At 68.7% G+C, this 54,570-nt stretch carries 54 protein-coding genes (2 of these 54 only partly in view); 19 read left to right on the top strand and 35 right to left on the bottom strand.

The genetic code is table 11. The features are described from left to right. The 7 genes from AC1MGR_RS10090 to AC1MGR_RS10060 form a co-directional block, all read right to left on the bottom strand. A protein-coding gene (locus AC1MGR_RS10090; RefSeq protein ID WP_108038747.1) for an acyl-CoA carboxylase subunit beta crosses the window boundary here: on the bottom strand, window positions 1–536 show its beginning. It extends 997 nt beyond the left edge of the window; only the first 536 of its 1,533 coding nucleotides appear in the window; it begins with the start codon at window positions 534–536; its stop codon lies off the left edge, out of view. Window positions 537–700: 164 nt separating this feature from the next. After that, window positions 701–1,513, bottom strand: coding sequence for an ATP12 family chaperone protein (locus tag AC1MGR_RS10085; protein WP_480234495.1), 813 nt, complete (start codon window positions 1,511–1,513; stop codon window positions 701–703). Between the two features lie 93 nt (window positions 1,514–1,606). Further along, a complete protein-coding gene (locus AC1MGR_RS10080; RefSeq protein ID WP_480234494.1) occupies window positions 1,607–2,284 on the bottom strand; it encodes an HAD-IA family hydrolase in 678 nt (225 codons plus the stop codon). Between the two features lie 31 nt (window positions 2,285–2,315). Next, window positions 2,316–2,774 (bottom strand): serine/threonine protein kinase, encoded by a 459-nt coding sequence (locus tag AC1MGR_RS10075; protein ID WP_480234493.1) that lies wholly within the window; start codon window positions 2,772–2,774, stop codon window positions 2,316–2,318. Window positions 2,775–2,926: 152 nt separating this feature from the next. Further along, the gene (locus tag AC1MGR_RS10070) at window positions 2,927–4,411 is read right to left on the bottom strand and encodes an RluA family pseudouridine synthase (RefSeq protein WP_480234492.1); all 1,485 of its coding nucleotides are present in this window, start codon (window positions 4,409–4,411) and stop codon (window positions 2,927–2,929) included. 91 nt (window positions 4,412–4,502) lie between these two features. Beyond that, window positions 4,503–5,750, bottom strand: coding sequence for an Hsp70 family protein (locus AC1MGR_RS10065; RefSeq protein ID WP_480234491.1), 1,248 nt, complete (start codon window positions 5,748–5,750; stop codon window positions 4,503–4,505). 153 nt (window positions 5,751–5,903) lie between these two features. After that, a complete protein-coding gene (locus AC1MGR_RS10060; RefSeq protein ID WP_480234490.1) occupies window positions 5,904–7,400 on the bottom strand; it encodes a carboxypeptidase M32 in 1,497 nt (498 codons plus the stop codon). A 318-nt stretch (window positions 7,401–7,718) separates the two neighbouring features. Between AC1MGR_RS10060 and AC1MGR_RS10055 the strand changes: the two genes are divergently transcribed. Continuing rightward, entirely contained in the window at window positions 7,719–8,084 is a 366-nt protein-coding gene (locus tag AC1MGR_RS10055) for a hypothetical protein (protein ID WP_480234489.1), read from the top strand. A gap of 10 nt (window positions 8,085–8,094) precedes the next feature. On the opposite strand, the gene AC1MGR_RS10050 is transcribed toward AC1MGR_RS10055, so the two are convergent. From AC1MGR_RS10050 to AC1MGR_RS10030, 5 genes are all read right to left on the bottom strand, one after another. Next, window positions 8,095–9,414, bottom strand: a complete 1,320-nt coding sequence (locus AC1MGR_RS10050) for a replication-associated recombination protein A (protein ID WP_480234488.1) — start codon at window positions 9,412–9,414, stop codon at window positions 8,095–8,097. 72 nt (window positions 9,415–9,486) lie between these two features. Then, entirely contained in the window at window positions 9,487–10,878 is a 1,392-nt protein-coding gene (locus tag AC1MGR_RS10045; protein WP_480234764.1) for a Do family serine endopeptidase, read from the bottom strand. Window positions 10,879–11,230: 352 nt separating this feature from the next. Next, entirely contained in the window at window positions 11,231–12,028 is a 798-nt protein-coding gene (locus AC1MGR_RS10040; protein WP_480234487.1) for a hypothetical protein, read from the bottom strand. A 272-nt stretch (window positions 12,029–12,300) separates the two neighbouring features. Beyond that, a complete protein-coding gene (locus tag AC1MGR_RS10035) occupies window positions 12,301–12,663 on the bottom strand; it encodes a phasin (RefSeq protein WP_480234486.1) in 363 nt (120 codons plus the stop codon). A 127-nt stretch (window positions 12,664–12,790) separates the two neighbouring features. Beyond that, the gene (locus AC1MGR_RS10030) at window positions 12,791–14,038 is read right to left on the bottom strand and encodes a glycosyltransferase (protein ID WP_480234763.1); all 1,248 of its coding nucleotides are present in this window, start codon (window positions 14,036–14,038) and stop codon (window positions 12,791–12,793) included. 143 nt (window positions 14,039–14,181) lie between these two features. Here AC1MGR_RS10030 and AC1MGR_RS10025 point away from each other — a divergent pair, with 143 nt between their 5' ends. Next, on the top strand, window positions 14,182–15,456 hold the full coding sequence (locus AC1MGR_RS10025; RefSeq protein ID WP_480234485.1) for a glycosyltransferase family 4 protein: 1,275 nt from the start codon (window positions 14,182–14,184) through the stop codon (window positions 15,454–15,456). A gap of 123 nt (window positions 15,457–15,579) precedes the next feature. Continuing rightward, window positions 15,580–15,762, top strand: coding sequence for a hypothetical protein (locus AC1MGR_RS10020; RefSeq protein ID WP_108038726.1), 183 nt, complete (start codon window positions 15,580–15,582; stop codon window positions 15,760–15,762). A gap of 132 nt (window positions 15,763–15,894) precedes the next feature. On the opposite strand, the gene AC1MGR_RS10015 is transcribed toward AC1MGR_RS10020, so the two are convergent. Together AC1MGR_RS10015 and AC1MGR_RS10010 are read right to left on the bottom strand one after the other, a co-directional pair. After that, a complete protein-coding gene (locus tag AC1MGR_RS10015) occupies window positions 15,895–17,577 on the bottom strand; it encodes an acyl-CoA dehydrogenase family protein (RefSeq protein WP_480234484.1) in 1,683 nt (560 codons plus the stop codon). A 213-nt stretch (window positions 17,578–17,790) separates the two neighbouring features. Further along, window positions 17,791–18,663 (bottom strand): DMT family transporter, encoded by an 873-nt coding sequence (locus tag AC1MGR_RS10010; RefSeq protein WP_480234483.1) that lies wholly within the window; start codon window positions 18,661–18,663, stop codon window positions 17,791–17,793. 143 nt (window positions 18,664–18,806) lie between these two features. Here AC1MGR_RS10010 and AC1MGR_RS10005 point away from each other — a divergent pair, with 143 nt between their 5' ends. Then, entirely contained in the window at window positions 18,807–19,691 is an 885-nt protein-coding gene (locus tag AC1MGR_RS10005; RefSeq protein ID WP_108038721.1) for a YihY/virulence factor BrkB family protein, read from the top strand. Window positions 19,692–19,821: 130 nt separating this feature from the next. Beyond that, window positions 19,822–20,643: a transglutaminase-like domain-containing protein gene (locus AC1MGR_RS10000; RefSeq protein WP_480234482.1), complete on the top strand. Its 822-nt coding sequence runs from the start codon at window positions 19,822–19,824 to the stop codon at window positions 20,641–20,643. 173 nt (window positions 20,644–20,816) lie between these two features. On the opposite strand, the gene AC1MGR_RS09995 is transcribed toward AC1MGR_RS10000, so the two are convergent. Next, on the bottom strand, window positions 20,817–22,592 hold the full coding sequence (locus AC1MGR_RS09995; RefSeq protein WP_480234481.1) for a glucan ABC transporter ATP-binding protein/ permease: 1,776 nt from the start codon (window positions 22,590–22,592) through the stop codon (window positions 20,817–20,819). Between the two features lie 237 nt (window positions 22,593–22,829). Here AC1MGR_RS09995 and AC1MGR_RS09990 point away from each other — a divergent pair, with 237 nt between their 5' ends. Then, window positions 22,830–23,603, top strand: a complete 774-nt coding sequence (locus AC1MGR_RS09990) for a motility protein A (RefSeq protein WP_055950305.1) — start codon at window positions 22,830–22,832, stop codon at window positions 23,601–23,603. A 33-nt stretch (window positions 23,604–23,636) separates the two neighbouring features. Further along, window positions 23,637–24,470, top strand: coding sequence for an OmpA/MotB family protein (locus AC1MGR_RS09985; RefSeq protein WP_108038715.1), 834 nt, complete (start codon window positions 23,637–23,639; stop codon window positions 24,468–24,470). A gap of 168 nt (window positions 24,471–24,638) precedes the next feature. Here the strand turns inward: AC1MGR_RS09985 and AC1MGR_RS09980 are convergent, their stop codons facing one another. Next, complete coding sequence (locus tag AC1MGR_RS09980; protein ID WP_480234480.1) at window positions 24,639–25,109, bottom strand: CAP domain-containing protein; 471 nt, start codon at window positions 25,107–25,109, stop codon at window positions 24,639–24,641. Between the two features lie 60 nt (window positions 25,110–25,169). Continuing rightward, window positions 25,170–27,839 carry a DUF3772 domain-containing protein gene (locus AC1MGR_RS09975; RefSeq protein WP_480234762.1) on the bottom strand — a complete coding sequence of 890 codons (2,670 nt, stop codon included), beginning with the start codon at window positions 27,837–27,839 and terminating at the stop codon, window positions 25,170–25,172. Between AC1MGR_RS09975 and AC1MGR_RS09970 the strand changes: the two genes are divergently transcribed. Together AC1MGR_RS09970 and AC1MGR_RS09965 are read left to right on the top strand one after the other, a co-directional pair. Further along, complete coding sequence (locus AC1MGR_RS09970) at window positions 27,838–28,122, top strand: hypothetical protein (protein WP_480234935.1); 285 nt, start codon at window positions 27,838–27,840, stop codon at window positions 28,120–28,122. The two genes, AC1MGR_RS09975 and AC1MGR_RS09970, sit on opposite strands and share 2 nt — an antisense overlap. 293 nt (window positions 28,123–28,415) lie before the next feature. Beyond that, the gene (locus tag AC1MGR_RS09965) at window positions 28,416–28,964 is read left to right on the top strand and encodes an HNH endonuclease (RefSeq protein ID WP_055950293.1); all 549 of its coding nucleotides are present in this window, start codon (window positions 28,416–28,418) and stop codon (window positions 28,962–28,964) included. A 4-nt stretch (window positions 28,965–28,968) separates the two neighbouring features. On the opposite strand, the gene AC1MGR_RS09960 is transcribed toward AC1MGR_RS09965, so the two are convergent. The 4 genes from AC1MGR_RS09960 to AC1MGR_RS09945 form a co-directional block, all read right to left on the bottom strand. Beyond that, entirely contained in the window at window positions 28,969–29,208 is a 240-nt protein-coding gene (locus tag AC1MGR_RS09960; RefSeq protein WP_480234479.1) for a hypothetical protein, read from the bottom strand. Between the two features lie 76 nt (window positions 29,209–29,284). Next, window positions 29,285–30,214: an outer membrane protein gene (locus AC1MGR_RS09955; RefSeq protein ID WP_480234478.1), complete on the bottom strand. Its 930-nt coding sequence runs from the start codon at window positions 30,212–30,214 to the stop codon at window positions 29,285–29,287. 150 nt (window positions 30,215–30,364) lie between these two features. Then, window positions 30,365–31,216 (bottom strand): outer membrane protein, encoded by an 852-nt coding sequence (locus AC1MGR_RS09950; RefSeq protein WP_480234477.1) that lies wholly within the window; start codon window positions 31,214–31,216, stop codon window positions 30,365–30,367. A 258-nt stretch (window positions 31,217–31,474) separates the two neighbouring features. After that, entirely contained in the window at window positions 31,475–32,344 is an 870-nt protein-coding gene (locus AC1MGR_RS09945) for an outer membrane protein (RefSeq protein WP_480234476.1), read from the bottom strand. A gap of 240 nt (window positions 32,345–32,584) precedes the next feature. Here AC1MGR_RS09945 and AC1MGR_RS09940 point away from each other — a divergent pair, with 240 nt between their 5' ends. Then, window positions 32,585–32,887 carry an MmcQ/YjbR family DNA-binding protein gene (locus tag AC1MGR_RS09940; protein ID WP_480234475.1) on the top strand — a complete coding sequence of 101 codons (303 nt, stop codon included), beginning with the start codon at window positions 32,585–32,587 and terminating at the stop codon, window positions 32,885–32,887. 113 nt (window positions 32,888–33,000) lie between these two features. Here AC1MGR_RS09940 and glmM read toward each other — a convergent pair whose 3' ends face one another. From glmM to AC1MGR_RS09910, 6 genes are all read right to left on the bottom strand, one after another. Then, entirely contained in the window at window positions 33,001–34,344 is a 1,344-nt protein-coding gene (glmM, locus tag AC1MGR_RS09935; protein ID WP_108038697.1) for a phosphoglucosamine mutase, read from the bottom strand. 244 nt (window positions 34,345–34,588) lie between these two features. Further along, window positions 34,589–36,505, bottom strand: a complete 1,917-nt coding sequence (gene ftsH, locus AC1MGR_RS09930) for an ATP-dependent zinc metalloprotease FtsH (protein WP_480234474.1) — start codon at window positions 36,503–36,505, stop codon at window positions 34,589–34,591. A 160-nt stretch (window positions 36,506–36,665) separates the two neighbouring features. Next, entirely contained in the window at window positions 36,666–37,565 is a 900-nt protein-coding gene (gene tilS, locus AC1MGR_RS09925) for a tRNA lysidine(34) synthetase TilS (protein WP_480234761.1), read from the bottom strand. A 98-nt stretch (window positions 37,566–37,663) separates the two neighbouring features. Next, window positions 37,664–38,632: a tol-pal system protein YbgF gene (gene ybgF / locus AC1MGR_RS09920; protein WP_108038691.1), complete on the bottom strand. Its 969-nt coding sequence runs from the start codon at window positions 38,630–38,632 to the stop codon at window positions 37,664–37,666. Between the two features lie 170 nt (window positions 38,633–38,802). Next, entirely contained in the window at window positions 38,803–39,321 is a 519-nt protein-coding gene (pal, locus tag AC1MGR_RS09915; RefSeq protein WP_108038689.1) for a peptidoglycan-associated lipoprotein Pal, read from the bottom strand. A gap of 331 nt (window positions 39,322–39,652) precedes the next feature. Further along, a complete protein-coding gene (locus AC1MGR_RS09910) occupies window positions 39,653–40,042 on the bottom strand; it encodes a hypothetical protein (protein WP_480234473.1) in 390 nt (129 codons plus the stop codon). 112 nt (window positions 40,043–40,154) lie between these two features. Between AC1MGR_RS09910 and AC1MGR_RS09905 the strand changes: the two genes are divergently transcribed. Beyond that, on the top strand, window positions 40,155–40,580 hold the full coding sequence (locus AC1MGR_RS09905; RefSeq protein ID WP_480234472.1) for a response regulator: 426 nt from the start codon (window positions 40,155–40,157) through the stop codon (window positions 40,578–40,580). A gap of 14 nt (window positions 40,581–40,594) precedes the next feature. On the opposite strand, the gene AC1MGR_RS09900 is transcribed toward AC1MGR_RS09905, so the two are convergent. Next, complete coding sequence (locus AC1MGR_RS09900) at window positions 40,595–41,512, bottom strand: WcbI family polysaccharide biosynthesis putative acetyltransferase (protein ID WP_480234471.1); 918 nt, start codon at window positions 41,510–41,512, stop codon at window positions 40,595–40,597. 171 nt (window positions 41,513–41,683) lie between these two features. On the opposite strand from AC1MGR_RS09900, the gene AC1MGR_RS09895 reads away from it, so the two are divergent. Further along, window positions 41,684–42,733 carry a GSCFA domain-containing protein gene (locus AC1MGR_RS09895; RefSeq protein ID WP_480234760.1) on the top strand — a complete coding sequence of 350 codons (1,050 nt, stop codon included), beginning with the start codon at window positions 41,684–41,686 and terminating at the stop codon, window positions 42,731–42,733. Between the two features lie 4 nt (window positions 42,734–42,737). Here the strand turns inward: AC1MGR_RS09895 and hemC are convergent, their stop codons facing one another. Beyond that, on the bottom strand, window positions 42,738–43,661 hold the full coding sequence (hemC, locus tag AC1MGR_RS09890; protein WP_480234470.1) for a hydroxymethylbilane synthase: 924 nt from the start codon (window positions 43,659–43,661) through the stop codon (window positions 42,738–42,740). A gap of 257 nt (window positions 43,662–43,918) precedes the next feature. Here hemC and AC1MGR_RS09885 point away from each other — a divergent pair, with 257 nt between their 5' ends. Together AC1MGR_RS09885 and AC1MGR_RS09880 are read left to right on the top strand one after the other, a co-directional pair. Beyond that, window positions 43,919–44,263 carry a hypothetical protein gene (locus AC1MGR_RS09885; protein ID WP_108038679.1) on the top strand — a complete coding sequence of 115 codons (345 nt, stop codon included), beginning with the start codon at window positions 43,919–43,921 and terminating at the stop codon, window positions 44,261–44,263. 68 nt (window positions 44,264–44,331) lie between these two features. Beyond that, window positions 44,332–44,730, top strand: coding sequence for a hypothetical protein (locus AC1MGR_RS09880; RefSeq protein ID WP_146180506.1), 399 nt, complete (start codon window positions 44,332–44,334; stop codon window positions 44,728–44,730). Window positions 44,731–44,737: 7 nt separating this feature from the next. Here AC1MGR_RS09880 and AC1MGR_RS09875 read toward each other — a convergent pair whose 3' ends face one another. After that, the gene (locus AC1MGR_RS09875; protein ID WP_480234469.1) at window positions 44,738–45,037 is read right to left on the bottom strand and encodes an antibiotic biosynthesis monooxygenase family protein; all 300 of its coding nucleotides are present in this window, start codon (window positions 45,035–45,037) and stop codon (window positions 44,738–44,740) included. A 59-nt stretch (window positions 45,038–45,096) separates the two neighbouring features. Next, window positions 45,097–45,963, bottom strand: coding sequence for a Kdo hydroxylase KdoO (gene kdoO, locus AC1MGR_RS09870; protein WP_480234468.1), 867 nt, complete (start codon window positions 45,961–45,963; stop codon window positions 45,097–45,099). A gap of 279 nt (window positions 45,964–46,242) precedes the next feature. Between kdoO and AC1MGR_RS09865 the strand changes: the two genes are divergently transcribed. Next, window positions 46,243–46,701: an RNA polymerase subunit sigma-70 gene (locus tag AC1MGR_RS09865; protein WP_108038793.1), complete on the top strand. Its 459-nt coding sequence runs from the start codon at window positions 46,243–46,245 to the stop codon at window positions 46,699–46,701. An 87-nt stretch (window positions 46,702–46,788) separates the two neighbouring features. Then, window positions 46,789–47,094, top strand: coding sequence for a hypothetical protein (locus AC1MGR_RS09860; RefSeq protein WP_480234467.1), 306 nt, complete (start codon window positions 46,789–46,791; stop codon window positions 47,092–47,094). 73 nt (window positions 47,095–47,167) lie between these two features. Here the strand turns inward: AC1MGR_RS09860 and AC1MGR_RS09855 are convergent, their stop codons facing one another. Beyond that, window positions 47,168–47,641, bottom strand: a complete 474-nt coding sequence (locus AC1MGR_RS09855; RefSeq protein ID WP_108038669.1) for an Hsp20 family protein — start codon at window positions 47,639–47,641, stop codon at window positions 47,168–47,170. 179 nt (window positions 47,642–47,820) lie between these two features. On the opposite strand from AC1MGR_RS09855, the gene AC1MGR_RS09850 reads away from it, so the two are divergent. Together AC1MGR_RS09850 and AC1MGR_RS09845 are read left to right on the top strand one after the other, a co-directional pair. Beyond that, complete coding sequence (locus AC1MGR_RS09850) at window positions 47,821–48,804, top strand: alpha/beta hydrolase (RefSeq protein WP_108038667.1); 984 nt, start codon at window positions 47,821–47,823, stop codon at window positions 48,802–48,804. Between the two features lie 228 nt (window positions 48,805–49,032). Next, on the top strand, window positions 49,033–49,728 hold the full coding sequence (locus AC1MGR_RS09845; RefSeq protein WP_108038665.1) for a flavin reductase family protein: 696 nt from the start codon (window positions 49,033–49,035) through the stop codon (window positions 49,726–49,728). A gap of 117 nt (window positions 49,729–49,845) precedes the next feature. Here AC1MGR_RS09845 and hisN read toward each other — a convergent pair whose 3' ends face one another. Then, a complete protein-coding gene (gene hisN / locus AC1MGR_RS09840; RefSeq protein WP_480234466.1) occupies window positions 49,846–50,634 on the bottom strand; it encodes a histidinol-phosphatase in 789 nt (262 codons plus the stop codon). An 84-nt stretch (window positions 50,635–50,718) separates the two neighbouring features. Beyond that, window positions 50,719–52,689, bottom strand: a complete 1,971-nt coding sequence (locus AC1MGR_RS09835) for an AI-2E family transporter (RefSeq protein ID WP_480234465.1) — start codon at window positions 52,687–52,689, stop codon at window positions 50,719–50,721. Between the two features lie 602 nt (window positions 52,690–53,291). On the opposite strand from AC1MGR_RS09835, the gene AC1MGR_RS09830 reads away from it, so the two are divergent. Next, window positions 53,292–54,314, top strand: a complete 1,023-nt coding sequence (locus AC1MGR_RS09830) for a methyl-accepting chemotaxis protein (protein WP_480234759.1) — start codon at window positions 53,292–53,294, stop codon at window positions 54,312–54,314. Window positions 54,315–54,374: 60 nt separating this feature from the next. On the opposite strand, the gene pncB is transcribed toward AC1MGR_RS09830, so the two are convergent. Continuing rightward, window positions 54,375–54,570, bottom strand: partial view of a nicotinate phosphoribosyltransferase gene (gene pncB / locus AC1MGR_RS09825; protein WP_480234464.1) — the final stretch only. The gene runs 1,097 nt beyond the window's last position; only the last 196 of its 1,293 coding nucleotides appear in the window; its start codon lies off the right edge, out of view — the gene reads right to left on this strand; its stop codon occupies window positions 54,375–54,377.

Below are 54,570 nucleotides of genomic sequence, written 5' to 3'. Positions count from 1 at the left end.
TCGGTCATGGCCGGCGAGTAGACGTCGCCGCCCGCGCAGGGGCCCATGATGACGGAGATCTGCGGGATGACGCCCGAGGCCGCGACGTTGCGGCGGAAGACCTCGCCGTAGCCGCCCAGCGCCGCGACGCCCTCCTGGATGCGGGCGCCGCCGGCATCGAAGATGCCGATGATCGGCGCGCGCATCTTCAGGGCCATGTCCTGGACCTTGACGATCTTGGCCGCGTGCGCCTCGGACAGGGAGCCGCCGAACACCGTGAAGTCCTTGGAGAACAGGAAGACGGTGCGGCCGTTGATGGTGCCCCAACCCGTGACGACGCCGTCGCCGGGGATCTTCTGCTTCTCCATGCCGAAATCGGTGGAGCGGTGCTGCACGAACATGTCGAACTCCTCGAACGACCCGTGGTCGAGGAGGAGTTCGATGCGCTCGCGCGCGGTCAGCTTGCCACGCTTGTGCTGGGCCACGACGCGGTTTTCGCCGCCGCCGAGGCGGGCCTGGGCGCGCCGCTCTTCCAGCTTCTCGAGAATGTCCTTCATGCGCGCTCGACCCTGGTTGGAAAGATGACGTCGCGTTCCGCAAGACCCTGAGCCGAGACCTCGGCCGAGACCTTGACGGTCACCGTCTCAGGAACCTTGGCGGGAACCTTGGCGGTCGCGATTTGAACCGGCCTTAGCACGTGGCGCTTTCCGCGAAAATCGATTTAACGGCTCAAGTGTGCCAACTGCGCCGCGGCCTCGAATTCGGCCTGCCGTGCGGCGTGGCGCGCCTCGGCTTCCGCGTCCCGGCCCCAGACGCTCGCCTGATAGGTCTCGTCGACATGGGCCGCCGCCCAGGCTTCGGCGGGCGTGACCTGCCCCCGCAGGACCGCCAGGGCGAGGACGAGCGACCCGCTCAGCGTGGTCAAGGTGTGGAGCGCGGCCAGCCGGAACGGGCCTTCGGTCTCGCCGATCGCCCGGCGCAGGGCCGCCACGGTGGTGTCCGGCTGGGTGACGTGCATCACCCCTTCGGCGAGGATGAAGCGGGCGCCCAGATCCTGGTGCGCCCAGTCGAGGATCGGATCCCACGCCTCGGCCTGGGCGCGCACGAGGCGCTCGGGATCGCCGGCGCGATACGCCAGCAGGTCGGTCCCCGCATAAGCCGACAGGTCGTCCACCACAGCCTCGCGGCGCGGCGCGACCCCGTCGATGGCGGTGTTGGCGAGCCGCGTCAGCGGCATGGTGGCGGGGTCGATGACCGCGACCTGCGCCCCCCACTCGGCCGCCACGGCTTCCGCGAGGGCGCGGGTCGGCAGGGCCAGGGGATTGCGGGCCGGCGTGTTCGCCGGGCGCCCGTCGAGGGTCAGCCGGAAGCCGTCCCCATGCGGGGCGAGACCGGCCTCGCCGTAGAACCGCTTCGGCAGGGCGGGCTTGCCGGGGCCCCGGGCCGCGCGGGTCGGATCGGGCTGAGAAGGGTGCTCGGGCTGGGCAGGATGCTCGGGATCACCGAGCCAGTCGGTCTTGGAATCGTCGCTCATGGTTCTGCAGATAGGGCATCGCCGCGCGGGCTGCGAGACGCCGCGTCTCTCGTCTTAAGTCTTGAGTCTCGGGTCCCCGGTGCCGCGGCGGGGTCAGGCCTGGGCCGCCGCCGCGGCGCGCGGATCGCCGGAGAACAGGGCGCCGAGGTCCTCCGCGGTGTCGACGACGATCGAGGCCCCCGCGCCGAAGAGCGCGCCGACGGGGTGGTAGCCCCAGGCCACGCCGACGGCGGCGGTGCCGGCACTGACCGCCATCGTCATGTCGTAGGTGGTGTCGCCGATCATCACGGTGGCGTCCGGCCCGGCTCCGGTCTCCGCCATGGCCTGGAGCAGCATGGCGGGATCGGGCTTGGAGGGCGCGTCGTCGGCGCTCTGGGTCGTGGCGAACCATCCCCGCCAGCCATGGGTCTCGATCAGGCGATCGACCCCGCGCCGCGCCTTGCCGGTGGCGATGCCGAGCTGCACGTCGTCGCGGGCATGGAGGCGCGCGAGCAGCGCTTCCATGCCGGGGAACAGCGGCTCCTCGTAGTTCGGATCGAGGCGCAGGATGTTGAAGGCGCGCTTGTAGCTCTCGGACAGGCCTTCGATCGGGCCATCGTCGCCGACGAGGCGCCGGAAGGCCTGCGGCAGCGACAGGCCGACCACCGAGAGCGATTCGGTTCGGCTCGGCGCCGTCAGGCCGTGCTCGGCGAAGGCCATGCCCTGCGCGGCCACGATGAGGTGCTGGCTGTCGACGAGGGTTCCGTCGACGTCGAAGACGATGAGCTTCACGGATTCTGGCTCGTGCTGCGAGACGCCGTCCTCACGGCTGTCGGGTGCCCTGGGGCTGACCGTTCCGGGGACGATCGTAGCCGAGCTTGCACCGGACGAGGAACCGGCGCCGGGCCCCGCCGCGCAGACCCCGGGTGTGCGAGATCCGGTTGCAGGCGGCGTAGGAGCGCCGCCGGGGCCGGCCGACCTGTGCCGCGCCGCGCCCGCCGGCCGTGCCCACGGCCTGACTGGTACCCGCCGGCCGTGCTCCCGGCGCCTGTGCGCCCGGGCTTTGGGCGCCCGCGCCCTGCGGCGGGGCGGCCGGTGCCGCCTGCGGCTGCGCCGCCGTCTGGGGCGTCGCCGGCGCCTGCGGCTGCGTCCTCGTCTGGGTCTGGGCCGGTGGGGCCGCCTGCGCCATCGCGGCGGTGCTGAGCGTACCGCCGGCGCCGATGGCCGTGAGGGTCAGGAATGCGAAGCCGATCGCCGGCGTCAGGATCGTGTCTCGATGCATCGTGGCGCGACGGTCCTTGGCCGGTGGCAACGTGCCCGCCGGGATGGATCAGGAGGATAAGGCATGGCGGGCGCTTGCCAAGGTGCAACCGTGGCGCCCGCCCCCCTCGTCCTCCGGCGAGGTGCCGCACCTCCCGGGAGCGGGAGGGGGCTTCAGGCTTCCGGCGCCTCCACGATGGGATCGTAGCGGGATGCGTCGAACCCGAGCAGGTTCCAGCTCTGCGCCATATGCGGCGGAAGCGGGGCCGTGACGTCCACGGGCTGTCCCGTACGCGGATGCGGGATCACGATCCGGCGCGCGAGGAGATGCAGCCGGTTCTGGATGCCGCCGGGCAGCTCCCAATTCTCGATGCTGAAGTATTTCGGGTCGCCCACGATGGGGTGTCCGATATGGGCGGCGTGCGCGCGCAACTGGTGCGTGCGCCCGGTCACCGGCTTCAGCGACAGCCACGACAGCTTCTGGGCCGCGTTGTCGACCATGGCGTAGTAGGTCAGGGCGTGCGCGGCGCCCTCGTCGCCGTGCTTGGCGACCCGCATGCGCGCATCCGCGTCCGTGGGCTCCTCCTTGGCGAGGTAGGTCGAGATCCGGCCCTGCGCCACCCGCGGCACACCGGCGGTGAGCGCCCAGTAGACCTTCCGGGCCGAGCGCGACCGGAAGCTCTTGGCCAGCGTCGCGGCGGCCAGTCGCGTCTTGGCCACGATGAGGCAGCCGGCGGTGTCCTTGTCGAGCCGGTGAACCAGGCGCGGCTTCTGCCCGTCCTTGCCCGTCAGCGCCTCCAGGAGGCCATCCACGTGCCGCACGGTGCCGGAGCCGCCCTGCACGGCGAGGCCGAAGGGCTTGTTCAGGATCATCATCTCGGCATCCTCGTAGAGGATGAGCGAGCGGATGAAGTCGGCGTCGGTGGCGTCCTTCGCGGCCGAGCGGGGGCGCTCGCCCTGGGCCTCGAGCTTCAGCGGCGGCACGCGCACGCTCATGCCCGGCTCGAGCCGGTCGTTGGGCTTGGCGCGCTTGCCGTCGACCCGGAGCTCGCCCTTGCGCACGATGCTCTGGACGCGGGTGAAGGGCAGCTGGGGGAAGCGCGTGGTCAGGAAGCGGTCGATCCGCATCCCGGCCTCGTCCTCCTCCACCGTGAGGGTCTGGACGCCGGAGGCCAGGGTCGCGGAGGCGGCGGCGCGCTGCTCGCGCCGGGTCGGTCCCTCCGGAACCGGTGCGGTCTCGCGGGCGCCCGCATCCGGGCGGCGCGGCGCGGCACCGGCCGGGGCCGGTCGCTCGGCCCGGGTGCGCGGGGCGCGCCGGGGGGCTTCGTCCGTTCTCTCGAAGCCGTCCTGTCCGAACCTGTCCTGCCCGAACCTGTCCTGCCCGAAGCCCTCCTGCGGGCCGGTCTCGCGGTCCCGGGCCTCCTGGCCGGGGCGCCAGGGTGCGTGCTTGGCCGCGGCATCGCCGCGCGCCTGCGCCGCGCGCTGGGCCGCATCGAGGGCGCTGGTGCGCGGGCCGGTGCGCTCGCGGTCCGGGCGCTTGAAGGCGCCCGGCTTGCCGGGCCGGCCGGGGCGGCCGGGCGGTGCGCCGCGGCCGGCGCCGGCGCCCTTGCTGGCGCCCTTGCGCCCGGAGCCGCCGCGTGAAGGTGGTCGTGTGGTCATGGCCTGCTCGTAACACCGGCCGGCGCCGCCACAAAGGGCACGGGGGCGATGTCGCCGGGCCGGGTGAGCTTTTCCGGGCCTCGGCCTGGACTCAGGCGGCCCGTCGCGCCGCCTCCAGCGTCAGCCCGGTGCCGACCGAGCCGAAGGTGTCCCCCTCGACCACCCGGGCGTTCGGGACGCCGGCGGTCAGGGCGGCGCGGACATGGGGCAGGCCGGTGGAGCCCCCGGTGAGGAACAGGGCGTCGATCCGGTCGGCCGAGAGGCCGGCTTGCGTCAGGCATCGCGCGATCCGCTCGGCGATCCGCCGCGCGAGCTCGTCGGTGTGAACGACGAGGCCCTCCCGGTCGATGTCCGCCCTGAGATTCGCCTCGACCCAGTCCAGGTCGATCCGGCCCTGCCCGGCCTCCGAGGTGGCGATCTTGGCGCCCTCCACCTCCATCGCCAGGGAGTGCCCGCGCTCGGCTTCGACGACGGTGTGGAGCCGGGCCAGCAGGTCGGGCCGCCTCGCGTCCCGGCGGACTTCCTCGATCTCGCGCAGGGTCTTGGCGTTGTAGAGCCGGTTGATGCTCGACCAGGTAGCGAGGTCGTGGAAATAGCCCGTGGGGACGTCGAGGTCGCCCCGCGTCATCGCGCTCCCGAGCCCGAGCAGCGGCATCACCGTGCCGAGGCTCAGCCGGCGGTCGAAGTCCGTCCCGCCGATGCGCACCCCGTCATTGGCGAGGATGTCGCCGCTGCGATCGGGTCGGGCGTGCCGCTCCGGCGAGAGGCGCACGATGGAGAAATCCGAGGTGCCGCCGCCGATATCCGCGATGAGGGCGATCTCCTCCGACCCGACCTGCTGCTCGTAGTCGAGGGCCGCCGCGATCGGCTCGAACTGGAACGAGACGTGGCGGAAGCCGATGCCGGTGGCGATCGCCCGGAGCGCCTCCTCGGCGCGGGCATCGCCCTCCGGATCGCCGTCGACGAAGTGGACCGGGCGGCCGTGGACGACCGTGTCGAGGCTTCGGCCCGCCGCCGCCTCCGCCCGCGTCTTCACGGCCGCGAGATAGCGGGCGATGACGTCGCGGAACTTGATGCGCTCGCGGCCGACGGGGGTCGTCTCCTCCAGGAGGGACGAGCCCAGCACCGACTTGAGGCTCCGCATCAACCGGCCCGGTGTTCCCTCGAGGTACTCGGCCATGGCGGCCCGTCCGACGACCGGCGCCTGTCCCGGCGGAAAGAAGATCGCGCTCGGGATCGTGACGTGGCGCCCCTCCAGGGGCACGAGCTGCGGGCGCTGTCCGGTGACGAGGCCGAGGGTGGTGTTCGAGGTGCCGAAATCGAGGCCGCAGGCCGCCATGAGGATCTCCGGACGTCAGGTCCGCCGAGGTTAAGGGGCCGCCGGCCTACAGGCTGCCCCGCGTCCGGTCCACCATCCCGGGACGCGAAACCGCGGGCCGGGGCTCCCCGGCTCCCGGGCGAACCGGGCGACGAATCGCCCGGCGCGGGCGTCTCAGCCCTCCCCGAGATAGCGCAGCCGCAGGTGGGCCATGAAGTCCTCCGCGCCGAGGGGTTTGCCGGTGGCGGCGACGAGCAGCGCATCGGTCTCGAGAAGGGAGCCGCGGGCGTGGACCGCCTCGCCCAGCCATCCGCGCAGGGCCGTGAAATCGCCCCTGGCCAGGTCGGACGGCAGGTCGGGCCTCAAGTCCCGGGCCGCGCGGAACAGCTGCGCCGCCGCCATCGCGCCGAGGGTGTATGTCGGGAAGTAGCCGAAGCTGCCGCTCGGCCAGTGGATGTCCTGCAGGCAGCCGACCCGGTCGTCGGGGACGGTGAGCCCGAGGAGGTCGTGCAGGCCGTCGTTGAAGGCGCCCGGCAGGTCGGCGACCGCCAGATCGCCCCCGATCATCGCGGTCTCCAGCCCGTAGCGCAGGAGGATGTGCGCCGGGTAGGTCACCTCGTCCGCATCGACCCGGATGAAGCCCGGCGCCACGCGCGTGTAGCACCGGTACAGGTTCCGGGCGCTCCAGGCGGGTCCCTCCCCGCCGAAGGCCTCCGCCAGGATCGGCGCGAGATAGGCGCAGAACGCCTCCGAGCGGCAGGCCTGCATCTCCACCAGCAGCGACTGGCTCTCGTGCAGGGTCATGCCGCGGGCGGTCCCGACCGGCTGGTGGCGCCAGGCGGCGGGCAGCCCCTGTTCGTAGAGGGCGTGCCCGGTCTCGTGCAGCACGCCCATCAGGGCGCTGGTGGCATCGGCGGCATCGTAGCGGGTGGTGATCCGCACATCGTCCGTGGCGCCGCCGCAGAAGGGGTGGAGGCTGATGTCGAGCCGGCCCCGCGCGAAATCGAAGCCGACGGCGCGCATCAGCCGTTCCCCGATCGCCTTCTGCGTCTCCACCGGAAACGGGCCGGTCAGGGGCAGCGGGGCCGGCTCCCGCGCCTGGCGGGCGTGAACCGCCGCGATCAGGTCCGGCAGGGCGGCGCGCAGGCGGGCGAAGAGCGGATCGATCGTCGCGCGGCGCATCCCGGGATCGTAGCCGTCGAGGAGGGCGTCGTACGGATCGAGGCCGAGGGCGGCCCCCTTCGCCGCGCCGACCTCCCGCTGTAGGCGCAGGGTCTCGCCCAGGGCCGGCGCCAGCATGGCGAAGTCGGCGCGCGCCCGCGCCTCGCGCCAGACCATGCCCGAGTGCGACGACGCCTTCGAGCTCGCCGCCACGAGATCGGCGGGCACCGCGGCGGCGTGGAGATAGGCCCGCCGCATCTCGCGCAGGTTCGCCTGCTCCCACGGGCCGAGGCCCGGCGCCTCGTCGAGGGACCGGGCGATCAGGTCGCCGGTCTCCGGGGCCGTCAGGACCTCGTGGCCGATGACCGCGAGCTGGGCGAGCTGCTCGGCCCGCATGCCGGCCGCCCCGGCGGGCATCAGCGTCTGGCGGTCCCAGTGGAGGAGCCCGGCGGCGTCGCCGAGGGCGCCGAGGCGCGCGAAGCGGGCGGAGAGGAGCGGATAGGCCTGCATGCTGGCTCGGAGGGTCCTGCTGGGTCGTGGCCGGGGCACATCGGTCCGGAGGGTGCGGCGAGACCGGGGACGCCCCGCGCCGCGAACCCCACCATGGCGCCCCCCCGGTGGCAAGGCCGGGCGGCGCGATCGCGGACACCCCGCAAGGTCTCGAACGGCCCGCAAGACTTCGGATGCCCGGCAAGACTTCGGAGACCCGGCAAGACTTCGGATGCCGCGGAAGACTTGGCGTCTTCCCGGCCAGGACAGGTCCACCCGGGGTTTCCGCAGTTAAGGCGATGTTAGCGGAGTCGGTCCAGTTTGAACGACATGGAACCCGTGCCCGCCCCGCTCAGCGACGACTCCGTCGTCTTCGATTTCAGCGCATTCCCGCTGGCACCGGGCGGCGCGGCATCCGCGACCGCCCGGGTGGCCATCGTGCCGGACCTGACCGCCGTGACGCCGGCCGGATCACGGCCCCCGTCCCTCCACCGGACGCTCCTTCCCTGGATCGGCGGTCAGGTCGCCGCGGCCATCGGTCTCGGCACCTGTCTCGCGCAAGCGATGCCGCCCGTCACCGCCAAGCCGCTGCCCACCGACGAGATGGCCTTCACCCTGCGCCTCGGCGAGGCCCCGGAGGTCACGGGACCGGTCCCGCGGGCCATCCGGGACGGCTTTCACCTGCGCCTCGCGTCGACCGACTAGCCGCGGGGCTTCACGCGCCGTCGTCGGCGCGCCGCTGCCAGCGCAGGGCCTCCCAGTGGGCCAGGCGCTCGGTGTAGCGCTGCTCCATGCCGCGATCCGTCGGTTCGTAGAACTGCTGGCGCCCGAGCGTCTCCGGCCAGTAATCCTGGCCCGAGAAGGCGTCGGGCTCGTCGTGGTCGTAGCGATAGCCCTCGCCGTACCCGATCTTGCGCATCAGCTTCGTCGAGCCGTTGAGGATGGTGCGGGGCGGCGGCAGCGAACCGTGCTCTTTTGCCACCCGCGTGGCGGCCTTGTAGGCGTTGTAGACCGCGTTCGATTTCGGCGCGCAGGCGAGGTAGACCGTGACCTGGGCCAGCGCCAGTTCACCCTCCGGCGAGCCGAGGAAGTCGAAGGCGTCCTTGGCGGCGGTGGCGACCACCAGGGCCTGCGGGTCGGCCAGCCCGATATCCTCCACCGCCATGCGCACCAGCCGCCGGGCGATGAACAGGCGGTCCTCGCCCCCGTCGAGCATCCGGCAGAGATAGTAGAGCGCCGCGTCCGGGTCGGAGCCCCGCACGGTCTTATGCAGGGCGCTGACGAGGTTGTAGTGCCCCTCCTGCGACTTGTCGTAGATCGGTGCGCGGCGCTGGATGATCGCCTGCAGCTGCTCCGCGTCGAAGGTCTCGCCCGGCTTGGCCGAGCGCCAGACCTCCTCGGCGAGGGTCAGGGAGGCCCGCCCGTCCCCGTCGGCCATGCGGACCAGGACCCCGCGGGCCTCGGCGTCCAGGGGAAGCGGCTGGCCGGTCAGCGCCTCCGCCCGCACCAGCAGCTTGGCGATGGCCGCCGCGTCGAGGGCCCGGAACAGGAGCACCCGCGCCCGCGACAGCAGCGCGGCGTTCAACTCGAAGGACGGGTTCTCCGTGGTGGCGCCGACCAGCGTCACCGTGCCGTCCTCCATCACGGGCAGGAAGGCGTCGAGCTGCGCCCGGTTGAAGCGGTGGATCTCGTCGACGAAGAGGAGGGTGCCCCGCCCCATCGCCCGGCGCCCGCGCGCCGCGTCGAACACCTTCCGGAGTTCGGCGATGCCCGAGAAGATCGCCGAGATCTGCTCGAAATGCAGGTCGGTCTCGTGCGCCAGGAGCCGCGCCACCGTGGTCTTGCCGGTGCCCGGCGGCCCCCAGAACACCAGGGAGCCGAAGGCGCGCGCGTTGAGGAGCCGGGTCAGGGCCCCGTCGGGCCCGGTCAGGTGCTCCTGCCCGACCACCTCCGCCAGGGTTTTCGGACGCAGGGCATCGGCGAGGGGGCGGGGGGCGGCGCTGGCCAGGCCGGCGGAGGCGAACAGGTCGGACATCGGCGCATCAAAGACGCGGGTGTCCGCCGCCCGCAACCGGGAAAATCACGGCCTCCCCTGCCGGCTGGGCCCTCACCCCCCGAACATCGAGGTCATGACCTCGCCGCCGCGGTTGATCGAGACCTCCCACATGTTGAGGCTGTTGCGGGTGATCCGCTCCAGGTCCTTCGTGGTGGCGATCGGCATGCCGTTGATGGCGACGATCATGTCGCCCTTCTGGAGGCCGGCGCGCGCGGCGATCGAGCCGTCGTCGACGCTGGCGACGGCGACCCCGTCCGCCGGGAAGTCGGCCTGAAGCTCCTCCGCCACGGCGGGGGATGTGTTCACCAGGGTCGCGCCGAGGAAGGGCGAGCGGGTCCGCACTTTCAGCGTGTCGCGCGGACGCGTCTCCGGCGCCGGGCCGAGCTTCACCGCCACGGTCGAGCGCCCGGTGCCGCGCAGGATGCCGAACTGGGTCTGGCCGGTGAGTCCCTTCAGGGCGAAGCGGTAGCCGAAGGCCTCCGGGTCGTCGACGCTCTTGCCGTCCACCGTGAGGATGAGGTCGCCGCGCTTGAGGCCGGCCTCCTCCGCCGGGCTCTTGGCCTGCAGGCTCGCCACCAGCACGCCGGTCGGATGATCCAGGCCCATGCTCTCGGCGATGTCGGGCGTCACGCTCTGGACGCGCGCTCCGAGCCAGGGACGCCGCACGGCATTCGCCCCGCCCTTGGCCGTCTCTACCACGGCGCGGACCATGCTGGCAGGAATGGCGAAGCCGATGCCGTGGCTGCCGCCCGACTGCGAGTAGATCGCGGTGTTGATCCCGACCAGCTGGCCCTGGAGGTTGACCAGGGCGCCACCGGAATTGCCGGGATTGATGGCGGCATCCGTCTGGATAAAGAACTGGTAGTCGGAGGAGCCGACCTGCGTGCGCGCCAGAGCCGAGACGATCCCCTGCGTCACCGTCTGGCCGACCCCGAACGGGTTGCCGATCGCCATCACGAAGTCGCCGACTTCGAGGGACTCGGAATCGCCGAAGGCCATCGGGATCAGCCCGCCGGACGGGCTCTTGATCTTCACGACGGCGAGATCGGTGCGGGGGTCGCGCAGCACGATGGTGGCTTCGAACTCGCGCCGGTCGGCGAGGGCGATGCGCACCTCGTTCATGTTCTCGATGACGTGGTTGTTGGTGATGACGAGGCCGGATTCGTCGACGATCACCCCGGAGCCGAGGGATTTCTGGGCGCGTTCGCCCGGCGCGCCGCCGCGCCCGCGGCCCCCGCCGTTGTCGCCGAAGAAGCGCCGCATGAACTCGTCCATGGCGCTGCGGCTCTGGCCCCGGGTGTCCACGTGCGAGGCATAGACGTTCACCACGGAGGGAGCGGCCCGCTTCACCACGGGGGCGAAGGAGAGCTGCACCTGGCCCTTGGCGAGGGGAACCACTTTCTCGGACGCGCTGGGGTCGGGGACCGCCGGGGACTTCATCATCTGTGCCGTGGCGGGCGCGGCGGCGAGCGTCGCGGTCAGCAGCGGGACGAGCAGAAGGGACGTGCGCGGCAAGAGGGACGTGCGCGGCAAGAGGGACGTGCGCGGCAAGAGGGACGTGCGCGGCAAGAGGGACGTGCGCGGCAAGAGGGACGTGCGCGGCAAGAGGGACGTGCGCGGCAAGAGGGACGTGCGCGGCAAGAGGGACGTGCGCGGCAAGAGCGGCGTGCGCGGCATGGAAGCTCCCGGGACGTTGGCGCGGCGCCCTGCCCCGGTCTGGGACGGCGCCGCGACGGATTCCGGGATATCTAGACGCGTCGGGTCGCCGGCGCGAGGGGCGCCGGAGCCGGAAGTATCAGCGCCGGCCGATCGTGCCGGTGAAGCGGCTGGCGCGCTTGGCGAGGGCCGCGAAGCAGCTGAGCGAGGCATCGGCCGCGCGCTGCATCTCGGAGACGTGCAGGCGGATGGCATCGGCCGGGGTCTTGGCGCCCGAGAGGGCCTGCCAGTGGGCCACCGCCGCGGCCCCCTCGCCGCGCAGATAGGTGAGCACCGTGGTGTTCACCTCGCCGAGCTCGCCCAGGACTTCCGAGATTCGCACCTCCGAGATCCGCGGCGATGTCGCAAGGTCCGCGATCTTGCCGAACGTCGCCTGAGAGGCTTCGAGGACGGACCGCGCCGCCGGCAGAGGCTCGGCCGAAGTTGCGGGCCAGGTCGAAGGCAAAGTCGCGGGCAAGGTCGCAGGCACGATCCGGGCGACGGTCTCGACGACGTCGTTCGCGGCTTCGACGGCGCCGGTCGCCGCCTCGACCGTCTCCCGCGCGGTCTCGACCGGTGCCGGCGGCTCCTCCTGGACTACGGTAAGATCCTCGACGCGTTCGGAGGTCTCGCTCGCGGAGATCTCGGGCTCGGAAGTCTCGGTCTCGGAGGTCTCGGGCTCGGAAGTCTCGGTGATCTCGGCCTCGGAGGCCTCGCCGGTGGCGGGAGCGGGCTCGGTCACGACGGGGGCCGGCGCGCCGTCGCTCTCGCTCGCCGTCGCCAGGGCGGTCGGGGACACACCTTCGAGGAGGGCATCATGGACATTCGCCGCAGGGGCCGACCCGGACGAGTCCGTCGAATCGCCCCCATCGACAGCGTGCACGGTCTCGACGGTCATCGGTCCATCCTCGTGGCTGTCCGTGGTCAGGCTATCAGGGGCCTGGCCGCCCGCGGTCTGCGGGCGCGTTCCGGCTCGGTCCTGCGCTCTGGAGGGCGTTTTGCGCCGTCTTGCCATGGCTACTGTCTCCTGGCCGTTTCGGATGGACGATGATCGGGTGGAAGAATAACCCGAATCGGCTGGATGTCTGCGGGGCGCCCGTCAAGCGGGCGGACGCTGCCCCCGGGATGCTTGGGGGCGGCGTCCGCGCGTCTCGAACCGGATGGCCGGGTTCAGGCAGAGGGGCGAAGGGTGTTCTGGGCCAGGGCGTCCAGATCCTTGGCCTGCGCCTGCAGGTTGGCGATCTGGCTGCGGAGGAACTCGCCCTGCAGCTCCATCGCCTCGCGCACGTCGCGGGTGCGGACCAGCTTCTGAGCGAAATCGAACGTCGCGGCGGCGTTCTCCTGGACCTGGTCGAGACCCTTGGCGACGACGGTCTGCATGGATTCCTGCACCGACTTCGAGGTGGTCTGCATCTGCTCGGCCGTCTTGACGGCGGTGCCGATGAAGGTGCTCACGGCCGTGCGGGCCTGATCGACGCTCTTCTCGGCGAAGGCGCGCATCTCGGCGGGGATCTCGAAGGTCTGACCGTTCATCTCGCTTCTCTCCACTGTGCATCGACTCATTCGATGCATTGCGAGAGTTTTATGTTGCGGTGCAACATCAACGTCAAGATGACGGCTTCAAAAAGTTGCAGAATTTTGCCAACTTTTCACCCCGGCTTCAAGCGGCCGGGGCGACGGCCCGCGCGCGTCCGACCCCGCGGCCGGCCAGGATGCGTTCGTAGACCGCGATCAGTGCGTCGGTATGGGCCGCCAGCGTCATGGGGTTCGCCCAGTAGCGGGCATGCGCGGCGGCGCCGAGGCTGGCCGTTCGTGCGGCGTCGTGCAGCGTCGCGGTCGCCCGTGTCAGGGCTTCGGGCTCCGGCGCGACGGAATAACCGTTCACCCCGTCGACGACCGTCTCGGACGCGCCGGATCGGTTCGAGGCGATCACCGGAATGCCGTTGGCCAGGGCCTCGTAGACCGTCAGGGGCCCGGTCTCGTACCAGCGGGACGGCGCCGCGATCGCCCGGGCCCGGCGGCGCAGGAGCGCCCAGACCGCGTCCGGCGCCTGCCAGCCGACGAGTTCGACCCCGGGGCGCGCCCGGAGTTCGTCCTCCAGGGGACCGGTGCCGACGAACAGGGCCGGGAGCCCGGCCGCCCGCGCGGCATCCGCCACGAGGTCGGCGCCCTTCTCGCGGGTCAGGCGGCCGACATAGGCCAGCGCATCGCCCCGTGCCGGATCGGCGGGCGCCTGCCGGGTGACCCGCACCGGGTTGTCGACCCGGTGATGGGTGACCGCCAGCCCGTCCAGGAGCGCACCCATCCGCGCCACGCTCGCGTCGCAGACATGGACGACGTCGAGGCGCTGCCGCTTCAGGGCGGCGCGCAGGGAGACCGAGCGTCCGACGCGGACCAGCTTGTGGAGCCGGCTCCGGCCGTCGCAGGGCGCTGCGATGCAGGCGGCCGACAGCGGCTTCAGGGTGCAGGGCTCGGCCCGGTCGAAGCGGTAATAGACGCCGTTCGGGCAGGCGAGGAAGTAGTCGTGCAGGGTCGTCACGACCGGCAGGCCGCGCGCGAACAGGGCCGGAAAGACGCTGGGCGACAGGCTGCGCGTCCACTGGTGGAGATGGATCAGGTCCGGCCGCACCGGCAGCGCGTCGAGGGCGGCGCCGAGCCGGGCGGCGGCCTCCGCGTCCCAGAGCCCGGTGAGCGCGGCGCGATGCGCCGGACGCTGCCAGATGTCCGTGTTGCCGAGGCCGATCCGGCGGATGCGGGGATGGTCGAGGAGGTCATCCGCCGGCCCGTCGATGGCCTGGATGTAGGTCACGTCGGCTCCGGCCTCGGCGAGGCCGCGTGCCGATTCGACGGCCACCTTCTCGGCGCCCCCGCTCGCCACCGCGAACTCCGCCAACACGACGATCTGCATGGAGAGGCCCGGAGATGTGGCGATGCCGAAGGAATCCGAGGTGGTCCGCCCGAGGACCACCACAGAGCCATGGATTTACCGGAGATCAACGCACGTTCGGTAAAGATCCGTGAAGACCTCGTCGTTGGCCGGGACTGTCCACCATGCACCTCGTCCTCGTCGTCGACCATGCGTTCATCAATGGCGGACAGGCCAAAGTGGCGCTGGATGCCGGGCTCGGCCTGCGCGCGCGCGGCCACAGCGTCACGGTGTTCGCCGCCGTCGGGCCCGCCGATCCCCGCCTGGAGGCGGCCGGCATCCGCGTGGTCTGCCTCGGCCAGGACGATATCGGCACGACGACGAACAAGCTCGCCTTCGCCGCGCAAGCGATCTGGAACCGGCCGGCGGCCCGGCGCCTGGCGGAGGAACTGCGCGGTCTCGACCCGCGGGACACCGTGGTCCACGTCCACGCCTTCGCCAAGGCGCTCTCACCCTCGATCGGGCGCAGCCTCGCGGCCTCCGGGCTCCCGCTGCTCTACACGATGCACGAGTTCTTCCTCGTCTGCCCGAACGGCGGCTTCTACGAGTATCCGGCCGCCCGGATCTGCCACCGGACGCCGATGTCCCTGGGCTGCCTGACCACGAACTGCGACGCCCGCAGCTACCCGCGCAAGCTGCTGCGGGTGGTGCGCCACCTCGGCCTCGAGCACGTGGCCGGCCTGAAGGCGCTGTTCCCGCACATCGTCACCCTCAGCGCCCTGCAGGAACGGGTCGTGGCCCCACACCTGCCGAGCTCGACCCGCTTCCATCGGGTCGACAACCCGATCGCGGTGGTCCAGGCGCCCCTCCGTGCCGGTCCGCCGGGCGACGTCCTGTTCGTCGGGCGCATCTCCACCGAGAAGGGCGCGCCGATCTTCGCCGAGGCGGCCCGCCGCGCCGGCGTCCGGCCGGTCTTCGTCGGGGACGGGCCGGCCCGCGCCGATCTCGCGTCCCGGTATCCGGAGGCGGTGATGCTGGGCTGGCGCGACGAGGCCGGCGTCCAGGCCCTGATGCGGCAGGCCCGCGCCCTGGTCTTCCCGAGCGTCTGGTACGAGGGCCAGCCCCTCACGGTGTACGAGGCGCTCGCCTGCGGCGCCCCGGTGATCGTCAGCGATGCCTGTGCCGGCCGCGAGGCGGTGGAGGACGGCGAGACCGGGTTCTGGTTCCGCTCGGGCGATCCGGATTCCCTGGCCGCCCACCTCGTCCGCCTCTCCGACGATGGCTTGGCCGAGCGCATGAGCCGGGCCGCCTACGAGCGCTACTGGGCCGCGCCCCTGACGCCGGACGCGCATCTCGACCGCCTGACGCAGGTTTATGATTTCGTCCTGCGGGAGGCCCGGACGGCCGGTGTCCGAACCGACCGCACCGCGACCCGGACCCAGATCCCGGCCGCCCCCTGAGGGGGATCCCGGCGCCCCGGCGCGCGCTCCGGTCCCGTCCATGGAAACCGGAGACGCCCGCGGCGTTGTCCCGGACGACGTGCCGACACAGGCGCCAACCCGCGACCCGAAGGAGTGCCCAGGATGGCCGATCAGCAGAAGTCCCCGGAGACCGACACCATCTCCACCACCGGACAGGCCGCCCCCAAGGGGTCGGACAAGAACCGCCCCGAGAACCAGAAGGGCGAGCTCGACGCCCGTCTCGACGAAGCCCTGGAGGAGACCTTCCCGTCGAGCGACCCCGTCTCGGTGAAGGTCACCAAGTAGCGCGACCTCCGAAGAACGTGACATTCAGGGAGCGCGGCTTCCAAGGCGCGCGACCTCGCCGTCACCCTCGTGGAATACCGGAACGCCGGAGCGATCGGATCGCCCCGGCGTTCCGGCATCGGCGTGCCGGGTTCAGGCGGCTTCGAGCAGGCGGCGGGCGATGACCTGCGCCTGGATCTCGGCGGCACCCTCGAAGATCGACAGGATGCGCGCATCGCACAGGACGCGGCTCACCGCGTATTCCAGAGCAAAGCCGTTGCCGCCATGAATCTGTAGAGCGTTGTCGGCCGCCGCCCAGGCCACGCGTGCGCCGAGAAGCTTGGCCATGCCGGCCTCGAGATCACAACGCTTGCCTTCGTCCTTCTCGCGGGCCGAGAAATACGTCAGCTGGCGGGCGATGTTGATCTCCACCGCCATCATGGCGATCTTGTCGGCCACGCGGGGGAAGTTGATCAGGGCCTTGCCGAACTGCACCCGCTCTTCGGCATAGCGCAGGCCGAGGTCGAGGGCGTTCTGCGCCACGCCGATGGCCCGGGCCGCCGTCTGGATCCGGGCGGATTCGAAGGTCTGCATGAGCTGGGCGAAGCCCTTGCCCTCGACTTCGCCGAGGAGGTTGCCGGCCGGCACCTCGAAGTTGTCGAAGGCGAGCTCGTATTCCTTCATGCCGCGATAGCCGAGGACGTGAATTTCGCCGCCCGAGAGGCCCTGGACCGGGAAGGGCTCGGCATCGGTTCCGCGCGGCTTCTCGGCGATGAGGAGCGAAAGACCCTTGTGACCTTTCTCCTCGGGCTTTGTACGCACCAGGCAGGTCATGATGTCTGCGCGCACGGGGTGCGTGATCCAGGTCTTGTTGCCCGAGATCTTCCAGACGTCGCCGTCCTGCACCGCCTTGGTGCGCAGGCTCGCGAGGTCGGAGCCGGTGTTCGGCTCGGTGAACACGGCGGTCGGCAGGGTGTCGCCCGAGGCGATACCGGGCAGGAAGCGGTGCTTCTGCTCCTCGGTGCCGCCGCACAGGATCAACTCGGCGGCGATCTCCGAGCGCGTGCCGAGGGAGCCGACGCCGATATAGGCGCGCGACAGTTCCTCCGAGACCACGCACATGGAGATCTTCGGCAGGCCCATGCCGCCGTATTCCTCCGGGATCGTCAGGCCGAAGACGCCGAGCTCGGCCATCTTCGTGACGATCTCCATCGGAATGTAGGCGTTCTGGCTGTGCCACTCGTGGGCGTGCGGCACGACTTCGGCGAGGCCGAAGCGGCGCATCTCAGAGCGGATCGCTTCCATGTCCTCGTCGAGGCCGGACTTGCCGATGGTGGCCGAGCCGCCGTTGTCGCGGATGCGGGCCACGAGGGCGGCCCGGTTCTCCGGGGTGTTGCCCTCGGCGATCAGGGTCTCGACCGCCTCGGTGCGGAACTTGGCGACTTCGCGCGCGCCGAGGCCGAGGGAGCCGGTGGGGCGCACCATCTCGCCCTGGCTCATCGGAATGCCGGAGAACATCTGGTCGAGGTACTCACCCAGGCCGATCCGGACGAGGAGGCTCTCGGTCTCACCGAATTCACCGCTCTCGGTCAAGCGCTGGGCATAGGCGCCCAGCTCCCGCACGCCCTCCGCGTAGGTGGCGATCCAGGCAAGGCCATGCGTGGCGTGCTGCTGGGTTTCCATCTTCTCAGCCGAGATCTTGCCCTCGTCCGACAGGATCGTGGTGCGCACGCGCCGGGTTGCCTCGGCGACGAGGGCTTTGGCGGCCTCGGCCGCTTCGCGCGCGAGGCTCAGGAGATCCTTCGGTTCGGTCGAGATGACGGGAGAGGCTGACATGGCAAACTCGCTGGCAAAGGAATGAGGCTTTGCAGTCCATTATAGGCAGGTTCGTCGCACCTGTAGAGGCGTCTCGCCGCAGTGCGGCTCTATCCCGCCCGAATTCATTATCCGCCAGGGCGAAAAACCCTGATTCTTCTTGGTTATTCGGGCAGTCATGAATTTTATTGAGATGTTCCTCAAACAAAAAGTCGCCTTTCGGGGGGCGTCCTCTCAGCCACGGCTGGCGAGAGCGACACCGAGCGTGGCGATGGCCATGCCCCCCATCTGGATTGGCGCCAGCGCTTCGTCGAAGAGCGCATAGGCCATCATCGCGGAGACCGGCGGCACCAGAAACAGCAGGGAGGCGACCCCTGCTACGGCGCCCCGGCGAATCAGCAGTAGCAGCAGCAGAATGCCGCCCACCGAGTTCACCAAAACCGACCAGGCGAGGCCCAGCCACAGGGGGGTGGAGGCATCGAAGCCGCCGGTTCCGAATAGGAGGGCGACCGGCACCGCGAGGCAGACGGCGCCCGCGAACTGGACGGTGGCATTGCTCAGGAGGTCCGCCCCGGCGCCGTGCCGCTTCTGCCAGAGAGTGCCGCCGGTCATCGCCACCATCGCGAAGAGGCAGGCGGCCAGGGCCGGAACCGGGATGCCGGCAGAATCCGACGCACCGATCTTGGGCGCCAGGACGAGCAGCGCCCCGGCGAAGCCGGTGCCGATGCCGAGCCAGCGCCGCCGGCTCACCGGCTCGCCGAGGACCGGCCCTGCCAGAGTCGCGGTCAGTAGCGGCTGCAGGCTACCGACCAGGGCGGCGATACCGGCCGGCAATCCGTGTTGCACCGACCAGAACACGCCGATCACGTAGATCCCCTGCATCAGCAGACCGGCGAGCCCGGCGTGGAACCAGCTGGCGCGGTCGCGCGGCCAGCGGGCCCCGCGTGCCAGGGCGAGGGCGCCCAGCACCAGTGCGACCAGGACCACCCGGATCGCCACGAAGGTGAAGGCCTCGGCATGGGGCGACACAAAGCGGGCCGCGACGAAGCCCGTCGCCCAGATCACGACGAAGAGGGCGGGGACGAGGAGCGGGGCTGGCGCGGGCATGACGGGCGCCAGGCATCACAGGGTCGCGGAGATTTCAAGACGGCGAGGCGATGCCGTGCGCACGGGACGTTGCACGAAAGGGCCGCGTTGCGTTTAGAAGACACGCCCGCCCCCTACCCTGTTCGAGGACGAGCCCCCGCCCCGTGAGACGTCTCCGCAAGCCTTTCGAGATCGCAGGCGTCGCCGCGCAGCGCTTCGTCGCCCATGACGGCTGGGCCATCGCCAGCCACATCGCCCTGTCGACCCTGACCGCCCTGTTCCCGTTCCTCATCCTCCTCGCCGCCCTGGCTGGTCTGTTCGGCACGAAGTCGCTGGCCGACGAGGCCAGCGTCCTGATCTTCGATGCTTGGCCGCGCGAGGTCGCCAAGCCCATCGTCAACGAGGTGCACAGGGTCCTGACCGAGCAACGCGGCGGCGTGCTCACCCTTGGCGCATTGCTGGCGCTGTACTTCTCCTCGTCCGGCGTCGAGAGCCTGCGCGTCGGGTTGAACCGGGCCTACGGGCTGCGCGAGGTGCGTCCCTGGTGGCTGACGCGCCTCGAATCCATCGGCTACGTCGTCTGCGGCGCCTTCGCGATGCTGGCCTTTGCCCTCCTGGTGGTGCTCGGGCCCCTGATCTGGCGCCGCGTCATCAACGTGGCACCCGGCCTCGAGCCCTTGAGCCTCACCGTCGCGATCGGCCGCATCGGCATCACGGCCTTCCTGCTCCTCACCGTGCTGGTGATCGCCCATAAGTTCGTCGCCACCGGGCGCCGCTCGGTTCTGGCGGTGGTGCCCGGCATCGCAGTGACGCTCCTGCTGTGGTTCCTGGCCGGCCTCGGCTTCGGCTACTACCTCGACCGGTTCTCCAACGCCTACGCCTCGACCTATGGCGGCCTCGCCACCGCGATGGTCTTTCTTGTCTTCCTGTACTGGCTCGCCGCGATGTTCCTGTTCGGCGGCGAGATCAATGGCACCGTCATTGCAGCGCGACGCGTGCGGCTTCAGGCGCGAATGCAGGAGAAGCAGGCCCGAGCCCGCGGGCTCTGAGCCTGCACTGCTTCATCTGCGCGCAGGGCGCGCGATGACATCCGCCTGTGACCCTGGCGGCCTAGTGTCCCGGTTCAGGCACGGGCAGTGAGGGCGCAGGCGGCGCGGCGGCTGGCCCGGGGGAGCTTCGATGCGGATCAGGTTCGGTTGCGAGATGGGCTATGATTTCCCGCAGCCGACGCCCGTCATCGCCCGCCTGAATTCCTATTCGGCGAGCGGCTTGGCTGCCGTACCGCCGGACGTGCTCACCCTCGATCCGCCACTGCCGGTCCGCACCTTCCGCGATGTCTTCGGTAACCGGACCGTGCGTTTCGTCGCCCCGGCGGGTGTCCTCACCCTGAGCGTGCAGGCCGAGGTCGAGGACGACGGCGCGCTCGATCCTGTGGTGCCGGAGGCCGAGGAGCACGCGGTCGAAGATCTGCCGGAGGAGGCGCTGCCGTTCCTCGTGGCGAGCCGGTACTGCGAGTCCGACCTCCTCTCGAACGAGGCCTGGACGCTGTTCGGCGACCTCGCGCCGGGCTGGTCGCGGGTGCAGGCGATCTGTGACTACGTCCACCAGCACATCACGTTCGGCTACGGCTACGCCCATGTGGATCGCACCGCCGCCGACGCCTTCGCGAGCCGGCGCGGCGTGTGCCGCGACTACGCGCACCTGTTCGTCGCCTTCTGCCGGGCGCTGAACATTCCGACACGCTACTGCACCGGCTATCTCAGCTTCATCGGCGAGCCCGAGCCGCACGCCCCCGGCGACTTCGCAGCCTGGACGGAAGTCTATCTCGGCGGCACTTGGCACGTCTTCGATCCGCGCAACAACGCCCCTCGCCGGGGCCGGATCCTCGTGGCGCGCGGGCGCGACGCAGCAGACGTACCCCTGACCCACACCTTCGGGCCGAACCGCCTGACGAAGTTCCGCGTCTGGGCGGAAGACGCGGCGTCCGCGGCGACGGATTGATGGCCAACGCTTGACGTCACGGCATCCGGCGAGCCCCGGCTGCCAGTCCGCTCTGCAAGGTCGGAGCGAAGGAATCACTTCCAAGGTCCCGTCCAAGACGTTGCCGCGACAGAAAAAAGCCCTCGTCGGAGAACCGGGCGAGGGCTTTCGGTCATCGATATGCGCTGCGCGGATCACGCTGCCAGCGGCATACCCTCCGGCTCGGCGCTCGCCATGAACTGGGCTCGGGCTAGGTCGGCGAAGCGTCCGTTCTGCGCGACAAGATCGTCGAAACTGCCGGACTCGACGATACGGCCCTCGTGGAAGACGAGGATGCGGTCGGCGTTGCGGATCGTCGCCAGACGGTGGGCGATGACGAAGGTCGTGCGGCCCTCCATCACAGCTTCCAGGGCGCCCTGAAGCTTGCGCTCCGTGGTCGCGTCCAGGGCCGAAGTGGCCTCGTCGAGGATCAGCACCGGCGGGTTCTTGAGGAGCGCGCGGGCAATCGAGAGACGCTGGCGCTCGCCGCCGGAGAGCGACCGTCCGCGCTCACCGATCACCGTGTCGAGTCCGTCCGCCTGGCGGGCCATGAACTCGGTGGCCTGAGCCCGCTCCAGGGCGTCGAGCATCTCGGCATCGGTGGCGTCCGGGCGGCCGACCTGCAGGTTCTCGCGGATCGAGCGGGCGAACAGCATCGGCTCCTGGAACACGACACCGATGTTGTGGCGCAGCGACGACAGGCCGATGTCGCGGATATCGGTGCCGTCGATACGGATGGCGCCGTGGTCCGGGTCGAAGGCGCGGTGCAGCAGGCCGAGGGTGGTCGACTTGCCAGAACCGGTGGTGCCGACCAGGGCGACGGTCTCGCCAGCCCGGGCCGTGAAGGAGACATCCTCAACGGCCTTCCGGCGGGCGTTGTAGGAGAAGCCAACGGCGTCGAAGGCGACCTCACCGTCGAAGCGTGCGACCTGCTGGGCGCCCGGACGGTCATGGACAGCCGGCGTCGTGTCGAGGATCTCGAAGAACTCGTCGATCTTGGGCATCTGCTGGAACAGGCCGTTGATGCAGGTCGCAACCTGATCGAGGCGCGAGACCAGCATGGTCGCGAGGCTCATGAAGGCCACGACCTCGCCGACACTGGCCTGGCCGTGCTGGTGCAGGGCGATGCCGGTGATGAAGATTGCCGTCATGGTCAGGGTCGCGGAGGCGCGGGTGGCGACGTTGGCGAGGGCCCACCAGGACAGGACCGGGATCTGCGCGGCGAGCAGGTTGCGGATGATATCGTGCATCGCGTCCTTCTCCGCCTTGGCGCGGGTAAAGGACTGGATGACGGCAACGTTGCCCAGGGCATCCGAGGCGTGCTCGGCCAAGCCCGACTGATAGGCCTCGACCCGACCCTGAAGGGTCTCGGTACGGCGCATGACCATCGTGGTCAGGGCGGTAAAGGCGAGAACGAGCACGACCAGGATCGAGCCGAGCTGCCAGTTCACGAACAGGGTCATCGGCAGGAGAACGATCAGCGACACGAAGGCCACGAAGTGGTCGCGGAAGAAGCCGAGCCAGAGCCAGAACATACCGTTCGAACCCTCCAGCATCGCCTTCAGGACACGGCCCGAATGGTTCGAGGAGTGGAACGCCAGCGGCAGCTCAAGCACGTGCTCGAAATAATTTGCCATGGCCGACAGGCGGTTGCGATGGGCAAGCCGGTCCGCGTGCAACGCGATCGTCACGCCAGCGGCAATGGTGAACAGCCCGAAAGCCACCCAGGCGCCGATCAGGGGCGCCAGCGTCGTGAACGCGTTGGTGCTGCTCTTGAGATGCGTGAGCTGGTCGATGATGCGGCCCATCAGAAGCGGCTCGGCGAAGGCCGCGACCGCCAGGGCCACGTTCGCGCAGGCCAGGACGGCGGCCAAGCGGCGGTCGGTGCCCAGAAGACCCATGACTCGCACGTAGAGACGAACCAACGACATGTTACCGTGTGCTCCGATGCCGGACCGGGTTGCGACGACGCTTCCCGGCAGAGGCCGCCAAACCCTTGGCGCTCCGTGCCTTATGTCGTGGCCTCCCTGAACGGTGCATGACGCGATCACGCAGCGTTTGGCCAGGGTTTTTACGGTTCGTTCAACCTGATTCCGTAATCGTGGGGACGGCGCCTCGTCCTGCGGTGCCAACGCGGCATGCGGGCAGCCGCCCAGGCTCGAGTGATCATGGATCTCGCAACCGGTATCGGCCTCGTCGGCGGCTTCGGCGTCGTCTTCGTCCTGATCATGATCGACGGCGGCAACTTCGCCGCTTATTTCGACAAGCACGCGGTCATCGTGATCTTTGGCGGTGCCACCGCCGCCACGATGATGCGCTTTCCCTTCTCGACGATGATGCACGGCCTGCCGATGGGCCTGCGCTATGCCTTCTCGATGCGCGCCATCAAGCCGCGCGACCTCATCGAGGAAATCACCAAGATCGCCGACGTGGTGCGGAAGTCCGGCCCGATGGCCCTGGAGAACATGGAGATCTCCGACCCCTTCCTGGCTCAAGGCGCGCGCTACATCGCGGACGGCTACGATCGCGAGTTCATCCGCGACACGATGGAGAGGGACCGCGACAACTTCCTGATGCACCTCGACGAGGGGTCGAAGATCTACCGCGCCTTCGGCGACTGCGCCCCGGCCTGGGGCATGATCGGCACGATCCTCGGCATGGTGACGATGTTCGCCAACATGTCGGATCCCTCGAAGCTCGGTCCGGCCATGGCGACCGCCCTCCTTGCCACCCTCTACGGCGCGCTGATCGCCAACATGATTACCCTGCCGCTTGCCGACAAACTCCACGTGAAGCTCGAGGAGGAGGACGTTTCGCGCTCATTGATCATCGACGGCATCCTTCTTATCCGCGACGCCAAGAGTTCCTCCCTGGTGCGCGAGATGCTGATCGCATACCTGCCGCACAATCACCGTGACGAACTCGTAGCCGAGCCGGCGTGATGGTGCGCGCTTCCCACAGGCGCGACGGCGCCGATGGCTAAGAAAAAGCGCGGCGGCGCGCATGGCGGCCACGGCTGGTTCGTGACCTTCGCCGACCTGATGGCGCTTCTCATGAGCTTCTTCGTCATGATCGCCGCCTATTCGACCCAGGACCAGAAGAAGATGCAGGCGGTGGCCGGCTCCATGCGCGACGCCTTCGGCGTGAACAAGGAGTCGCGCTTCGCGGGCATCATCGAGAAGGACGGCCTCGCTCACGCCGACAAGGTCAAGTACAAGCGCGACATCCCGCCCGACCTCGCCTCCGACCATACGACCCCGCCGGCCGTCGACGGCAATGTCGACGAGGGGATGCCGGACAAGGGCTACCCGGACGGTGCCGGTCTCGCGGCTGCGAGCCTGCGCCAAGCGCTCCAAGACATGCCCGAGGTCGCCGAACTGTCGAAGAACATCATCGTCGCTCCCTCGCAACGCGGGGTCGACGTGTCGATCGTCGATCAGGATGGCGCCTCGATGTTTCCCGATGGGTCGAGTCGACCCAATGCCCGTACCCGACGCCTTCTCGAGCGGGTTGCCGGGACCCTGCGCAAGATGCCCAATCGCATCGCCATCACGGGCTACACCGCGACGGAGCGACCCGGAGCGCGCCCTCTCGCTCCGCCGTGGGAGCTCTCAGCCAACCGCGCGATCAGCGTGCGCGAGATCCTGGCCGGCAGCGGCGTCCCGGATGACCGCTTCGCAGCCGTGACCGGGAAAGCCGACACGGAGCCGCTGTTTCCGGACAATCCGTACCTCCCGGCCAACCGCCGGGTGACGGTGACCCTTCTCAGCGAAACGTCACCGACGCCGCGGATGAAGAATTTTCCTTGAACATCGAGCATGTGCCTCGCGCGGTGTCCCGCTCGAAGGCCGGCTGGATCGGGAGCGTCATCGATCGGGGGACGGTCTATGTGGACATGTCATCCGGGTAGCGACCCAGGAAACGCGCCCGGAGTTTCAGCCGACTGCTCACCGGGGAGAGGGCATTCATGGCCGCAGCTACTGAGCCAACAGGAGCGCCCAGTAGACCTTGTATTTCGAGCCCGGTGCGTACGCGGTGGCGATGCCCATCCGTTGCGCACCGGGGGCAAGCATCGCCGCGTTGTGGGCCGGGCTGTCACGCCACCCGGAGAACGCCTCGGCCAGGGTGTGATAGCCAGCGGACAGGTTGGCCTCCGCTGACTGGAAGCCGAGCCGCTCGACTGCATTCTTGACGGTCTGGGCCCGGCTCGGTCGATCGGCCGCAGCCATCGCAGCCGCCTCAGCTTCCGCAAGCTTCTGCAACTCGGGATCGAGGCGCAGGGGCCCAGTGCCATTTCGCGCACGATAGGCCGAGATCATGTCCCGCGCCGTTGCCGTATCGACCTGCGCCGACTGTGTCGCCATCGGCCAATAGAGGCTGGGAAGCGTGGCATTCACAGGCTCCGGGGTGGCGCAGCCCGCGAGCAGCCCGACACCACCGGCCATCATGCCGGCCCTGAAACCCCGTCCCGTTCTCCGCCCCACGCCCCGTTCTCCCCACGTATCCTGTCAGCTTCCCGCGCGTCGCCGCGCCGCCTCCGCCGAGCGCATCGGCTCGGCCTCGTCGAACCGATCTTCGGCACGCTGCGGCGAGGTTTGGTCTCCGGAGCGTTGCGGTTGGGTGAATGCGCTGGCGATCTGCCCCACGGCGCTCTGAAAGGAATCCAAGCCTTGAACGGTAACCACGCTGGACCCCGGCCCGAGGGCGGGGATCATTCCAGCCTGCGACAAGGTCTGAAAGACCGTAAGGTTCAAATCGTTCTGCACTTTCAGCCCGAGACTGACATCGACGATCATGACGATCAGCTCGAACTCCAGGAAGGGATCTCCGATCTTGCGGAAGACGACGCGGGGCGGCGGTTCCTTGAGCACGTCCGGTTGAGCCTGGGCGCAACCCATCAGGAGCTCGGCCGCGTGCACGGGGTCCTGGTTGCGCAGGACGCTGACCGTGATGCTGACGCGGCCGGTCCGATCGCCGCGGACCCGGTTCTTGACGATCCCGGAGATCAGGTTCGAGTTCGGGACGATCACGGCCGAGCGATCGAAGGTCTGGATCTCGGTGGAACGCACCGAGATGCGCTTCACGATGCCTTCGCTGTCCCCGATCAGGACCTGATCACCGACGCGGATCGGACGTTCCCAGAGAAGTAGCAGGCCGGAGACGAAGTTGTTGACGATGGATTGGAGACCGAAACCGATACCGACCGAGAGGGCACCGGCCACGATGGTGAGCTTCTCCAGACTCAGGCCCAGGTAGGAGAAGGCCAGCGCTAGAGTGAGCAGAAAGCCGATATAGCCCGCGATCGTCGAGATCGAATTGCGCAGGCCGGCATCGAGGTCGGTGGCCGGCAGGTAGGTCTGTTCGAGCCAGCGCTGGATCGCCCGCGTCACCGCCATGCCGAGGAGCAGAAGGCCGATGGCGAGTACGATCGTCGAGAGCGAGATCGTGACGTCGCCGACCTTGAAGCCGAAGAAGGCACTGCGGACCGAGCTGAACACGTCGGTCGAGTCGAGGCCCCAGGGCGCCAGGGCAAGCAGTGCGGCCACGAGGACCAGAACCACCCGCGCGAGGCCTGTCGCCAGCACGGCGATCTGGTTGATCGAGCGCTTGCGCAGGCCGGTGTTTGCCTGGAGCGCGGTGGCGATCTTGGTGTCGTCGCCGAGCGTCCCACCGATGAAGGTGTCGGCGCTGGAGATCAGCAGGAACAGCAGGACGAAGAGCCCTGCCGTCCAGACGAGCTGGTCGATGACGAAGGCCGCGAAGGCCACGTAACCGACGAGGGGGGCGATGGCGATGACCACGGCCGCCACCCAGCCGAGGAGCCGCGCTGGGCCGCCGATCCCGGTGGTCGCCTCCGGCGCCACGTACGGGCCGAAGCACGCTTCCTCCTGCTCCGCCGTGTCCGCGAAGCGGTGCAGCCCGATGGCGAGGATGAGCGCCGTCGCGAGCGCGCCGATGCCGCGGGTGGCGATGGAGATGGGCAATGCCGCCGAGATGCCGGAGTTCAGCGCCTCGATCGACTTGACCACCGTGATGACGATGGCGATGCCGACCGCCAGGCGGGTTACCCGGGCAGCGGCGGCGTCGCTCATGGTCGCAACGCGCCAGGATGGCTTGTCGGGTGAGAGCAGCGCGTCGGCCAGGGCTTCAACGAAGGCAATGAAGGCGAGGCCGCCCAGGATGGCGCCTGCCACCGGCAACAGGCGCAGGGGCAGGAGATCGGTGGCGTCGAGGGCGTAATAGACCGCGTAGCTGCCGATGAAGGCCGGGATGGTGCCGAGGAGGAACACACGCCAGGCGGCCAGGAGCTTCCGGCGCTGCGAGGGATCGACCGCCTTGGCATCCCGCCGCCCGAGGCGCGGCGCAATGTTGCGGCGGCCGAAATACAAGGCGATCGAGATACCGAAGGCGATTCCGAGCAGTAGCAGGTTTCCGATGGTGCCGTTGCGAGCGAACAGGGCCGCCGTATCCTCCACGGCGCTCTGCAGCGCGCGGATGTCCCGTGGGATGTCGGCTCCAATCCGCATCCACAGATCGGGACTAACGAGGGCGGTCGAGCGTTCGAACAGGCCGCGGGTGAAGGCTGCGCGTCGGCGGTTCGAGACCTGGTCGACGATCTGGTCGCTCTGAACCAGGAGAGAGCGGGCAAGGCGCTGGGTTTCGTCGATTTCCGCGACTGCGTGCTCGCGCTCCGTCCGCTCGCGCGCCACGTCCTCGCCCTCCTCACCTTCCTTCGGCTTCGGACCGAGCTGTGTCAGCCGCTCGCGGGCCGCCTCGAGGCGCGGAGTAGTGATGTCGATGACGTGACGAATCTTGTCCGCGATGGCTTCGATGCCTTCGCGGGCGCGGGTCAGGTCGCCGCTTCCGACATTCGGTCCGGTCAGAATTTTTTCGCGCTGCTCGAGATCGGCCTTGGCACTGTCGAGCTGATCGCGAACGTTCTGGATCTGCTCCGACACCGCTGGCTTCGGTACCGCCGCTTTGGGAGCTGGCTTCCCGTCTGCGGCGGCCGCCGGCGCAGGAGCCGGGGCGGTCTTCGGGCCCGCTGCAGGCGCCGCCGCGGGCGCGCCCTGCCCGATTGCGCCCGCGGGAGCCAGGACGAGAACACCCAGGCAAGCGGCGACCAGGGCCGCCATTCGGGTGCCTCGGGTCGTCTGGCCTCTCGGGATACCGCCCATGATGATCCTTTCGCGCCGCGCCATCGCGCGGTTCTGGCGCGCCATCGCGCCTGGCCTCGTCGGGCCACTGGCAACCCGCATGCCCGAACCGGGCGGGAAGAACCTGCGCGACTCGGAAGGACGGGGAGCGACCGGGGACCGCCCTATCGCCGAGCAATGGGGCGAAAGGCTGACGATGCGCCGAATTCGAGCAGCCAGCGGGGGCGGGATGTTGAACTGTGGGCGCGACCTCGTGGAAAGCGGGGGTGACCTTCACAAGCGTGTCACGCTGATATTAGACTAAATCCCGATGGACTTGGCCTTTTCGTTCCTGTGCGAGGAGGTGGCGACGACCATCTGCGCCGATGAGCGTCGCCACGAACCGGGCGTTTCCGCCCGATGCGACGGCTTTTGGCCAATGACCGGCTTCCCCGCCCCTCGTCGGCGCCCCTGGAGCGGCTGGCCACCGACCCCATCCCTGCCTGCGCCACGACGCACCGGGATGCGGAGATGTTTGATCTTTGACCAACCTGGGATGACGCGCCGGCCGATAGCTGCGCGTTGTCCCTCCGTTGACCCGTCGAGAGGGTAGCGCCGATGCTGGATCTTCAAACGCTCGTTCTGAATGCGGATTACCGGCCGCTCTCCTATAATCCGCTCTCGCTGTGGTGCTGGAAGGACGCGTTCACCGCGTTGTTCCTCGATCGGGTCACGCTCGTGGCCAGCTACGACGTCGAGGCTCGGTCTCCCTCTCGCTCCCTGCGTGTGCCGAGCGTCGTTGCCCTGAAGAGCTACGTGACGCTGGCGCGAAGCCCGGCCTTCACACGTTACAACATCTACCTGCGCGACACGTTCTCCTGTCAGTATTGCGGCCTACGCCTCCCGGCGGGTGGCCTGACGTTCGACCACGTGGTGCCCCGATCGCGCGGCGGCCTGTCGAGCTGGGAGAACGTCGTCGCGGCCTGTTCCCCCTGCAACCTGCGCAAGGCCAATCGCACCCCGGCGGAGGCGGACATGCCGCTGCTCCACGAGCCGCACCGGCCGACCCGGCACGAACTGCACCGCCGGCAGCCGGAGTTCGACCATCGGGAGTATCACCACACCTGGCTCGACTATCTCTACTGGGATACCGAGCTGGAGACCTGACGGGTCAGAGTGCTTGAAAGCGCGGCGGCGGTTCGTTGTAGAGCGGGAGAGCGAGCGAGCGCGGCACACGGCGGATCGGAATGAGCACGACCGGATGCCGCGGAGCGACGTAGGTCGGATCGCGATAGGCGATGTGCGGCGGGAGAAGCAGACGCCGGTAAGCTGGAGTGGGCTCCCCGCCCGCGTGAACTGGGCTGCCAATGGACACGGCCACGGCGCAAACGATGAGGGCGAGGCGGCGCATCAACGAACTCCCGGCGGCGGTCTGTCTGCCGGCGGCGATGTTAGACTGTTAAAGACGAGCGTCCTGTTAACGGCTGTCAGAATTTCACTGCCGCACCGCCGCGGACCGTGTTCAGGTTGACCTTGTGTCCGTCAAAATCGTTGAACTGAACATATTGGTACTCGCCGCGAACCAGAATGTTTTCGGTTACGGCAAATTCCAAACCGCCTCCGAGCGCCAGGCCGCCGACGGTCTTCACCGTGGTTTTGCCGATGGTGTAGGGCGCATTCGGAGCGGTCTGAACTTCTCCGTTCGGCGACGAGTAATTTCCGGGATAAGCGGGATTGAAGCTCGCGTAATCATGGCGTGCGACGTAGGCGGGTGCTGTCGCGGTCAAGTTCGACGTGTAGGTCTGAGAGTTGTAACCATAGTTTTGGATGGCGACCTTATCGGTAACCTCTGCACGGCCGATCGCGAGTCCGGCCGTCACGAAAGGCAGGAACCTCCCGAACGCCCAGCCACCGCGGGCACGGATGGTGCCATAATCCTCGATCTTCGTGGAGGACAGGCCTGCCAAGTTGACAACTTCGGTCATGCCGCCGGTCGTCGTCATGATGCGACTGATACTGTTGCTGACTTGGCCTGCTTTGTTGAAGCGTGTGTAGTCAGCCTCGATTCCCACTACGACCTCATCGAACTGATAGTTGAAGCCGGCGAAAGCACCGTAGCTGGCCCCGTCTGCGCGGGCCGAAGGCGCGGTGAGAAAGGTTGAGACGTTGAATTGGCTTTCGATGTCGCGCACCCTGAACTCTTCGGCGAGCATTTTCTGGAACACGTTGTTCTGGTTGAGGGACGCAGAGGTGTATCCACCATGCCCACCAAAATAGACGCCGTTCCAGTCGATGACTTGGACCTCGGGCTCGTAGTCAGCGCCGCGGAGAACGCCATAATCCAAATCCGCGCCCTGCGCCGGGGCAGTGACGCCGAGTGCAAAGCCGGCCAGGAGCGCGAGGGTCACGGTACGCATTGATATCGTCCTCAAGGCGTCAGACCGATGGGTCGGATGGCCGAGCCTGTAGCTTTGGTTTTACTTGGGTAACCTTAATGATCCGTTGATCTGCGTGATGCTGAGCAGCGCCGTGTCCTTCAGGTGCGGCGCCGCGATATGCGTCACGGCCTATTCGTAGGGGTTTCGGGTCCAGTTGGGGCTGGTGAGAGTGGGAAGACGCCCCAGACCGCCGGCGAAGCTATAGCGGAGGCCAACACGGACCTCGTGCGAGGCGAGATCTTTTAAACGCGAGTCGAATCCGAAGGTGTCGAGCCCCGTCTTCGCGCGACCGAGATCGACGTAGCGGTAGCTGGTGTCGAGGCTCAGGCCGCCGCCGATCTCGTAGGCAACACCGCCCGTCAAGGCCCAGGCCAGGGACGTGACCGAACGGCTCGGCCGACGCACCGCGTCGCGCAAACCGGTACCGGGATTGTTGTCACAGAATTCCAGGATGCAGGTCGTTTGCGTGTAGGCTTTGGCGAAGCGCGTGTCCGCAAAGCCGATGCCTCCGCCGATATAGGGTGTCACTCCCCACCAGGTTCCGAGATCGGCGTAGACGTTCACCAATCCGGTTAGGATGTCGAGTTGCCCAGCCTCGATGTTGTACCCTGTGACGAACCCGGAGCCCGATGAGTAGGCGCTGTAGCGCGACGGGGTGCGCTGATCGATTGTCGCGTCGACGCGGAGCCAATCGGTAATCCGGTAACCGACGCCACCGCCGTAGCCGGGAGCCGTATCGAGACTTAGGCGCGTGAGGGGAACGAGAGGGCTTCCATCTGAGGGAGCAGGCGTTGCATCACGTGGACGCGCATAATCGCTGGCCGTGGCGTCGACCCGGAGGTACCATCCCTCTCCGATGGCCACCGGCGCCGATCGCAACATCAGTGGCTGGAGATCTGCCGCCTGGACGAGTGCCATCTGACCTTGGGCGGCGAACACCATTCCGACGGCCGTGACGGTAAGAAATCTGGATGCGGCCATGACGCTCTCGGACACTAAAGGACACGACGCGATCAAGGTCCTAATCAGCCCTTTCGGATCACGGTCGAACGCAGTCTGGCCTGGAAATATTAGTGCGGTCTTAACCCTAACATCTTGCCATGATAGAGTTTCACCCATCTTCGCTGTCGCTCAAGAATGAAAGATGGCCGAGGTGTGGTGCCACGCGCCCTCGGCCACTCGTTTCATTTCGGTATTTCGCGGGGCGAGGAAGCCCCTCCCCTTTTGGGTGAAAGGCTTTCAGTACTTCCGAACCAGCGGTACCGGCTCGGGCTGATACTCAGCGACCACCGGGGCGACGATTCCACCGAGAAGCCAGCGCATGCCGATGCGGACGTCGTGAGAGGTGACTTCCTTCACCTTATAGACGGCGCCGCCGCAATCCTGATTGATGCAGTTGATGACGCCGGAGCGCACGTCACCCAGATTGAGGTAGCGATAGCCGAGTTCCAGCTTCAGGTTGGGCGTGACGCTGTAGGCGAGACCAGCCATGGCCGCCCAGGCTAGCGTGTTCGAGTGCTTGTCCTTCGCGAACCCATACCCACCGGTTGCATTCCCGAAGCCACGGTCGTTAAATCCTGAGAGCTCGTGGAACGCAGTTCCGACACCGCCACCGATGAACGGCGTCACGCCATACCAAGTGCCGAGATCAATGTAGCCGTTCGCCATGACGACGACGGACGCCAGATTGGCCTGATACGCATTGACCCCGCGGCAGCCATCGAACCGGCACTCCGCTCCGTAGCTGTCCTGGAAGGTCAGCTTGCCGCCGCCGCGATACTCGGCCGTGACGTCGCCGTGGAAGTAGGAGCCGAACTGATAGCCGACGCCGCCACCCGCAAAGAACTGGCTCTCGATGGCCTTCTGATCGTAGCGGTATCCGTCCGGGAGCGATCCCTTGAGGACCGTGGTCGAGATGGCGCTGACGCTGGCCGCGCCCACGCCGACGTCACCACGCAGGTACCATCCGCCGCCGATCTCGACGGGCGGGGGAAGCGGCTCGGGCGGCAGGGGCGGAAGCAGATCCGCCGCTTGGGCGAGGCAGGGCGCTGCCACGCTCACAACGAGCGTGATCGAGCGCGCCAAGGCAGACAGCTTGGTGCGGCGCATCGGATGTCCTTCAATCGACCGTATGCCGGAAGCCTGAAACGCCGGCGGGATGACGAGGACATCATGGGGGCCAAGAGTTAAATCGGATTTAACGTTAAATGTTATCCTTGCAGAAGTGTTGACCGCAGATGCACAACGCTGGGTTCGTGTTCGCGAACGAATGCATCCTCGTTTCAAGTAAAAGACTTAGGCCAAAGGAAGAGACTGCGCGTGCCCAGCAAACCAGAGGATGTGCGTCGCTTGGCTGGATCACTCCCGGAAGTGACCGAGGGGGCGCATAACGGACACCCCGACTTTCGGGTTTTGGGTCGGATCTTCGCAACGCTATGGGTCGAAGAGGAACGATTGGTCCTGCGCCTGTCGCGCACTCAACAGGCCGATTGGACCGAGGCGGAGCCCGATCTCTTTGAAGCGGTGGAGGGCGCCTGGGGCCGGCGCGGCTGGACCAATCTCACCCTCTGGGAAGCGGACGAGGACGTACTCGCTGCGGCGCTCCTCGCCGCTTGGCGTGAGGTCGCACCGGCGGCTTACGATCAGCTCTGACGTCTCGAAACGGTTCGCGTCCGTTCAGATGGTACTTGGACGCGGCGCGATGGGTTCACGGAGACCCTGGCCGGTACTTCTCTCTGCATCCCGTCACTTTCAAACCCCTGAGATCACGCTGCGGCCTTGGTGACGGCTTCGACGACGTCATCCACCACCTCCGTAACGAGGCCCCGGTCGTCCCCTTCGGCCATGACGCGGATCACCGTCTCGGTGCCCGACGGACGGATCACGAGGCGACCGGAATTGCCGAGCCGCTCACGCGCCTGGGCAATCGCCGTAACGACGGAATCCGCACTCAGCGGTTGGCCGGAGCGGTAGCGCACGTTCTTGAGAATTTGCGGCAGCGGCTCGAAACAGTGGCAGACCTCGCTGACCGGTCGCTCCTGGCGCTTCACCACGCTGAGGAGCTGCAGAGCGGCAACGAGGCCGTCGCCGGTGGTGGCGTAATCAGACATGATGATATGTCCGGATTGCTCACCTCCGAGATTGTAGCCGTGCTCCCGCATGTGCTCGAGGACGTAGCGGTCGCCCACGGCGGTGCGGGCGAGAGTGAGGCCGATCCCTCCCAGGAAGCGCTCCAGGCCCAGATTCGACATGATCGTGGCGACGAGCCCAGGCTGCGTCAGGCGGTCATCTTCTTTCCAGGAACGGGCAACCACGGCCATCAGCTGATCGCCGTCGACGGACTGGCCCTTCTCATCGATGATGAGAACCCTGTCTGCGTCACCGTCCAGGGCGATGCCAATATCAGCGCGCAGTTCCCGAACCTTGGCCGCGAGCGCCGCGGGCGCGGTCGAGCCAACGTCACGGTTGATGTTGAAGCCGTCGGGCTCAACGCCGATGGCGATGACCTCGGCGCCCAATTCCCAGAGGGTTTCGGGTGCGACCCGGTAGGCGGCACCGTTCGCGCAATCCACGACAATGCGCAGGCCGTCGAGCGTGACGTTGCGCGGCAGGGAGCGCTTGGCGAATTCGATGTAGCGGGCGTGAACGCTTTCGATGCGTTTGGCGCGTCCAAGATCGCGCGAACCGGCCAGACGCTTATGCAGTTCGCCATCGATCAGCGCCTCGATCTCGCGCTCGACCTCATCGTTCAGCTTGAAGCCGTCGGGTCCGAACAGCTTGATGCCATTGTCCTCGAAAGGATTGTGCGAGGCCGAGATCATCACGCCGATATCGGCACGCATGGAACGTGTCAGCATCGCGACCGCCGGCGTCGGCATCGGGCCGAGCTGCAGCACATCCATGCCCATCGAGGTGAAGCCCGCAATCAGCGCGGTTTCAATCATGTAGCCCGAGAGGCGCGTATCCTTGCCGATCACAACTCGATGGCGGTAGTCGCCGCGCTGAAAGATCAGCCCTGCTGCCTGGCCAACTTTCAGGGCAAGCTCCGGCGTGATGACGCCGTTGGCCCGTCCCCGGATACCGTCCGTGCCGAAATACTTGCGCGACATGCTCTTCGCGTCCCGTCTGATGGTCTTAGTGTAGGGGAACTGAGTCCGCCTGGAGACGCAATCCTCCAGCCTACCGCCGGTGATGATGCTTCGGCATTAGGTTCACCCGAAGGGCTGAAGATCCCACTGCCGAATTTTGCTTGGGAGACCCAAATCCATCGTATCGTTAGGGAGGCCTTGATACGAACGAGCCCGCCGGTGGCGGGCTCGTAACGTCGGTTGCGGTCGACTGAGGTTTGCCCGCTCAGGCCTGCGGTTGAGGTTCCAGTCCATCGCTGCCGCGCGGACGGCCACGACCCGCGGTCGGCACGGACGAGCCGCGCAGCGTCGTCGGTCCGTCACCCGCATCACGGATCGGAGGTTTACCGGCGATGAGGTTCTTGATCTCGTCACCCGACAGCGTCTCATACTCGAGAAGACCCTGGGCCAGTGCCTCCAGATCGTCCTTGTGCTCGCCGAGGATGCGGCGGGCTTCCTCGAGACCGGTCTCGACCAGACGGCGGACTTCCGCGTCGATCTTCTGGGCGGTCGCCTCCGAGACCGTCTGCTGGCGGCCCATCGACATCCCGAGGAAAACCTCGTCGTTGTTCTCGCCGTAGGCGACGGTGCCGAGTTCGGGCGAGAAGCCCCAGCGCGTCACCATCATGCGGGCCAAGCGGGTTGCCTGTTCGATATCGGACTGCGCGCCCGAGGTTACCTTGTCGGCGCCGAACGTCATTTCCTCGGCGATGCGTCCGCCCATCATGATGGCGAGGCGCGAGGTCATCTGCTCGTAGGACATTGAGAGCTTGTCCCGCTCGGGGAGCTGCATGACCATTCCGAGGGCGCGGCCGCGCGGGATGATCGTCGCCTTGTGGACGGGATCGGTGGCCGGCACGTTGAAGGCAACGATGGCGTGGCCACCCTCGTGGTAGGCCGTGAGCCGCTTCTCGTCCTCGGTCATGACCAGGGTGCGCCGCTCGGCGCCCATCATCACCTTGTCCTTGGCGTCCTCGAATTCGTGCATTGTAACAATGCGCTTGCCACGACGAGCCGCCAGCAGCGCAGACTCGTTGACGAGGTTCATGAGATCGGCGCCGGAGAAGCCGGGGGTGCCGCGCGCGATGACCTTGAGGTCCACATCCGGAGCCAAGGGCACCTTGCGGACGTGAACACGCAGGATGCGCTCGCGACCGACGACATCCGGATTCGGCACCATGATCTGGCGATCGAAACGGCCCGGACGCAGCAGGGCGGGGTCGAGCACGTCGGGCCGGTTGGTGGCGGCGATGATGATCACGCCCTCGTTGGCCTCGAAGCCGTCCATCTCCACGAGGAGCTGGTTCAGTGTCTGCTCGCGCTCGTCGTTTCCGCCGCCGAGACCGGCGCCGCGATGACGGCCGACCGCATCGATCTCGTCGATGAAGATGATGCAGGGAGCGTTCTTCTTAGCCTGCTCGAACATGTCGCGCACACGGGATGCACCGACGCCGACGAACATTTCGACGAAGTCAGAGCCAGAAATCGTGAAGAACGGCACATTGGCCTCGCCGGCGACCGCACGAGCAATCAGGGTCTTACCCGTGCCGGGGGGGCCGACGAGCAGCACGCCACGGGGGATACGGCCGCCGAGACGCTGGAATTTCTGCGGATCACGCAGGAATTCCACAATCTCCTGCAGATCCTCCTTGGCTTCCTCGACGCCGGCGACGTCATCGAAGCTCACCCGGCCTGAAGCCTCTGTAAGGAGCTTGGCCTTTGACTTGCCAAAGCCCATGGCGCGGCCAGCGCCCGACTGCATCTGCCGAGACAGGAAGATCCAGGCGCCGATGAACACCAGGATCGGCAGCCAGCTCACGAGCAGCTGGATGAACCACGGCGTGTTGTCCGACGGCGGACGTGCGGTGATCTGGACGCCCTTGCTCTGCAGCTTGGACACGAGGCTCGGGTCATTGGGGGCATAGGAGGTAAAGTTGCCGCCGCCGACATAGGTGCCGCTGACGTCCTGCCCGGAGATCACAACCGTCTGGATCTTGCCGGAATCGGCATCGTTCAGAAGCTGGCTGTAGGCGATCTCGGAGCCGCCACCGCGATGACCCGGGTTTTGGAACAGGGTCACGAGGGCGAGCACGAGCAGGAAGATGACGACCCACAAGGCGAAGTTGCGGAAGTTCGGGTTCATCGATCAATCCCTGGAGGCATCGGGGCCCACCGCACGAAATGGGGCGGGTCGCTCCTGACGCTCCCCGCCAATGTAGGCAGCGAGTCACCCCTTGCCAAGTCGAAGGGGGAGGCCGTGCCATGGCCATGCCGCCGCGGCAAGGCGGCATCGGATGCGAAGGTTACGAAGATTTCCATCCCCGACGCGGCGGTGCCGAGGTCAACACAAGGTCCCCTGTCCGCGTCACTGCGAACAAGATCCCACGCAAAGTCCGGCGTACCGGTGTGCCCGCACGCAGTGCGGGTCGAAGCTCGTCGAGAACGAGGGCTTCGAGCCGTTCCAACCGCTCCGGCCCATCGGGATTCATCTTCTCCGCTGCGAGGCTCGCGACACGGAGAAGCACGGCCTCCGGAAGTGAGCGCAGGTGGAGACCATCGAGGCGGATCCCGGAGTGAAATTCCGGCCGAAACGCCGCTGCAAAAGCGATCCGCGCGGCTTCCGTCAAGGCGTCCTCGTCACGGGCGCAGCGCGCCGCCAGACGGCAGAGCCGATCCGGGCCCAGCCCCTCGCGGCCGAGGTCCGGGATGAGCCGTCGCAGGCGGGCCCGAGCGAAGCGCTCGTCGGTGTTGGATGGGTCGCACAGGAAGGTGAATCCCCGGCGCTTGCAATAATCGACGAGTTGGGCCTTCGCGATCGTCAGGAAGGGCCGAGCCAGCCTGATGGAAGGCGTGAGAGGTCGCTCGGCGCGCATGCCCGCGAGGCCCGCGGGCCCACTCCCCGCCAGAAGCCGCATCAGAACGGTCTCTGCCTGATCGTCGCGGGTGTGTCCGGTGAGCACGAGCCCAGCACCGAGGGTTTCGGCATGGGAAGCGAGAAGAGCGTAACGCGCACCACGAGCGGCCGCCTGAATTCCCTTCAACGGTTTACGCCCGCGCCAGGTCAAGGTTCGATGCAAGAAACCGAACGTCTCAGCCAGACGGGCGACCGCCTCAGCTTCGGCGCCCGCTTCGGGCCGAAGTCCGTGATCAATCGTGGCAACGTGAACGGTCGCTGCCGAATCGAGGGCAGCAGCCGCGGCCATCAACGCGGTGGAATCGGGGCCGCCGGACACCGCGAGGAGAACCGCATCGCCGGTCAGATAGGGTCGTAGCGCGTCCTCGACCGCGTCGACCGGCTTGGTCAGGCGGCGCAGCGCGCGCGCTTCTGTTCGCGGATCACGCCCTGGCGGACGCTGGCGCTGGCGGAGGGGAATTTCCGCTCCAGTTCGGCGAGGGTCGCGCAGGCCTGCTCGCGGGCGCCGAGTGCGTTGAGCGACGCCCCAAGCTTCAGCATGGCATCCGGCGCCTGCGCCGAGCGTGCATAGTCCGTGGAGACCTTCAGGAATTGCTCCGCCGCCTCACGGTTGCGATTGCGCTGCAGGTAGCTTTCGCCGAGCCAATAGGTTGCCGACGGCACCAGTGCATCGCGCGGGTGGGATTGAATGAATTGGCGCAGGCCCATCTCGGCCTGCTCGTACTGACGCTGAAGGATGTAGGCGTAGGCCGCCTCGTAATCGGCGCGTGCATCGCCCGACCCCGTGGCCGCGACGCTGCCGGCCCGAGGAGGATTCGGAAGTGCACCGGTGGTCGGAACGCGGGTGGGTGGCGAGAGGTCGACGGGGCCGCCAAGACCGGGCGGCGTCAGGCCGGGCTCTTCGTCGTCCGCCTCGACGACCGTCGGAGGCACGTTGCGCGTACGGGGCGCTTCGGCGACGGCCCCGCTCGGCGTCGTGGTGCCCAACTGCATCGGTGCGCCCGGCTGGCCGGGACTGTGCTCGGGATCGAAGGCATCGCTGCGCTTCTGCGGCTTTGCCGGAGCCGGATTGGTGCCGGACGGGGCGCCGCCGCGGCCACCCTTTGCCTCCTGCAAGCGGAACTCCACGTCCTCCTGGAACTTGCGGAGCTGCTCCTTCAACTGGCGATTTTCGTATTGCAGAGTCTCGATCTGCCCGGCGGTCTGGCGCGACTGGTTCTCCAGCCGGTTGAGCCGGACGACGAAGTCGGACGCATCCTGCGCCGTCGCGGGAGCCGACATCCCCCAGAGGATCGATCCCGTGACGAGTCCGGCTGCAGTGGCGAGGCGGGTCGCGAGGAGGAGGCGGGCAAGCATGGCGGTCGTTACCGGTGGTCGAGGGGCGGAGGTGCGCTCGCGAGGATCGCGGCCCGCCGATAGCAAATGCTGTCCCACGCGGCAAAAATGCGGCCATGCCGCGGCGCATCGTTTCGGACGCGGGATCTCGGGGCAGCATTGGCCCCGGGATCCTGCGCCGTCGCCTCGGATCAGGAGCCGGCGCCGCGGTCGAGGACCGTGACGGCGCGGCGATTCTGGGACCAGCACGAGATGTCGTTGCACACGGCGACAGGACGCTCCTTGCCGTAGGAGACGGTGCGGATGCGCCCGGTCGCGATGCCGCGCGAGGCCAGATAGTCCTTCACCGACTGCGCGCGGCGCTCGCCGAGGGAGTAGTTGTACTCTCGGGTGCCGCGCTCGTCGGCATGGCCCTCGATCAGGAAGGTGTAGCGGGGATAGCGCTGCAGCCAGGTGGCCTGCTTGTCCAGGGTGGCGGTGGCGGTGGGGGTCAGGTCGGTGGAATCCGACTCGAAGAACACCCGGTCGCCGATATTCACCACGAAGTCCTGAGCGCTGCCCGGGGTGTTGGCGCCGCCATTCATTCCACCACCGGCGCCGAACCCGGAGGCGTCGGCCAGATCCTTGTCGTTGGTGCAGGCGGCGACGCTGAGGGCGGCGCAGAGGGCGGCCGCCAGCGGAAACACGCGGAAGCGCGCAATCATGGACATAATCCTGTTCTCCTCGGGCGCACCCGCCGGAATCCTGATGATCAGGCCTGCGACATTGCCTCGTGTGACCCCCGCGGGGACACATCGGCGGTTCTTATGCGGTCTCGGTTAAGCGAAGGTTCCATCAACCTTGAACGGATCTTTCCGAAATCGGCCAAAGGCTCGCAAACCCAGTCTCCCCCCCAGCCGGCTCCGGTTCACGCCATCGACGGCCCAGGCGAAGCGGGCTTTGGGATCATCCCCGATTGCGGCAGCGGCGCGACCGGGGCGCCGGACCTTGCACGTGCGTCCAACCCGTGGCCGCGTTGCAACATACGGCGTCTCGCGCGCCTCAGGTTTGATTCTGAAGGTTTCGGATCGCCATCACCGCGGCTTCTGCGGATCGCCTGACGGCCGCCAGAGGCGCCGCGAGGTCGGCTCCCTCCATGCAGGACCGCTCCATCTCCGCACAGCGCTGTGACAGATCATGGAACCCGAGCGACCCACTCGCGGAAAGCAGGATGTGGGCATCCTGGCCGAGGACGATCGGGTCGGAGGACGGCGCCTGAAGCCGTAGGTCGATCTCAGTCATCAGACGGTCGAGAAGGTCCATCAGGTGCGCATGGCCGAAGATGCCTTCCAACTCCGCCAGGGTGCGAGGCTCGTAGATCGGCCCCGCCGGCGGAGCCGGCGCATGGGGGGCTGCGGACGTCCCGGCCTCGTGGATCGAATGGTCCGGCATGAAGTTGTCCAGACTAGGGCGAAGGGCGTGACTTGGCCAAACCACTGCCTCTGTTGATCGGCGATTAACCACTATCGGACTAAGCCGGCTGTGCAAAGAGTTGGTGCGATCCATGCGTCGGCGTCAGATCCTCGTAGTCGAGGACAATTACCTGCTTCTTGAGATGCTGACCGCCCTGTGCCAGCGGACCGGCATCGCCGTGGTTTCGGTCTCAAGCGGCGAGGCGGCAGTGGCTGCCATCCGGCAGGCCAGCGCGGCAGACGATCGGGCGGGCGGTGCTTTCAGGCTCCTGCTCACCGACATCAACCTTCCGGGCCTCATCGACGGCTGGTCCGTTGCGCAGGCCTTCCGCACGCTTAATCCCGATGGTGCCGTCATCTATTCGTCGACCGGTGGCTGCGACGATCGCCGTGCGGTGCCGGACAGCGTCTTTCTGGCCAAGCCTTTCCGCCTGCGGGATGTGGTCGATTTAGCCAGTTCGATGCTCCGGGAATCCGCCGCGGGATCGAAGTCGCTGATCCTGCCTGCGATGGGCTGAGAGTGGAAGCGCGGTCAGGCCCTGAACAAGGCCCGCACGGCGGGGTTTGCCCGCCAGCCCTCGACCCGGATGCATCCGAGAGCCTGCGGCGCATGGCGCTGATAGATTGCGAAGCTCGCCGCAATGAAAGCCGGCAGGTCGTAGAGTTTCGGGTCACCCCGGCCGGCCCGGTCCTTGAACAGCATCGCCCCCACCAGACCGTAATGCACGGCAAGGTCGGGGTAGAGGGGCCAGACCACGTCGGCGGCCAACTCATCCGGGAGGTAGTCCTCGACCCGAGCCTCGAGGGGCTCCAGGCCTGCCTCCGTAGCGAGGCGCCGGGCAATATCGGCCAGCACGAACAGTTTGGGATGGTTCAGGACGTGCATGAAGCAGCCGCGTCGGGACCATCGGGCGAGCTCGGCCTCCAGAGGAAACGTGATGTCGCGCGCGCTTCCGAGAAGTTCCGCCGCGGCGACGTTCCAGGCCTCATAGAAGCCGAGCCGCGTATAGATCGACTCGCGGAACAGCGCGGCCGTCTCCTTCGGTCCCAGCCCTTCCAGATAGGCGCACAGGACAATGGCCGAGTGATAGGGGCCTGTCGGCGAGGCGATGAGGCGCGATGCGGAGAGCGCACCGACGTCGCCCACGAGGACCATGTCGGGCTGGTAGCCCGGGAACAAGACGGTCGGATACAGGCGGAGGCGCGGATCGCCTTCGCCGAGGACATGGACGTTGCCGCCCGCGACGAAGCCCTCAGGAAAGAACTGCGTGAAGACGTGGTCGAAGGGGGCGAGATAGGCTTTCAGCCGCTCCAGGCTGCCATGCCGTCGTCCAAGGCCGTCGAAGGGGACGAGATGGACTTGTGCGCTCGGGAGCAGCAGGCGCAGGGACTGGGCGACGCCGTCGGCCTGGCAGTTGCCCAGAACGGCGATCCGCGGTCCGTCCCGCATTGGGTCGGACGTATCGATCCTGGGCGCGCGCCATGCTTCCGCCCAGGATCGCCACGATGAACGCGGGCGTGTGAGGGAGGCAGCCAAAGCCGCGAAAGAGTCCGAGATCATTGTCTTGGTGGGCGTGCGCGGCAATGGCCTGAGCGATCGGATGGAGATGCCGCCGTGATGATGAACCCTTACGCCGATCTACCGGCCGAGCGATTCTGGCGCAAGGCCGTGGCCGGTGTCGCGCCTTTCGCCCTGGCGCCCGCCCCGAGCGGCCGCTTCACCATCGCCCCCGAGGCTCGGGTGGCGACCGCCGGTTCGTGTTTCGCGCAGCACGTCGCTCGCGCCCTGACCGGGGCGGGGTTCGGGCACTACCTCGCCGAAGCCATGCCCGACGGTTTGGCGCCCGAAGCCGCCGCCGACCGGCAATACGGGACCTACTCGGCCCGCTACGGCAACATCTACACCGCCCGCCAGCTTCTGCAGCTCTTCGACCGGGCCTACGGCACCTACGCCCCTGCCCTCTCGACCTGGACACGCCCGGACGGCCGCCTGATCGATCCGTTCCGCCCCGGGATCGAGCCGGCGGGCTTCGCGGACGCGGCTGAGGTGGAGGCCGATCGCCGACGGCATCTTGCGGCAGTCCGGGAGATGTTCGAAAGCCTCGACGTCTTCGTGTTCACCTTAGGCCTCACGGAGGGCTGGATGCATCGCGCGGATGGCGCGATGCTCCCAGTGGCCCCTGGGGTCATCGGTGACAGCTTCGACCCGGACGCCTATGCCTTCGTGAATGCGCGGGTCGGTGACGTGCGCGACGACATGCTGATCTTCTTGGAGCGGCTGTTCGCGGTCAATCCGGCGGCCCGGGTCATCCTGACGGTTTCGCCGGTTCCCCTGATCGCGACCTACGCCGACCGGCACGTGCTGGTCTCCAACACCTACAGCAAGGCCGCCTTGCGGGCCGCCGCCGAGGAAATCGTCGCCGCCGAGCCGCGTGCGGTCTACTTCCCCGCCTACGAGATCGTGACGAGTACCGCCACTGCGGCGCGCTACTACGAGGACGACCTGCGTTCCGTCACGCCTATGGCCGTCGCCCACGTCATGCGGGTCTTCCTCGATGCCTTCACCGCTCGGGCGAAGGCCCCGATCCTGACCCAGCCCCTGGGCATCGAGTATCGGCGTGCGGCCAGCGTGATCTGCGACGAGGAGGCGATCGAGCGAAGCCTGGCTTGAGCACCTACTGCAGGTGTCGTGCGTAGGTGTCGCCCGCCGCCCGCTTCAGTTCAGCGCCAGCCTCGCGCCCGATGCGGGCGGCGTCCGCCACGGCGCCGGTGCGCTGTACGGCCCAGTGGGCGCTGCCATCGGGCAGGAACAGCAGGCCGTCGAGGTTGAGCGTGTCGCCGCTGATCCGTGCCAGGGCCGCGATCGGCGTCCGGCAGGAGCCGTCGAGCTCGGCCAGGAGGCCGCGCTCGGCCTCGAGCTCGGCGGTGGCCGTGGCCGAGACCAGGGGCGCCAGGAGCGCGCGCACGGCGGCATCCGCCTCGCGACATTCGATCCCGAGGGCGCCCTGCGCCACGGCCGGGAGCATCTCGCCGACGTCGAGCACGCTCCGGGCCATATCGGCCATGCCGAGGCGCTCCAGGCCGCAGAGCGCCAGGAGGGTGGCATCGCAGGTCCCCTCCTCCAGCTTGCGCATGCGCGTGTTGGCGTTCCCGCGCAGGGGCACGATCCGCAGGTCCGGCCGGCGCATCAAGACCTGTGCGGCCCGGCGCAGGGACGAGGTGCCGACGCGGGCCCCGGACGGGAGCTCGGCGAAACCGGACGCGCGCGGCGACAGGAAGGCGTCGCGGGGGTCGTCGCGCTCCAGGATGCAGGCGATCACGAGCCCGTCGGGCAGCCAGGTCTCCACGTCCTTCATCGAGTGGACGGCGACGTCGACCACGTCGGCGTAGAGCGCCTGCTCGAGTTCCTTGGTGAAGAGCCCCTTGCCGCCGATCTCCGAGAGCGGGCGGTCGAGGATCCGATCCGCCACGGTGTTGACCACCACGATCTCGGTCTCGAGGCCCGGATTGGCCGCGACGATCTTGTCCCGGACCATTCCGGTCTGGGCCAGGGCCATCGGACTTCCGCGGGTTCCGATGCGGAGGGGGCGTTGGATCATGGGCGAGGATCGCTCGGTGGTAAGGGGCGGCCGGAACCCGGGGGACCGGGCCGGTCCGGCCTGCTGAACCTAGGTACGCAGTCCGTGCGCGGATGTCACCGGGACCGCGTTCGATCGTTCCCCGGACGCTAAGTATTCCGAAACCACGCGTCGAGGTCGCGCCTCCCGCGGCCGGCGATCTTAGGCGAAGCTTATCGCTCTCGGCGTGTGTCTCGTGCGACGAGGATTCCACGGGTCAGGTCGGCGGACGCTCACCGATGAAGCGCAGCAAGCTCGAAGCCTATTACGAGCAGGAGTTCGGTCCGCGCGACGAGGAGCCGGACGACGGCCCGCTTCGGCGTCCCCTCGGTCGGGACCCTGCGCCGGCCCGGTCCCGGCGGCGCGGCGGGTTCGGCGTCGTCCGTTTATTTAAAATCACGCTGATGCTCGGACCGATGACGATCCTGCTGGCCGCGAGCCTGCTGATGGATTGCCAGGGGAGTGCCCGCGGGACCTGGGTCCCCGACCTCCTGCGCAGCACCGCCTGCGCCCGCCGCGAGCTGGCCGGCCGGGTTCTCCATCTCGACGGCGACCTTCGCACCGTCGCCAACGGCCTGCGGTAGGCCGGCGTGTTCGGGACGGATCATCGCGATCGTGGCGGGAGGCCGCGGTGAAGCTCGGAGCGCGGATCATGCCCCCGGAGACTCTCGCCGCGCCGGTGCGGGACGACCCCGAGTCCGAGGCGGCGACGCGCGCTCAGGCCCGGCTCCGGGAGGCGGTCATCCGCGACGGCCTGCGCACGCCCCGGACGGTGCGCCGCTTCCGGGACCCGGAGGACGAGGTGCAGGGGGAGGCTCCGACCTTCAGCCTCGGCTGGGCGCCGTCCCTCCTCCTCAACCTCGTCCTGCTCACCGCGCCCTTCGCCCTGGTGATCGGGCTGCCGCCGGTCCTGGCGTGTCGCGAGCGGGCCGCGCAGTTCGGCTTCTTCGCCGGCGAGACCCTGACGGGCTGTGCCGCGCGCGGGGTCCACGCGCGGATCGGCCGGCTCGACGACCGCATCAAGATGCTGGTGCGCGGCTCCGGCGGGTGAGCCGGCCTCAGAAGGCCTGGAGCGCCAGTTCGGTGTGTTCGACGCTGGGCGGCCCCTCGAAGCAGGGCGAGACCATGGCCCGGTAATCCTTCCAGGCCTGGGAGCCGGTGAAGTCCACGGTGTGGTTCTCCAGGGTCTCCCACTCGATGAGCAGGCGATAGCGCTGCGGCTTCTCGATGGAGCGGCGCACCGCGAAGCTGCGGCAGCCCTGGGCGGCCTTGAAGATCGACGCGGCCCTGGCGATGCCGGCCTCGAACTCGGCCTCCATCCCGGGCTTGACGTCGATCTGCGCGATTTCGAGGATCATGAGGGTCTCCGGCCGTGGGGTTCGCGGGGGATCAAAGAAAGCGGATCCGCGAAGAGGAATCAGCGAAGGGGGCGGCCGAGGGCCTGGGCGAGCAGGCGCTGCGGACTGCGCTCGGGGCGGGCCTGGTCCGCGACCGCGAGGTAGGCCGTCTGCTCCAGCATGTACTGGCCGCCCATGGCGCCGTGCATCACGAGGTCCGAGAAGGTCACCCAGGTCTGGCCGGGGGAGAAGTGCACGTCCGCCTGGGGCGCGGTCTCCTGGTAGGTCATGTCCTGCTTCAGGGCGTCGTGCAGGTGCAGCATGAGGTGGTCGTACTCGCTGCGCCGCGCCTTGGTGATCTTGAGGAGCGCCAGCAGGCGGGCCGAGAGCGGCGAGTAGCCCGGCAGCCGCGGCAGGAACTTCTGCGCCATCGACGGGAAGTCCTCGCCGATCCGCCAGTGGCGCGGCTGCCCGTTGGGATTGATGTTGCGGAAGATGCGCAGGATGCGCTTCTCGCCGATCGGGTTGGACGGGAAGGCGTCGACGTGCAGGCGGGTGTCGTCGCGCCGCCAGCTCAGCTTGCGCTGGTCGACCTCGAAGGGACGATAGGAGGTGCCCGCGAAGGCGACCTTGCCGGCATAGGCCGGCAGGTGTTCGGCGACCAGGGCCTCGGCGAAGCGGCGGTAGCGGATGAGGACCTGCCGCAGGGCCTCCTGCTCCTCGGGCGTTCCGGCCGCGCCCCGGAGGGTGGCCTCGGGCCCGCGGATGTTGACGTTCTTGGCCTTGCCGTCGGCGAAGGGGCGCTCGACGAAGCGCTCCTCGAAGGCGCTCAAGGGAAAGTCGAGGTCGGGGAACATCAGGACCGCGCCGCCCTCGAGGGCATCCACCAGGGACGGCGTGCCGGGGGGCGGCCCCGCGCGTGAGACGGACACGATCGGGCTGATCATCGGGCGGGGATCCTCGAAAACCGCGGCGGGACCGGCGGTTTAGCCGAAGCGCGGGCTGCTGGCCACGGGCACGGCGTTCCGTGGCCGACCCCCCTGCCCGGCCCGGCCTGGACCGGTCCCGGCGGATAGCGGTGGATGACGACGCTTGCCTGTTGTCAGGATGCCCGAACCGGCCCAACCCTGACGGCCTGTCCGGAGCAACTCTGGCGTTTCGGTCGCGTTGATGGAACAGTCGCGGTTCCGACCTCACGGAACCCTGCGGCGATGAGGATGCCGACCATGGCGACGTTGAAGGAATTCGAGGAGTCCCTGCGCGAGCACGGCATGCACATGGCCCTCGCCCTGCTGGAGCGCCTGCGCGAACGGGACCGGGCGACGCGGACGATCAAGCCGGCCCGCCGCCTGACCGGCCAGAAGATGACCCCGGAGCTCGCCCGTGCGATCCTCGACCTGCACGCCTCCACCGGCATGACCCAGCAGGAGATCGCCTTCAAGGTCGGCGTGAATCAGGGCCGGGTCAACGAGGTGATCAAGCGCGGCAAGTGGCTCGACGACGACCCCAACGCCCCGGAGGCGATCGCCCGCGACAAGGCGAAGGCCCGCCTGCGCGCCGATCCGCCGGCGGAGCGGCCGGCCGCACGCCGGCCGGTGGGCAAGCCCGCGGCGAAGCGGGCGAAGGGCAATCCGCCCGCGCGGCGTCCGAGCCCGCAGGGACAGCTGATCTTCGGCGACCTGTGATCCGACACCGCGTCCGGGACGCCTAGGGATGGGGGTCGCCGCGTGCCGCGCCGGGGATCGACCGGACGGGCAGCGCGTTGCCCCGTCATGCCGAGTCTCCCTGCCCGCGTCGCCCTCGTCCTCGCCCTGTGCACCGCGCCGGCGCTCGCGCAGCGGGCCTCGACGGTCGCCATGTCCTGCGGTCAGGCCAAGGCGATGGTGGACCGGCGGGGCGGCCTCGTGCTCGGAACCGGCGGCCAGACCTATGACCGCTTCGTGCGCGACCGCAGCTTCTGCGAGGTCACCGAGATCACAGTCCCGGCCTTCGTTCCCGCGCAGGATACGCCGCGCTGCTTCGTCGGCTATCGCTGCAAGGAACCGAGCCGCGACGATTGGTTCGACGGCGATTTCTGACAGGCGCGCTTCTCCGGACGCAAAAACGCCCCGGCCAGTCGGCCGGGGCGCTCCGAACGATCCGTGGCGCCGATCAGGCGGCCTGCTGCACCGAGCCCTCGATCACCGGGGCCTGCGCGGTGCGGCCGGTGGCGATCTGGATCTGACGCGGCTTCTTCGCCTCCGGAATCTCGCGGACAAGATCGATGTGGAGGAGGCCGTTCTCGAGGGCGGCGCCCGTCACCTGGACGTAGTCGGCCAGCTGGAAGCGACGCTCGAAGGCGCGGGCCGCGATGCCCTGGTGCAGGAATTCCGCCGGCTTGGCGGGATCGGACTTCCGCTCGCCCTTCAGCGTGAGTGCGTTCTCCTTAACCTCGATCGACAGATCGGAGTCGGTGAAGCCGGCCACAGCCACCGTGATCCGGTAGGCATTCTCGCCGGTGCGCTCGATGTTGTAGGGCGGATAGGTCGGGGCCGCATCGGCGCTCACGAACTGGTCGAGGGCCGAGAAGAGGCGGTCGAAACCGACGGTGGAGCGGTAGAGGGGAGCAAGATCGAACTGACGCATCACATATTCTCCGTAAGAAGCAACATGCTGGTTTCAGGTCCGCCCGAGGGCCGGACCAGTCGCACCGCCGTATTGGCCGGTGCTCCCATGATATCGGAGCCGGGTTTCAGCCTCGCAAGAGCCTGAACCGGCGCCGCGGCCAAAAAATTCGGTTCCTGTCCTTGCGTGAGACTTCGTCGATGCTGACACTGCGCTCCACCCCAGACAATCCCGTTCCACCGGGCGGTGCCCTCAAGGCGGTGCGCACCGACGACGGACTGGAGCTGCGGGCCGCCCATTGGCGGCCGACCACCCGCCTGGTGAAGGGGACGGTCTGCCTCCTCCAGGGCCGGGCCGAGTTCATCGAGAAGTACTACGAGACCATCGCCGACCTGCGCGGGCGGGGCTTCGCCGTCGTCGCCTTCGACTGGCGCGGCCAGGGCGAGTCGCAGCGGCAGGTCGACGACCCGCACCGGGGCCACGTCGCGCATTTCGACGATTACCGCCTAGACCTGAAGGCGATCGGGGATGCGATCCTGAACCCCCTGATGCCGCATCCGCATCTCTGCCTCGCGCACTCGATGGGCGGGGCCGTCGCCCTGACCGGCGCCCATGACGGCTGGCTGCCGTTCCGGCGCGTCGTCATGGTGGCGCCGATGCTGTCGATCCGCATGGTGCGATGGCCGGCCGGGGCGGCCCTCCTCGCCGGTGCCCTGCACGCGATCGGCTGGGGTCGGCGCTACATTCCGTTCGGCTCGGCGGTCTCGATCGCGACGAAGCCCTATCCGAACAATCGCCTGTGCCGCGATCCGAAGCGCTACGCCCGCAACGCGGCGGCCGCCCGGGATGTCGGGGCGGGCGCCGTGGGCGATCCGAGCATCGCCTGGCTGGCGAGCGCCTTCCGGGCGATGAAGCGCCTCGCCGATCCGCGCGTGCCGGGCCGGATCTCGGTGCCGATCCTCATCGTCGCGGCGGGCGCCGACCCCGTCTGCGGCACCCGCACCACCGAGCGCTTCGCCCGCGGCCTGCGCGCCGGGCACATCCTGGTGCTGCCCGATGCCCGGCACGAGATCCTGTCGGAGCGCGACAGCATCCGTCAGGATTTCTGGGCGGCCTTCGACGCCTTCATGCCGGGCTCGGATGCGGCGGAGCCGGCCGGGGAGCGCGTGCGGCAGGAGGCGTGACGTCAGGGGGCCGGAAGCGACGGGCGCCGACAGTCCGAATCCGACCCTTGCGCCTCGCGTAGCGGGGTCGCCTTCGACCCTCCGGCGAACGCGATGGCTGTCCCTCTGCGCCAGGGGCGGAGATCCTGGGAAGCGGTCCCGGAACGTCGGATTCGAGCGCAAGAAGCGGGATGCTTCGCAGCCTGGACGGTCACATACGGGGTTCGTCGCCAACCTTCGGAGCCTGTCGTGATCGATCCCCACGTGACCATCGAGCCGTCGATTCTCTACCTCGGAACCCCGATCGTTCTCATCAGCACGCAGAACGAGGACGGCACCGCAAATCTCGCCCCGATGTCATCCGCGTGGTGGCTCGGCTGGCGGTGCATGCTCGGTCTCCAGACCGCGTCGCAGACCCCACAGAACATGATCCGCACGGGGCAGTGCGTCCTCAATCTGGCGTCGCCGAAGCAGGCGGACGCGGTGAACAGGCTGGCGCGCCTGACGGGCACCGCGGCGATCCCCGCGCTGAAGCAGCGTCTGGGCTACACTTATGAGCCCTCCAAGTTCGAAGTGGCTGGGCTGACGCCCATCGCATCGCAGACCGTGGCCGCGCCGCGCGCGTTGGAGTGCCCCATCCAGTTGGAGGCCGTCGTCGCGGCCCGACACGGGATCATGGACGACGATCCCCAGGTCGCGGGGCTGATCTCAGCCTTCGAAGTGCGCATCACCCGCGTCCACGTCCATCCGAGCTTGCTCATGGACGGGCACGAGAACCGCATCGACCCCGCCAAATGGCAGCCGTTGATCATGAACTTCCAGAAGCTCTACGGGGTGTCCAGCACCGAAATCGTCCCGTCCCGCCTCGCGGAGATCGAGGAGACGAGCTACCGCATGCCCGACGTGGATCGGGCTCGCGAGGCGGCGACCAGACCCTCACTCTGAGCCCATCGGTGGGCGTCCGCGGCGAGCCTCATGCGCCGAAGATGCCGGACCGGCTGCGCTTTGGCATGCCGCCAAAACCCGCCCATCGCCCTCCCGAACCTCATGCGGGGGGGCGCTTCAGGGATTGAGGTGGCGAAGCGCCGCCTCGTGCAGGCGGGGGTCGCCGGCGGCGACGATGCGCCCGCCCCCGGTGGCCGGGCCGCCATCCCAGGTCGTCACCACACCGCCGGCTCCCTCGATGATCGGGATCAGCGCGACGATGTCATAGGCCTTGAGCCCGGCCTCGACCACCAGATCGATCTGGCCGGCCGCCAGCATGCAATAGGCGTAGCAGTCGGTGCCGTAGCGGGAGAGGCGCACCCTGCCCTCCAGGGCGAGGAAGCGCTCCCGCTCTTGCCCCTCGGCGAACAGGCGCGGGTCGGTGGTGGCGAGGACCGCTTGGTCGAGGGCGGTGCCGCGGCGGCTCAGCAGCGTGCGCGCGCCGCGGGGCGAGCGCAGGCGGGCCTGGGCCCCGTCGCCGGAGAACAGCTCGCCGAGATAGGGCTGGTGCATCAGGCCGCGCACCGCCGCCCCGTGATGGGTCAGGCCGATCAGGGTGCCCCAGGTCGGCAGGCCGGCGACGAAGGCGCGGGTGCCGTCGATCGGATCGAGGACCCAGACGCACTCGGCATCGAGGTTCTCGGACCCGAACTCCTCCCCGAGGATGCCGTGGGTCGGCAGGTCGCGCCGGATCATGCCGCGCATCGCCACCTCGGCGGCCCGGTCGGCCTCCGTCACCGGGTCGAAGGCGGCCCCGCCGCGGGCCTTGTCGTCCATGCCGAAGGCGGCGCGGAAGAAGGGCAGGATCGCCTGCCCCGAGGCGGCGGCGAGATCGTCCATGAACCGCGCGAGATCGACGACGCTCATCGGCTTGTCCTCCTCCGGAAGCCCGTCGAGCGAAGCGGACGGAGGGGCCGGCGGTCAAGTCCAAAACCGCGCGCGTCGTCGTTGTCAGACCGGCATCGGCTGGACCGGGGCGAACGCGGGCTCCGGCTCCGGCGCCGCGACGGCCGGGGTCGAAGCCCCGTGCGCGGCGGCGACGACGGCCTCCACGGCGGCCTTGAGGGACGACACGTGGATGTCGGCCTCCACCGCCCGGCGCCGGGTCGCCTCGTCGAGGCTGGCATCGTCCGCCTGCCACAGGCCGAGGACGAAGCAGGCACCCGGAATCTTGCGATGCAGGCGGTCCGCCAGCCGGCGCAGGTGCGTGGGCTCGCCGCTGATCGCCATCGACACGATGCAGACGAGCTTCGCCGGTCCGGGATCGAAGGCGTCGATCCGCGCCCGCGCCACGTCGGCGAACGGCACCACCCGGGTGCCGATCCCGCGCTTGGCGAGGAGCTGGGCCAGGATGGCGCAGGCGGCTTCGTCGACGAAGCTGCGCCCGGCGACGCACAGCACCGTCCCGGCGGGCCGCCACGCCTCCGGCACCGGGTCCGGGCGCGGCGCGTCGGGCTCGGCCTTCGCCTCGGTGTCGCCGCGCAGGTCGTCGCGGTCGGCCAACTCCTCGATCAGGCCGCCGACACTGGCCCGGATGTCGTTCTTCTGCTCGCTGGTGAGCACGCCGCGGGCGGCGTCCCGGGCGGCGAGCTCGAGGCCCTTCACCACCACCTCGTCGTAATAGGCGGTGAGCGAGCAGGTCTTCAGGATGAGGTCGGCATGCTCCTGCGCCTCCTCCGGGTCGTCGGCCAGGATGCGCTGGTAGAAGTTCTCCACCGGGGTCAGGGCCGGCCGGTCGCCGAACAGCACGTCGAGGAATTCGAGCTTGTCCACGTGGCGGCCGAGCACCACGAGGCAGACCGTCAGCGGCGTCGACAGGAGCAGGCCGACGGGTCCCCAGAGCCAGGTCCAGAACAGGGCCGAGACCAGCACCGCGAAGGGCGACATGCCGGTGGACTGGCCGTAGAGCATCGGCTCGATGAAGTGGCCGACCAGGGGTTCGAGGATGAGGAACAGGATCAGCGTCCCGATCACCATCGACCAGCCCGGATCGATCGCGGCGGCCAGGGCCAGGGGGAACAGGGCCGACACGAAGGCGCCGACATAGGGCACGAAGCGCATCAGCGCCGAGAAGATGCCCCACAGGACCGGGTTCGGCACGCCGAGGACATACAGGCCGATGCCGACCACGAGCCCGAAGGCGGCGTTGAGGCCGAGCTGGACCAGGAAGTAGCGGCTGAGGCGCTTGGCGGCGTCGTCCATGGCCACGGTGGTGCGGTGGAGGTCGCTGGAGCCGGCGAGCCGGATCATCCGGTCGCGCAGGTCCTCCCGCTGCATCAGCAGGAAGAGCAGCACCACGAACACGATGCCGATGGTGGCCAGCGGGTGCAGGATCGGCGAGATCAGCGTGCCCGCCATGGTCACGGGTCCCGGTACGCGCTCCTTGACCTCGACCAGGACCGCCTTCTCGGGCGGGGCCGGATTGGCCTTGGACTCGGGCTTCGCTTCGGACTCGGGCTTCGCTTCGGGTTTCGGCTCCTCGTGGCTCTCGTGCATCGTCCGGCCGATGCTGGCGACGTAGCCGGCGAGGCGCCCGGCGGGAGTGTCGTTGAGCCCCTCGATCTTGCGCTCGATGGTCGTGCGGTAGCGCGGTACGTCCTTGGCGATGTCGGCGAGCTGCACGCCGATCAGGGTCGCCAGGGCGGCGGCGGTGCCGAGCGCCAGGAGGACCGAGGCCGCCACCGAGAGGAAGCGGCCGAAATGCCAGCGCCGCAGCAGGTTCACCAGGGGGCCGAGGACGAAGGACAGCAGGATCGCGATGGCGATCGGGATCAGGACGTCGCGGCCGACATACAGGCCCACCATGATCAGGGCGGCGACGATGATCGGCGAGGTCAGAGCCTGGTTCGGGGTGCCGGCGGCCGCGATGCGCGTGGGTCGCGGCGGGACGAGGGACGGCTTCGGGGGAGATCGCAGGGCCATTCCGATTCCGTGTTCGAGACGCGACGCGCGGGCCGCCGCCTCGGCAGCACCGCCGCGTTGGAAACGACGGGCTCGCGCGAAACGATCCCTCCGCCGGGGCCGTCCCGTCGCGAAACCGTGATCGAGGCGGGTCCGGCCTGCATCGGCTGCATAGCTGAGCGGTAGCGTCGCCCAGGTCGTCGCGTGGTCCGGGGGCGTTTTTCGCGTCTCCGGCCGCCTCGGCAACGTCATCCTGGGTGTTTGGCGGCGCGCCGGAGGACGAATGCCAGATCGATCCGCGAGTATGTCTTGCGCCGATTCGGGTTCGATCGGATCGCGCCCGGCGAGAACGGTCGGGTCGGGTTCTGCACGAATCTCAGACGCCTTCGGTGCGCGCGAAAGCTGTATCTGTACTTGTATCTCCGCGAATAAACATAAGATAATAGCGGTGGTGCCGTTTGAACGTGCACGCGCAACGATTGGATTTAATGGAAAACTAAGCTGAGTTGCGTAGCTTGGTTGCTGTTGAGAGGACGGAGGCCGTCCGGCGATGGCGGGAGGCGGTTGTGCACGACAGGGCGAGTGAGGCGGGCACCGGCCCCGCCGCGGCCGAGGCCACCAACCTGCGGGGCATCGCCACCGAGATCGCGGAACTCCAGCGCATCGCCTCCGACAAGAGCCGGCGCATCCAGTCGATCACCGGGCAGGTGAAGATGCTCGCCCTCAACGCCCTGATCGAGGCCTCCCGTGCCGGCGAGATGGGCCGCGGCTTCTCGGTGGTGGCGCAGGAGGTGCGGGCGATCGGTGCCGAGGTCGAGAACGTCTCCAGGGCCCTCGAGGTCGAGCTGTCGAACCGCATCGCCGGCCTTCAGGTCCGGGTCCGCAGCTTCGCCGAGGAGTCGCAGAGCGAACGCCTGATCGACCTCGCCCTCAACGCGGTCGAGCTCATCGACCGCAACCTCTACGAGCGCACCTGCGACGTGCGCTGGTGGGCCACCGATGCGGCCCTGGTCGCCTGTGCGGCGGCGCCGTCGCCGGAGGCGGTGGCCTATGCCACCCGGCGCCTGGGCATCATCCTCGATGCCTACACGGTCTATCTCGACCTCTGGCTCTGCGACCTGCAGGGCAACGTCATCGCCCACGGACGCCCGGACCGCTACCCCGGCCTCGTCGGGCGCAATGTTGCCGACCAGGACTGGTTCCGGAAGGCGGCCGCCCTCCCCGACGGGGACGCCTACGTCGCCGCCGACGTGATGGGGCAGTCCGGCCTCGGCGGGGCGCAGGTGGCGACCTACTGCGCCAGCGTCCGGGCCGACGGCGACAGCCGGGCCCGGCCGATCGGCGTCCTGGCGATTCACTTCGACTGGCAGGCCCAGGCCCGGGCCATCGTCGACGGCGTGCGGGTGGCGCCGGAGGACCGGGCCCGCACCCGCGTGCTCCTCGTCGATGCGCGCCACCGGGTCATCGCGGCCTCGGACGGGTGCGGCGTGCTGGAGGAGACCCTGCCGCTGGCCGCCGGCGGCCGGATGAGCGGCGCCGACCAGGATCCCCGCACCGGCCGGATCGTCGCCTTCCACCGCACCCCTGGCTACGAGACCTATGCGGGCCTCGGCTGGTACGGCGTCATCGTCCAGTCGCCGGAATGAGTCGAGTCACCGGAGCGAGTCCAGTCACCGGAGCGAGTCCAGGCGCCGGAGTGAGCGCTCTCAGACCAGGACCGGCATCGCGGCCTGCCCCGCATCGCCGAACACGCGGGTGTAGCGCGTGATCTCCTCGGCCGGGCCGATCGCCTTCGACGGATTGTCGGAGATCTTCACGGTGGGCCGGCCGTTGGCGGCGATCACCTTGCAGACGATGGAGATCGGGTCGAGGCGGCCGTCCGGTACCAGGCCGCGGAAATCG

The sequence above is a fragment of the Methylobacterium sp. BI1 genome (assembly GCF_056680125.1).
The sequence above is the reverse complement of the archived record's forward strand: the minus strand, read 5'-3'. Positions and strand labels throughout refer to the sequence as shown.

Bases quoted from the DNA above. Each gene is read 5' to 3' on its own strand.
- AC1MGR_RS10070 (WP_480234492.1), bottom strand. From the start codon at position 4,411: ATGACCACACGACCACCTTCACGCGGCGGCTCCGGGCGCAAGGGCGCC.
- AC1MGR_RS09900 (WP_480234471.1), bottom strand. From the start codon at position 41,512: ATGCGGGACGGACCGCGGATCGCCGTTCTGGGCAACTGCCAGGCCGAC.
- AC1MGR_RS09975 (WP_480234762.1), bottom strand. From the start codon at position 27,839: ATGGGCGGTATCCCGAGAGGCCAGACGACCCGAGGCACCCGAATGGCG.
- AC1MGR_RS09985 (WP_108038715.1), top strand. From the start codon at position 23,637: ATGGCTAAGAAAAAGCGCGGCGGCGCGCATGGCGGCCACGGCTGGTTC.
- AC1MGR_RS09965 (WP_055950293.1), top strand. From the start codon at position 28,416: ATGCTGGATCTTCAAACGCTCGTTCTGAATGCGGATTACCGGCCGCTC.
- AC1MGR_RS09850 (WP_108038667.1), top strand. From the start codon at position 47,821: ATGCTGACACTGCGCTCCACCCCAGACAATCCCGTTCCACCGGGCGGT.
- AC1MGR_RS10075 (WP_480234493.1), bottom strand. From the start codon at position 2,774: ATGCATCGAGACACGATCCTGACGCCGGCGATCGGCTTCGCATTCCTG.
- AC1MGR_RS10045 (WP_480234764.1), bottom strand. From the start codon at position 10,878: ATGATGAAGTCCCCGGCGGTCCCCGACCCCAGCGCGTCCGAGAAAGTG.
- AC1MGR_RS09885 (WP_108038679.1), top strand. From the start codon at position 43,919: ATGAAGCGCAGCAAGCTCGAAGCCTATTACGAGCAGGAGTTCGGTCCG.
- ybgF (WP_108038691.1), bottom strand. From the start codon at position 38,632: ATGCTTGCCCGCCTCCTCCTCGCGACCCGCCTCGCCACTGCAGCCGGA.
- AC1MGR_RS10030 (WP_480234763.1), bottom strand. From the start codon at position 14,038: ATGCAGATCGTCGTGTTGGCGGAGTTCGCGGTGGCGAGCGGGGGCGCC.
- AC1MGR_RS10025 (WP_480234485.1), top strand. From the start codon at position 14,182: ATGCACCTCGTCCTCGTCGTCGACCATGCGTTCATCAATGGCGGACAG.
- AC1MGR_RS09895 (WP_480234760.1), top strand. From the start codon at position 41,684: ATGAACCCTTACGCCGATCTACCGGCCGAGCGATTCTGGCGCAAGGCC.
- AC1MGR_RS10065 (WP_480234491.1), bottom strand. From the start codon at position 5,750: ATGGCGGCCTGCGGCCTCGATTTCGGCACCTCGAACACCACCCTCGGC.
- AC1MGR_RS10010 (WP_480234483.1), bottom strand. From the start codon at position 18,663: ATGCCCGCGCCAGCCCCGCTCCTCGTCCCCGCCCTCTTCGTCGTGATC.
- AC1MGR_RS09855 (WP_108038669.1), bottom strand. From the start codon at position 47,641: ATGCGTCAGTTCGATCTTGCTCCCCTCTACCGCTCCACCGTCGGTTTC.
- AC1MGR_RS09995 (WP_480234481.1), bottom strand. From the start codon at position 22,592: ATGTCGTTGGTTCGTCTCTACGTGCGAGTCATGGGTCTTCTGGGCACC.
- AC1MGR_RS09945 (WP_480234476.1), bottom strand. From the start codon at position 32,344: ATGCGCCGCACCAAGCTGTCTGCCTTGGCGCGCTCGATCACGCTCGTT.
- tilS (WP_480234761.1), bottom strand. From the start codon at position 37,565: ATGGCCGCGGCTGCTGCCCTCGATTCGGCAGCGACCGTTCACGTTGCC.
- AC1MGR_RS09950 (WP_480234477.1), bottom strand. From the start codon at position 31,216: ATGGCCGCATCCAGATTTCTTACCGTCACGGCCGTCGGAATGGTGTTC.
- AC1MGR_RS09990 (WP_055950305.1), top strand. From the start codon at position 22,830: ATGGATCTCGCAACCGGTATCGGCCTCGTCGGCGGCTTCGGCGTCGTC.
- AC1MGR_RS09875 (WP_480234469.1), bottom strand. From the start codon at position 45,037: ATGATCCTCGAAATCGCGCAGATCGACGTCAAGCCCGGGATGGAGGCC.
- AC1MGR_RS09860 (WP_480234467.1), top strand. From the start codon at position 46,789: ATGCCGAGTCTCCCTGCCCGCGTCGCCCTCGTCCTCGCCCTGTGCACC.
- AC1MGR_RS10060 (WP_480234490.1), bottom strand. From the start codon at position 7,400: ATGCAGGCCTATCCGCTCCTCTCCGCCCGCTTCGCGCGCCTCGGCGCC.
- AC1MGR_RS09835 (WP_480234465.1), bottom strand. From the start codon at position 52,689: ATGGCCCTGCGATCTCCCCCGAAGCCGTCCCTCGTCCCGCCGCGACCC.
- AC1MGR_RS10085 (WP_480234495.1), bottom strand. From the start codon at position 1,513: ATGAGCGACGATTCCAAGACCGACTGGCTCGGTGATCCCGAGCATCCT.
- ftsH (WP_480234474.1), bottom strand. From the start codon at position 36,505: ATGAACCCGAACTTCCGCAACTTCGCCTTGTGGGTCGTCATCTTCCTG.
- hemC (WP_480234470.1), bottom strand. From the start codon at position 43,661: ATGATCCAACGCCCCCTCCGCATCGGAACCCGCGGAAGTCCGATGGCC.
- AC1MGR_RS09970 (WP_480234935.1), top strand. From the start codon at position 27,838: ATGATGATCCTTTCGCGCCGCGCCATCGCGCGGTTCTGGCGCGCCATC.
- AC1MGR_RS09910 (WP_480234473.1), bottom strand. From the start codon at position 40,042: ATGCCGGACCATTCGATCCACGAGGCCGGGACGTCCGCAGCCCCCCAT.
- AC1MGR_RS09980 (WP_480234480.1), bottom strand. From the start codon at position 25,109: ATGATGGCCGGTGGTGTCGGGCTGCTCGCGGGCTGCGCCACCCCGGAG.
- AC1MGR_RS10000 (WP_480234482.1), top strand. From the start codon at position 19,822: ATGCGGATCAGGTTCGGTTGCGAGATGGGCTATGATTTCCCGCAGCCG.
- AC1MGR_RS09880 (WP_146180506.1), top strand. From the start codon at position 44,332: ATGCCCCCGGAGACTCTCGCCGCGCCGGTGCGGGACGACCCCGAGTCC.
- AC1MGR_RS09865 (WP_108038793.1), top strand. From the start codon at position 46,243: ATGGCGACGTTGAAGGAATTCGAGGAGTCCCTGCGCGAGCACGGCATG.
- AC1MGR_RS09955 (WP_480234478.1), bottom strand. From the start codon at position 30,214: ATGCGTACCGTGACCCTCGCGCTCCTGGCCGGCTTTGCACTCGGCGTC.
- glmM (WP_108038697.1), bottom strand. From the start codon at position 34,344: ATGTCGCGCAAGTATTTCGGCACGGACGGTATCCGGGGACGGGCCAAC.
- AC1MGR_RS10050 (WP_480234488.1), bottom strand. From the start codon at position 9,414: ATGTCCGACCTGTTCGCCTCCGCCGGCCTGGCCAGCGCCGCCCCCCGC.
- AC1MGR_RS10035 (WP_480234486.1), bottom strand. From the start codon at position 12,663: ATGAACGGTCAGACCTTCGAGATCCCCGCCGAGATGCGCGCCTTCGCC.
- AC1MGR_RS09960 (WP_480234479.1), bottom strand. From the start codon at position 29,208: ATGCGCCGCCTCGCCCTCATCGTTTGCGCCGTGGCCGTGTCCATTGGC.
- AC1MGR_RS10040 (WP_480234487.1), bottom strand. From the start codon at position 12,028: ATGACCGTCGAGACCGTGCACGCTGTCGATGGGGGCGATTCGACGGAC.
- kdoO (WP_480234468.1), bottom strand. From the start codon at position 45,963: ATGATCAGCCCGATCGTGTCCGTCTCACGCGCGGGGCCGCCCCCCGGC.
- hisN (WP_480234466.1), bottom strand. From the start codon at position 50,634: ATGAGCGTCGTCGATCTCGCGCGGTTCATGGACGATCTCGCCGCCGCC.
- pal (WP_108038689.1), bottom strand. From the start codon at position 39,321: ATGTCCATGATTGCGCGCTTCCGCGTGTTTCCGCTGGCGGCCGCCCTC.
- AC1MGR_RS10015 (WP_480234484.1), bottom strand. From the start codon at position 17,577: ATGTCAGCCTCTCCCGTCATCTCGACCGAACCGAAGGATCTCCTGAGC.
- AC1MGR_RS10020 (WP_108038726.1), top strand. From the start codon at position 15,580: ATGGCCGATCAGCAGAAGTCCCCGGAGACCGACACCATCTCCACCACC.
- AC1MGR_RS09905 (WP_480234472.1), top strand. From the start codon at position 40,155: ATGCGTCGGCGTCAGATCCTCGTAGTCGAGGACAATTACCTGCTTCTT.